The sequence below is a fragment of the Nostoc sp. genome, assembly GCF_036917415.1.
Classification (GTDB): Bacteria; Cyanobacteriota; Cyanobacteriia; order Cyanobacteriales; family Nostocaceae; genus Nostoc.
Window position 1 is genome coordinate 1 of sequence record NZ_JBALDJ010000024.1, and the last position, 57,671, is coordinate 57,671.

Below are 57,671 nucleotides of genomic sequence, written 5' to 3' on the forward strand. Positions count from 1 at the left end.
TTTGTTATTTCGGCGTACCCATTTGTTATTTCGGCGTACCCATTTGTTATTTCGGCGTACCCATTTGTTATTTCGGCGTACCCATTTGTTATTTCGGCGTACCCATTTGTTATTTCAGCGTACCCATTTGTTATTTCGGCGTACCCATTTGTTATTTCAGCGTACCCATTTGTTATTTCAGCGTACGCAGGTTTTATAGCGTTTCCTAATCATCTGGGGTCTTTCCAAGTCGAGCATCTGGAGTGTGGGGTGTAATGACTGTAAGAATCATAACTAATTATACGGACATGATATAACTTACGGTGTTTTTATAGTCCTCTCAGTTGACTTCTGACTCTTGACTCCTGCCCAAACAGTAAGTGGCTGCCCAACTTGCTTATACAGTAAGCTCTCCAGAATTACACCATTATTGTTAGCGGTGAGAGTTTTATTTGGCTGATGTAGAGACTCATAAAAGCCGTTGTACCAACCTTCTTTAGACTTAAGATTGGCTTGAACGAAATCAAATAACTGGCGGGTATAAGCAGTGTTATAAAGTACATGCCAACCGATCGCAGCTTTGGCACTGAGAAATCGCAAATTGTTGTACTGTTCTCTGGTATCTGCAATGGTTGCCCAAGGTTCTCCGTTGACAAATAGGCTACTGTAAACAAAGTATGGCGGGCGATCTAAGTTGTCTTCGGTGACGGCAGTTAATTGTTTTGTGGCTTCATAACGGGCTGCTTGGGCAGCTAAAATCCGATCGGCATAAGCTTTAGGCAAAGCTTGAAACCCAGTTTCGATGCCATCTAAGATATAGGGTTCGCTAAGAACGTAGTTATTGGCTCCAGAATTTTTATAGTCCCGTTTGTCGTAAGGAATTCCCTGTCCATAAAGATCGACAAAGGCAGTATAAGACTGATAATCTAAAGCTTTGTTAACATCCAAGCCCCAAAGCTTCAAACCATAAGCAGCATAATTCTCATAGCCCAAGCGACCTTCTTGATTGTACTGTTCTTTGCCTTTGATAACGGCAGTACCGTACATTTGGCCATTTGTGGTTAGACGCTTGACTTGCCAGTGTTTCCAAACTGCTGCTGTTTGCGATCGCATTTCTGGATACTTTGCCTCGACAATCTTCAACCAGATTGCCATTCTTCCTAAATCAATGGCTGACCAACCAATTTCTTCCCGTTTTTCTAGTTGACCATAATTAACGGGTACGAGAGTTTTCGCATTGTAAACTTTGTTGGGGAGTTCTCCTTTGTACAAAGGCATTGATGCTAATGTATTCAACATTTTGCTCATTTTGGCTGCAAATTCAGCCGCAGGCACGATATTGAGTTCTCTAGCACTGACTAAGGCTGCGATCGCTGCTGTCTGATCCCACATACTTATAGAGGCAAAGCCATCAACGGAATTAATCAAGCCAGTTTCATCGTTCCAGTTGCGCTGGAAGTATGACCAAGCCTGACGGGCCGTTGTCATTTCTTCTGGGGTCAGTTTTCCAACTCCAGGAGCAGTATAGGGAATTATGGCTACTGTTAATTGGTTCTTAGGAATGGGTTGACCTGGCAAAACTACGGATTTAGCATCAAGGCTGGCAATTATTTCAGCTTCATTTGCAGTAGAGACAGGGGGTTGGGTTTTTTGTGGTTGGGAAACAGTTGGGGATGTTGATGATATTTCAGGTTTTTTTATAGAAGTCTGGGAAAGTTGCTTAGACCAACCATTTAAAATAGCGATCGCGATCGCAGCAGTAAGCACTCCTCCTACAGAAGCTAGTATGGACAAGCTCTTAGGTGGTGGTTGAAAATCAGAACTCATACTGATTAAAGCCTTATTTTGTAAGTCAGGGTTATTTGCGTAATTTCACCAAATACATTCTTCCCAATTTTGAAATCTAACTAACACCCAGAAGTTCAGCCGATGGGAACTATTAAAATTTACATTCCGCCCACTACAATAAAGTAGTCACGCACCCGATCTCTGGAGTTCTAGCAGTGGGCTTATTTGATGATTTGAGTCGGTTTTTAGAAAACCGTTTAGAAGAATTCTTGCGTAACAATCCACATTTGGAGTTAGAGGCGCTGCTAGAACAGCTGCGTGAGCAAGAAGAAGACACATTAAAGCTGATCGCAGATTTAAAATTACAAGAAAAGCGATCGCAAGAAGAAATTCTCTCCACTGCTCAAGAAATTCAGCGTTGGCATATCCGCATTCAAAAAGCCAAAAACGCCAATAGAGAGGATTTGGCGGCGGCGGCGGGTGAGCGAGAAGCAGCCCTGTTGCGCGAAGGAAATCAGCGCTGGGGACACATGCAAGGGCTGAAAGAACGCATTAACCAATCTCAGGAACTACTGCAAAAAATTCAGCAACGACGACAGGAGGTGCAAGCTAAAGCCGCCGAAGCACAGACAGTCCGTGCTAAAGCCCAAACCCAGCAGCGTTTTGAAACCAGTGGCTGGTCGAATCAGACTAGCAGTTATTCTAGTGGGTTTGATGACTTAGAAGAGAAGTTCCGTAGCTGGGAAACTCAGGATGAATTAGAACAAATGAAGCGGAATATGCAGAAGTAGCGCTTATTGGCTAAAATAGTGCATTAGGTGTAGGTTGGGTTTCCTTATGTCAACCCAACCTACAATTTTTTTGCAGCATTTGAATAATGACACGCCAGTAGGGTACGTTACAGCAGTTTTCATGTATTTGAACCACACCTGTTGTAGGGGTGCAAGACCTTGCATACGTGTCAACTTAAGCCGAAAACTATATCAGACAGGCGTTTTGTAAATCTCTCACGCCCTCTCTCTTGGGAGAGGGGCTGGGGGTGAGGGCAAAATGTTTTCACCAAGCGGGTTTAGCGTTAAGTTGACACCAATGAAGGTCTTGCGCCCCTACCGCGTAGTCTATTTACCTACTCTGTTGGTCAAGCAAACCATTCACATTCAGTTAAAAATCGAAGGTTGTGCGAAGCACACCCACATACTGCGTATCATTTCTGTTGTCGTTTTCCGGGTTGAGAATCACCCAAAAACCAGGAGTCACTGAGATGTTGTCATTTAGGCGGTAACGATAAAATGCTTCGATATGGTAAGCGTTATCTTGCTCTTGACGGACATCACTGTTAGAGACATGCGGTGGTATACCAAAGAGAATTCCTGGCAGATTACCTCTACCTCCCACATCAGGAAACGACATACCAATCGCCCCAAACCAGACATTGGCATTGTCACCACTGTTCACAAATAGAGAATCTGTTCCACCCCTACCATTGGAAATATCACTCAAACCAGAGTTCTTGGCATTTGCCCAAATATATCCACCCCAAGCGTGGATTTGGAAATTTGGGGAGAAGCGATAGTATCCCTGTGTGCCGACAATATCGTTGGAAGTAGCAATGTTGTTGCCAAAGGGAGCATTTGACAGGACGCTACCCGTCCCAGCTGCAAGATCGATTACTCCAGCAGGGCTATAACCATGAGAGTAGGCAACACCGATCGCTCCTTGCTTACCATAATAGGCTAAGTGCGCCAGGGCATTGTAGCCGCCATCAAACAAGCCGTTACTAGCCGATGGGACATTGGGACTGCTTGCTAAATACCCCAAGGTGAGAACCAAGTCTTTGGTAATGTTCCAGTTAGCGGCTGCACCGCCGCCACCTCGTCGGAATAAGGGACTGTATGACCCAAAAAGTGAGGGAACTCCATTGCCGTCGTCAGCGATTGTGGGGGGAGTGACAGTGGTTGAAATGTCGGTATAACCAATGCCTGTAGGCCCAACAACGAAGTTAAGGGAATCACTGACTGGGAAGTAATAACGGATGTGGGGGACAAAAAGTGTATCGTTGCTGTCATAATCGAAGTTCAGGCGTGTCATCCCTGTGCCAGTGGCTGCGGCAATTTGGCTGCCAACATTGGACGCAAAGTTGCCAAATTCTAACCGGACTCGCAATAAATCTTTGCCAGTGAAACTGCTCTCAAAGTTGAGACGACCCCGATTTGCAAAGTAGAGATTGGATTCATCGCGATCGCCACCTACTCTATCACCAAAGGTATCACTAATGGCGGTAATAATTTGAGCATTTAACCTGGTAGTAGTGGAAAACTGCTGCGCCTCTAATGTTGCCGTATGTGCCTCTACGGTATCTACTCGTCCGCGCAGAGTTGTCAGTTCTGCGGCAAAGTCTGACTGCAACTTTTGCAGCACTGCTAAATCTTGCTTATTAACTAAATCGCTAGTAGCTGTGGCAATTAACTCATTAATCCGATCCAAACAAGCATTTAAACCTGCGGCAAACTCATAACGGGTTAAGGCACGATTACCGCGATAGGTGGAATTGGGATAACCTGCAATACAGCCGTAGCGTTCCACCAGCGATTGCAATGCACCAAACGCCCAATCGCTTGGTTGTACATCAGAAAACTGGGAAACAGAATTGACTTGTCCCTGCAAATTCCGATTAGCATCTGCTGCATTAGAATCATCTTCTGGAGGTGCTGCCCAAACTGCTGGAATTGCCAAAAATAGGAGAAAAAAGCTATGAAAAATAATTTTTAGCATTGGCTTATAACTTGAAAATGGTTTAATTATGAATTTGTAACTAAATAGATCGCACTTGAACCAAGGCTTTCAGCTTCTAAGCTAATCAGCATTAAAGTTACATATTTCGATCTGAGATTTTAGGTTACTTAAAGCAACGCTATGACTTTTTGCTTCTTTCCCAATAACCAGCTAATTTAAATCCGGGATGCAAATCAATAAACGGCGCATGAAATACCATGCCGGATAAACCAGAATAACAAAGAGCCGTATTGATAGTTTCCATCTTTTTAGTGATTGACTGAAGCGAGAATTTGTATTTAGTTCACTAAATTAATTTGATAAGTTCGTAGTGAGTGACTCTAACCTCATCTAAGCATTAAAGTACTTCCTACGAACTTCCTTAATCGGACAAGGAACAGGGAACATAAAAAAAGGGATAGATAATACTTAGTCTCGTTCAAAAATCAAATACGATTCCTATAGGTTATTACCTAATACCTTTGGGTTAACACTAATTTTTTGTTTGTGAAACTGTACAAAAGCAAGCTTGGTGAGATAAGGGGATTGAGCAACTTTTTCTATGCAACGTCATATCATGTCCGCTTGATTAGTTATTATTCCGGGCATCTATGCAAAAATCTTAAAACCCTCTTTCCCCCAGCTAAGAGTTCCCAGCAAGAACTGCGCTCTTAATGATAAGTCTTTTACCGAACATGATATCACAGGGGCAAAGAAGAGGAATTACTACATATCTTCTAGCTCAATTCCTTTGGTTTCTTTAATAAAAAAGAGAATGAAAAAGAATGAGGTAGCTGCTGCAATTGTATAGAGTCCATAGGCAGAACCTAAACCGAAATATTGCAATATAGGAGGAAATGTTGTGGAAATGAGGAAATTGGCAACCCATTGCATAGCAGCAGCAATCGAAAGTGCGGCGGCTCGAATTTTGTTATTAAACATTTCTCCCAACAGCACCCAAACCACTGGCCCCCAGGAGAAACCGAAGCAAAATACATAGAGGTTGGCTGCGATCAGAGCTATAGTACCTGCACTTCCGGTAAGATTGGGGTTCCCGGCAGCATCGAGGGGAGCATTGCCAAAAAGATAAGCCATCGTCCCCAAGGTAAAGGTCATACCGATTGACCCGATTATGAGTAAGGGTTTGCGGCCAAATTTATCCACAAAGGCGATCGCAATCAGTGTTGTAATAATGTTGACGGCTCCTGTAATCACCGTAATTGATAGGGAATCTTTTTCGGAAAACCCGACAGCACGCCACAAAACGCTGCTGTAGTAGAAGATTACATTAATCCCAACAAATTGCTGTAATACAGATAAGCCTATTCCTATCCAAACAATTGGTAGGAGTCCGCCACTTCTGCTTAAGAGGTCAGAAAACCTGGGTTGGCGTTCGCGAAGCACTGTTTGCCGAATTTCTTCGATTTTTGGCAGTACGTCACCTCCTAAAATCTTGGTCAGAACGTTAGCAGCTTCTGGTTCTCGTCCTTTAGCAACCAAATAACGAGGGGATTCAGGAATTGTTAAAGCGATCATCCCGTAGAATACTGCTGGCGGGACTGCTGTCCAAAACATCCAGCGCCAAGCTGCAACTCCAAACAAAAACGGCGAGTCTGCTGAACCTGCTGACACAGCGATAAAGTAGTCGCTCAATAAGGCGACGAAAATTCCGACTACGATCGCTAATTGTTGCAGAGATCCTAACCTTCCCCGCAAATGGGTGGGAGAACATTCGGCAATGTAAGCTGGCGCGATAACGCTAGCAACGCCGATGCCAATCCCACCTAATAATCGCCAAAAGATAAAATCCCAGATAGTGAAGGCAAACCCAGAGCCAATGGCACTGATAGTAAACAACGCCGAAGCGACCACCATTGCGTTGACTCGACCATAACGGTCTGCAATCTGTCCAGCAAAGAAGGCTCCTACCGCAGACCCCAGCAACGCTAGGGACACTGCTAGCCCTGTTACCCAACTACTGGTATTAAAAGCTTTTGCTAAAGATAAAACCGCGCCGTTGATTACAGCAGTGTCAAAACCGAATAAAAACCCGCCGAGTGCCGCAGCACCAGCAATCAAAATTACATAAAACGTGTTGGCTTTACGACGAACAGTAGTGGAAGACATAGTTTATATATTGGGAATTGGGCATTGGAAGGGGCAGAGGGGAAAGACTGACTGCAACATCTCGTCTGCTCCCTAGTCACTTTCATACTTCAACGTCTAGAACGTCTGCGTAACCGATCGATCATTACTGCCAAAATAATTACTAGTCCTTTGACGACTAGTTGCCAGAAGTAAGATAGGTTCAACAGAGTTAAACCGTTGTTGAGAATAGCAATGATTAATGCACCTAGAAGTGTGCCGCCAATGGTGCCAATACCACCTGTAAAGCTGGTTCCACCTAGAATAACAGCAGCGATCGCATCTAACTCGTAACCAGTACCGACGATGCCACTAGCACTATAAAGACGGCTGCCACTCATTACTCCTGCCAAACCTGCCAGTAATCCACTGACACCATAGACAAATAGCAACACCCGATCGACTTTAATCCCAGTTAATCGTGCTGCTCGCTCGTTACCACCGACTGCATATATTTGCACCCCTAAAACAGTTTGTCGCAGGACAAACCAACTAACTACTATACTCAGTAGCGCAATGATTACCAGCCAAGGAAGGGGGCCGACATAGCTATTGCCTATCCAAGCAAAATTTATGTCACGGTTAATAACCGTTGTACCCTTGGCAACCAAAAAGGCAACACCCCGCAAAGCAGTAAGTGAACCCAGGGTGACAATAAAAGGTGGCACATCCAAAAAAGTGATCAGAGCGCCGTTAATTAAACCCAAAAGCAATCCTGCAAGCAAACCAGCAGGCACAGCGGCCCAACCTATAGCCGGAAGTAGCGATACCAGCAACGTAACTACGGCAGAAACAGCCAATATTGACCCAACTGAAAGGTCAATACCTCCAGTCAGAATTACAAACGTCATTCCCGTTGCCAGCACAATATTGATTGATGCCTGACGCAATATATTAACGATATTCGCGCCTGTGAGGAAGCTGGGAGAAAGGAATGTAAATAAGATGCAAATAATTATTAGAATCGGCAGAATACCTGCAACCTCAAGCAGAGTGCTGATTGATTTGCGGTTGCGCTGCGTTGAATTCTTGTCTACTCTATTATTGGCTGGTCTTACTGTCTGACTCATGATGCTGGTACCTCCGATGCTCCTGTTGCATAGTGCATAATTTTTTCTTGGGTAATTTCTTTACCAAGACTGCCGTCAAGTTCGCCCACTAGCTGCCCTTCTCGCATCACTAAGACGCGATCGCTCAAGCCCACAACCTCCGGTAGTTCGCTGGAAACCATCAGAACCGCAACGCCTTGTGCTGCTAACTCGCTGATAATTCGGTAAATTTCGCTTTTGGCACCGATATCTACGCCGCGTGTCGGCTCATCCAACATCAGTACTCTCGGCTTAATCGCTAACCAACGCGCCAATAGTAGCTTCTGCTGATTACCACCAGAAAGATCCACGGCTCTGATTTCCAAATTCGCCAGCCGGATATTGAAGTCTTCCACAGCTTGCGTCGCCAAGAGATTGACTGAACTCCAGTTGACGACACCAGCCTTTGCATCCTGCTTGAGTGTGTTAATGGCAATATTCTTACGAGAACTCATCTCCAGAAATAAACCCTGATCTTTGCGGTCTTCCGGGACGTAACCAATTCCAGCATTAATCGCATCACCGGGGCTATTAATATTAAGTTTCATGCCATTGAGGAAGACTTCACCACTTGCCTTGCGATCGGCACCAAAAATCAGCCGGGATACCTCTGTGCGTCCTGCACCAACCAGCCCCGCTAGACCGACAATTTCGCCAGCGCGAAGTTGAAAACTAGTTGGCTCAACTTTGCGTCCATCACTGATATTTCTGACTTCCAATACCACTGAACCGGGATTGGTTTGCCGTTGATGTTCGTAAAAGTCCTGCATCGAGCGACCAACCATCATCTGCACCAATCGCTGTGCAGAAATTTCATCCCGCGTGAGACTCCCAATGTATTGACCATCGCGCAGCACGCTAATCCGGTCAGCCAACGCATATATTTCTTCCATGCGGTGACTGATGTAGATAATGGCAATGCCGTCGCTTTTTAGTCTGCGAATTACCTCAAACAAGCGCTCTGTTTCGCGGTCAGATAGTGCTGCTGTTGGCTCGTCCATAACCAAAACGCGGCTATTGTCCTTCAGCGCCCGCGCAATTTCCACCTGCTGTTGTTCGGCGACCACCAAGCTACCAACCACTGTTTGTGGTGTAAAACTGGCTCCGAGGCTTTGAAGCACTTTCTGTGCTTCCAGTTCCATACCTTTGCGGTCTAAAAGCTGACCTCGGCGCAACTCGCTACCCATAAAAATATTTTCGGCAACGGTTAAATTAGGTGCAACGTTCAGTTCTTGATAAATGAGATTGATACCTGCCTTGCGTGCTGAAGCCGGATCGGTAATTTTTATAGGACTACCGTTGATGCGAATCTCGCCTTCATCGGCAATGTAAGCCCCAGCAAGGATCTTCATCAATGTGCTTTTGCCTGCTCCGTTCTCACCCATGAGGGCGTGAACCTCTCCTGGGTAAATCGTGAGATTGACATTTTGCAGAGCAGGTACACCATTAAATCGTTTACCAATCCCTTGCATTTCTAATACAGGGGTAGCGGTTGGTACATGAGGAAAAGAGGTTTCAATACTTGTTGTCATTAGCTGTACCTGTAAAAAAAATTGAAAATTTGCGTTTTTTGAGTTAAAAATTCCCGAAAATCATATTTGATGTGAAATGAAAGCCGTTACAAAATCATCTTTAGTAGGACTTACGCAAAATATGAAAAAACGAACCGCCAAGTACGCCAAGTGCGCCAAGCAATAAGAGTTACAGAGAGTTTTTGCCTAAGTCCTGTTTAGAAAACTTACCACTGACGATCGCTGACTTTCACAATTTTGATTACTTACCAACCTTTCTCTGTGTTAATGTTGTCTTTTGTAATCAGCTTGGGTGTCAGCAGAATGGTGGGACTACTAGGTTTTTTACCATGCAAGATGTCGTTACCAACCTTAACTGCTTCTGTAGCCATACCTCTAGGATTTTGAGTAGCAGTCGCAGCATATATACCATTTTTGTCAGCGATCGCTTTGATTGCTTCTGGCGCACCATCAACCCCAACAATAAAGAAATCTTTACGTCGTGCTTGGTTAGCTGCTAGTTCTGCTCCTACCCCACTCGGATCGTTGATCGCAAAAACAGCATCAATTTTCGGAAAGGTTGTCAGCAAATCAGTCATGACTCTAAGTCCTCCATCCCTACTCCCTTCTGCATTCTGGTTTTTAGAGAGTATTTTTAGATCGGGATATTTGGACAATACCTTTTCGCAACCACTAACTCGTTGAAGCACCGATTCCACCGGAGGGCCGTTAACTATGACTACATTGCCTTTGCCTTTGAGGCGGTCAGCAATATATTGGCAACCCAGTTCTCCAGCTTTGATATTGTTAGTCGTAATGGTGGCATCCACACCCCCATCAGCACCTGTATCTACCGCGATCACAATTTTGCCTGCAAGTTTTGCCCTTTCAACTGCTGGCTGAATGCCACTTTTATCAGCAGCATTCAGAACAATGATGTCAGTATTCGCCGCAATGAAATTTTCAATTTGATTGGTTTGTTGGTTGAGGTCATAGGCACTGGAAGCGACAATAACTTTGACATCATTACCCCCAAATTTCTTCGCTGCTGCCTCAACTGCCTGCCCCATAACGACGAAGAAGGGGTTACTTAGATCGCCAACGGTGAAGCCAACTGCTCGTAATTTTGCATCCCCAGTGACACCCTTACTCGCTGCACTAGTATTGGTATCAGAGTTAGTAGCGGTGTTGCCATTTTGAGAGTTATTTGTGCAACCAATAACAGTACTACTGAGCAGACCTAATATGCTAGCTGCGATCGCAATTTTTTTCACATTCATATATCTCCTCAAGGTGATTAAATACTTACTTACCAGCCTTCGTAAGTGCTGAGGTTGTCTCTGGTGACTAACTTGACTGGAATTAGAATCTCGGAATCACTAGGTTTTTTGCCCTGGATTAGATCGTTGCCAATCTCAACTGCTTTTTGCGCCATCGCTGCTGGATTTTGAGCAGCAGTTGCCGCAAATACACCATCTTTGTCTTCCATTGCTTTGGTTGCATCTGGTGAACCGTCAACCCCAACAATAAAGAATTCTTTGCGTCTTCCTTGCCTAGCTGCTAAATCTGCGCCTATACCGCTTTGATCGTTAGTGGCAAAAACGGCATCAATTTTGGGGAAAGTTGTGAGCAAATCGCTCATGACTCTAAGTCCTCCATCCCTAGTCCCTTCGGCGTTTTGGTCTGAGATGATTTTTATGTCAGGATATTTAGATAATGAATTCTTACAACCACTCACTCGCTGATTGATTGAGTCCATCGGCGTACCGTTGAGAATGACTACACTACCTTGACCTTTGAGGCGATCGGCAATATATTGGCAAGCAACCTCACCAGCTTGGGTATTGTTGGAACTAATCATCGCATCCACATCTGCATCAACGGCTGAATCTACTGCAATCACAACCCTACCTGCAAGCCTTGCTTGATCGATAACTGGTTTAACTCCTTTTTTGTCAACAGCGCTGAGGATAATTAGATCGGTATTCGCAGCCGTAAAATTTTCGATTTGGTTGCTTTGTTGGTTTAGGTCAAAGGCACTGGAAACCGCATTAACTCTGATATTACCCCCAATTTTCTGGGCTTGTGTCTCAGTTCCTTTCTGCACTGCATTATAGAAGGGATTGCCTAAGTCACCCAAAGCTACACCGATTGTTTGCAATTTTCTATTTGGAGTACCAAGATTCTCTGCACTTATATTAGTAGCCTTGTTATTAGTATTAGTAGCAGTGTTGTTATTTTGAGCGCCATTTGTGCAACCAACAACCGCGAAACCTAATATACCAACTATGAGCGAGATTCTCTTCATATTCATCTATTTATAACAACGGATTTAAATTTGAAAAAGGTCAGCATAATAATATAAATTTGCACAGTCATCACAATCTAAACTAGGTCTGAAATCTTTAGACTTAACCTAGTGATACTACTAGCTTTTGTAATTCTGACTCTAAAGGTCTTATGACTTGACGTAATTGGAGTTACTGCTATTCGTTTCACGAAACTAGATGTTTTATTTTTAAAGTAAAACTAGGAACACTACACTACTTCAAATAATTACATTATTTGTTAGTGAAATTACTTCGATAGTAGATAGTCTGAAAAGACCTTTTAAGTGAAACTTCCAGAAATTAGTTTTCTTAAAATTGCAAAGCTTTATTTTGTTTTGACTTATTTAAGTTTATCCTGATCGCTGGCAAAAATTATTTTTCTTTATCGAACTTTACAAACAAAAAAGCATTTATATCTCCTTAAACGTCATCTAAAGTGTTCATAGTAAAGCATTCGTAGTAATCAATAAATTTAAGATTGATGAAAATGTTGAAATTGGTAACATTTCGCGATCAATCTACTTGCGAAAAGAGCGGATTATGAGATTTTTTTTTGATTTTGAATGCTAGATTTTGAGAAATGTAAACATTCTTTGGTTAGATTTTCTAAATTCACTCAAATCTGCTTGCCAAGAGTACTTGCTTGTTATTACTCATCTATCACTTGAAGAGAATAGAGGATTAAACAAGATAATATTTCTCCACTTGATTTAGGAACCAAAATATTTGCGACCTTTTTTATGCTTTCACATCTGAATTTTAATTCCTAAATTGATATACTTTTATGCAGTTTAAAACTTTAATGTTGCGGGCAAATATTTAGCCACCAAATCTTCATAGTATGGTTTTGATTTCTGCCAATCAGGAGGAATAGGGTTTTTTGAATACAAATCGTAGGGATTGAATAAACGTACCCATTTAAACATTTCTCGATCGTGTTTATCCATCAAATGTTCATACGCATTTTCACGATGTTGAGGATAAAAAGAGTGATAGCGAAGCATATACAATGCAGGTTCGGGCAAATAATTTTTCATCATCTGATAAAAATACTCATCATGCCCCCATGACATATGTACATTACTCAATCCACAGTTAGGCTCATAAATGCCATATTTAGTGTTGTAATCGAGGTTCTTATAATCAGGATTTTCTTTAAAGAATTCTGAGAAAACAATCTTATCAGAAAATGCACAACCTACAGGATAAGTATCTCCGACGGTTGCCCATTGAGGTTCACCAAATAGACAAAGTACTTTCCCCATATCGTGAAAGAAGCCAGTAAGTACCATCCAGTCAGGATGACCATCGGCGCGAATAGCTTCTGATGTTTGCAATAGATGTTGTAACTGATCCATGTCTGTATCAGGATCGGAATCATCAACCAATTGATTTAAAAATTCGACCGCATCCCAAACAGACATTTCTTTTTTATCAAACTTTAAAAATTCTTTTTCTTTTTGAAGTACAAAATTATGTGTTTGATTAATATGATTTAACCGATAAAACTCTTTCACCGTATCTCTAATAATCGTTTCGTAATTCCTATATTCTTCGGGAGTTTTACCTTCTTTAACTATGTTATCTGGATCGGGATAGCGATTGAGTAAGTCTTCTTCCCATTCTTCTAGTGAATGTAAGGGATTGTTTTGAATCTGAAGAATGGCATTATTTAGAGCTTGAGACATATCTTCTTACTTGTCGATATTGTATTTGTTAAATGCTACTTTTCCACTCTCTTATTATGCACAGGTGTGCAAAACCTGTCTTGGACTTATTTATTATTTTTGCACACGTGTGCAAAAATAATATTAAGTTTCATTTCGTCTTTGCATACCTATTGCCCACACCAAATGTCTTATCCGACCTGTTTGGTTCAGAATACAAATGGTGCTTTTGTTTTTTGCACATCCGTGCATGAATTTACTCAATATAAGCTAATCTTTTGTTTTACACACGTGTATAAAAGTTATACTTATTAATTTCTCTGTCTGATTCAACCAGCCTAGTATCAATTTGTCAATTGTACAGTAGTGGAATACTTAACAAGATTAGCCAACTCTTGTAACTGGTTTATCGCTTCTGCACCTTCTAACTTCATTAATTCGCGATCGTCCCACAATTCCATCCAAGTAATCCCATAATCTGACACTAAAAACCGAATCAGGTGCTTTTCTTTCAGGCTAACCAGAAATGAAGCACTTTTCATTTGGTCGCCGCATGTATAACAAGACGCAGTATAACCACGCCGCTCAAGTATAATTGTCAAGGCTTGCAGGTTCATTACCAAGTCTTGGACGAATTGCTGATGTTGTTGGGCTAATCTTATAAACACTAGTTTTCTCCTACCATTACAGTTATCTGCTTGCTTTGATATTTCTTTAGATTTATATCTGATGTGATTTAGTTACCAAAAGTTCGTGTTTTTCTAGATACGTGATTAATCTTAATATTACGGTTGTCACCAATAAGCTAAATTTCCAAAGCCATTCTAATGTTTTGGACAATTATCTGGGGTGGCTGTGCAATATCCATACATAGAGTATCTACTGGTTCTTCAAGTGTATAAAACTGGCTATCGAGCATTTTTTCGCTCATGTAATGATTGCTACGTTCTTGCAAGCGCATTTGAATCAACTCATAAGACCCTTTGAGGTAAACTAGCTTGATGCGATCGCTATCCAATACCAAAAATTGCCGATAGCTATCTTTTAAAGCCGAACACGCCAGCACCACATTTTTTTTTTCTTGCAGCCAATGTTTTATGGCTGTTTGCAAATCTTGTAACCAAGGCATCCTGTCATCTTCACTCAGAGGGATACCACGCCGCATTTTCTCAACATTCTCTGGCGAGTGGAAAGTATCAGCGTCGCTAAATTCCCATTCTAAAGAGTCTGCTAGCAGTTTTCCGATGGTGGTTTTCCCAGAACCAGAGACGCCCATTAAGAGGATAATCATTTTTTTCTTAATAAAAGTTCAACTAATTCGGAATTTGTAATTGGTAACTTGTAATTGTAATCATGGACAGAGGTAAAAGTGAGAACTTTTAACTCTTTTCCATACAAAATGTGAGTTGTATTATCTCTTGACAAATAACGATTATTTTCTATAATACATACAAATGCACACGTGTGCAAAAATTAAAAGCTAAGATAAAATAATGAATAAACGAAGAATTTCAATTGAAGATATTGCTCGCAGAGCAGGCGTTTCTCATTCTACAGTTTCACGTGCTTTGCGAGATAACGCTCTCATTAGCCCGAAAGTGCGAGAAGAAATTAAGCGACTGGCGCAGGAGATGAGTTATGTGCCAAATGCTATTGCTCAAAGTTTGCAAAATAAACGTACTAATACCATTGGTGTAGTAGTAACTTTAATTTCTGATCCCTTTTTTGCAGAGGTGGTAGAGGGAATCGAAAAGATAGCCAAACCAGCAGGTTTGAGTGTTTTGTTGAGTGCTTCACACCGAGATATTGAGCAGGAAATGGCAGCTATTGATACCTTTCATCGCCGGAGAGTGGACGGGATATTAATAGCCGACTCGCGAATTAGTAAACAGCATACTAAACAACTTACACAAATTGCTGTACCAACAGTTCTGATTAATAGCCAGACTGAAAATCAATCCGAAATATTTCACTCAGTAGCAATAGACGATCGCTTGGGTGCTAAATTAGCCACAGAGCATCTAATTAGTTTAGGACACACCGCTATTGGTTATCTGGGTGTAGGCGATCGCAGCAGGTCAAACCAGCAGCGCCTAGAAGGATATCAAATGGCCCTTGCTGAGGCTGGTATCCCACAAAATACTGATTGGGTTTCAATTAGTGACGAATATGATACCAGAACCAGCGATGTTAGCACTGGGCAAAATATGCTATCTAAACTCTTGACTGCGGAAGTTACAGGCATCTTTTGTTACAACGATATGGTAGCAATTGGCGCTTTGTTAGCTTGCCAAGAATTAGGTATTTTAGTACCGCGAAATCTAAGCCTTGTCGGATTTGATGGTATTGCTCTGGGTTGTTACGTTACGCCACCACTAACTACAGTTAGCCAGCCAATGTTAGAAATTGGTGGCATAGCCATGCAAATGTTACTCGATTTATTAGAAGAAAAAACTGTGGAAAACCGCGTTTTATCTCCTTTTTTAGTACAGCGTGGTAGTAGTGCAGCACTATTAACAATTTAAAATTTAAAACAATTTATATCAGAAATTTTAATCAAACAAAAATTATGTTAACTAAAAAACCGAGTTTATCTGCCGATCGCTGTTTTTCCCCAGAACCAGTTCAAAGACGATTAGCCCATCAATTTTTTGGCGTTGCATATCTGCGTTACCTCTAGTCTGCCCACACGGTCATGTAGATCCAGCTTTGTTAGCTAATAGACATCTCCGATAAATATCAAAGCCTTGGTGTGACTAGCTTATAGGGTGCAAATGCAAGCATTGCTAATCAGCTAGTCTATACGAAAAAGTAAAGGCTTGAGATATTTGTTGTAGAGAATAAGACAAAAATATATGGTGATGTGCGTTAATTTTAGATTATGCGATCGCGTGGATTTCTGGTGGTAATACAAGTGCCCCAATTCGGAGTCTTACTAGCCCACAAATTGTCAAAATTACTTGCTCATATTTTTTGGGCTTTAACCGAAATCTTTCTTGAACAACTCGAAATATTTTGACAGAACGAATTCTATGTTCCACAAAGATTTGTTTAGCAGAAAATTCCTTGTTCTGTGACTTTTGTTCTGTTGTTAATTCTCGACTTCTTGGTTTTTTAATTGGAGTGGTAATTAGCTCTTCCCCTTGATAAGCTAAATCCCCCTTAAATTTTTGCTTTGGGTCAAAGTGTTCACGATTTTCTCTAAAGATTGTTATATCACTTTTCGGTCCAGGTTCACCAGCTGTAACATCAACGATATCTTTGCCATCTGGTAAGATAATCATCTGACTTTTAAATGTATGATCGCTCTCCTTTCCTGAATAATATTTTTCTTGCTCTTGATTGTCCCCAGGTCTTTCTCTGACTTGTTCATAGCTATCTACAATTAATTCATACTCTGTGAGTATGTCTTTAACTACTTCATAATCAGACTCTTTTTTTTTACTTGTTCAATTAAACTGGATGGCAACACCTCTCTGAGTAATGGCAACCAGTAATTAAATGTATCGTTTGCTGTAGATTCACTTACTCCAAACTGGATGCCAAGAAGTTGAAATGTTGTCATGTGTCTGAGATAAACCAATGTTAAGATTATTTGTTCTTCAACAGATAATTTTGGTTTTCTACCTCCACCGCCAGCAATAATTCTCACCTTTTTGGATTCTAATAAATCTTGTTTTTTATGGTGTAATGCTTCCGCATTTTGGATTAATTGCTGTAACTGTTCATACCCCAGACCAATTAATCTCTGTGTTTCTTTAGGATTCTCTTCAATGTGATTCAGTATGTCGCTCATGTTTTTGTGTTAAAAAAGCTCTTTGATGTTCTTTTACCACAGAACGTTACTATTTTGGAGATGTCTACTTAATTGGTACTCTACTACCTTGTCAGGTTTTTGGTCAAGCAATGGTGGAAAGAAGTCAGCCTCATGGTTGCATTGTGAATATTTCTTCTATGTCTGCCATTCGAGCGATTAGCCGTGTGGTTGGCTACTCAGCCGCGAAAGCTGGGATAGATAACTTTACTCGCTGGCTAGCTGTAGAACTCGCCCAAAAGTATGGTGATGGAATGCGAGTAAATGCGATCGCACCAGGTTTTTTTATTGGGGAACAAAATCGAGATTTACTTCTAAATTCTGATGGTAGTTTGACCGTTCGCGGGCAAAAAATTATTGACCATACCCCCGCCGGACGTTTCGGAAAACCAGATGAATTACTCAGCACTTTAATCTGGTTATGTAGTTCTGGTTCTAGTTTTGTTAACGGGGTAGTTGTGCCGGTAGATGGTGGATTTAGTATCTACAGTGGAGTTTAATCATGTATTCATATCATGTCCGCTTGATTAGTTATTATTCCGATAGCGATATCTACGATGGGCTACGCCTACGCAATTCCAGATTAAGATTTTACACTTCGCGCTATTCTTGATCTGATGAAACGTCAGCGAATCAGTTTATAGCAGCGAACAAAAAAGCATGGGTGGTAAATTAATTGTATTTGAAGGGGTGGAAGGCTGTGGCAAAACTAGCCAAATGCAGCTTTGTTCTGAGTGGTTGGAAAGTCTAGGTGTTTCTGTAGTGGTAACTCGCGAACCAGGAGGAACAGAGTTAGGTTTACATCTTCGCCGCTTGCTACTAGAAAAGGCAGAGGAGAAACCAGTTGCAGAAGTCACAGAACTTTTATTGTATGCTGCTGACCGATCGCAACACGTTGAACAAGAACTTAAACCAAATCTCACAGCCGGGAAATATATTTTATGCGATCGCTACACTGACTCTACCATTGCCTACCAAGGATATGGTCGCGGTCTGAACATGAGTTTAATCAATCAGCTTAACAATATTGCTACTGGTGGTTTAGAAAGCGATCTAACTATTTGGCTAGATGTCGATGTCGAAGTTGGACTAGCCCGCAAACTCTCAGACCGAGTAGGACTAGACCGCATTGAACAGGAAACAATTGCTTTTCATCGGCGCGTTCAACAAGGATACGTGCATTTAGCAGCATCCTATCCCTCACGAATTGTTCGGGTAGATGGCAGCTTGAGTAGAGAAGCTGTACAAAAGGTAATTCAAGGAATTTTACGCGTACACCTGCACTTGGAGAGGTAATATCGTGTTCAGTTGAAGACTTCTCATTAAGACCGCAGAGGGCAGGGGGCAGGGGGAAAGAGGGTTTCCTGGTTTTTGCACAGATGCGAGAATTATAACTAATTAAGCGAACATGATATAACGCACTTCTAGTTAAAAAAAATATCCCATCATAGGGGCACACAGCTATCATTGGTGTCAACTTATATCGTGTCCGAGTAAAGACTTATGATTTAGACCGCAGTTCTTGCTAGGGACAGGGGGAAAAAGGCTTTTGGGATTTTTGCACAGATGCGGTAATCATAAGTGATTAACCGAACTTGATATTACAGCTATTTTTAGGAAATAGACCACGCGGTAGGGGCACAGCAATGCTCATTGGTTTTAACTTAAGCTCAAACGCTTGTCCCACATACACTTTACCCCTCCCCTTGCTAACTACCGTGTATACAAGTCAAATTACCCCCCTTAATCCCCCAATACATACGGGGAGGGTTAGGGTGGGGTAAAACCGTGATTTCTCAGCTATTTCAAACTTGTGTATACACCGTAGCCCCTTGCTAAGGGAAAGGGCGGTTTTGGCTTTAGACAAAACCGGAGTGGGGTGATGCGGATCGTAATGGTTAAGTGAATGAACACAATATCAACTCTTGACAAGGGCTTCACGTTAAGTTGACACCAATGCACAGCTGTGCATCCCTACTAAATGTACAAATAATTTGGGATAATTTATTTTTTGGAAATCCCTAATATCATCTCCCGATTTTTGCCTGATAACGTAATTTCGTAACAAATAATACAGCAATTTTCATGTGGCGTACTTGGTGAGGATGGAACTTTTGCCGTTACGGGGTGCGCCAATTATGATAAAGTATCCGCGATGCCTGTGGCGACAAGCTACTTAATACTGAATAAGTTTTGGTATTACAAATAACTAAGTTTTAGAGCAAATAACCTGATGCTGGAATTTGGAAAAAGCCTTTTTGGTTATAAACAGTTTATTCCCCACGGTCATTGCTATCTTTGGAAACCGGAATTAGTGGGGTTCCATATTGTATCTGACAGTTTAATTGCCCTTTCTTATTATTCTATTCCCATCACGCTACTTTATTTTGTCCGCAAGCGCCGAGATTTACCCTTTAACTGGATATTTCGACTATTTGCAACATTTATTGTTATTTGTGGCACTACCCACCTAATGGAGATTTGGACGCTCTGGTATCCAACTTATTGTTTGAGTGGTTGCCTTAAAGCTATTACAGCCATAGTTTCACTGTATACAGCTTGCGAACTTATACGTTTAATACCAAAAGCACTTGCTCTCCCCAGTTCTGCACAGCTGGAGGCAGCCAATCGAGAATTGGAGAGGGAAATTAGCGATGTCTACGACAAGCTTCGCTTACGCAAACAGGCAGAACTCGCACTACAAGAGCAAGAAGCTATGTTGCGGCGAATTGGCGATAATCTGCCCAATGGAGCAATTTATAAGGTAATCCGCGAATTGGATGGTAGCGATCGCTTTTCTTATATCAGTGCAGGGATTGAGAAACTGATGGAAGTCACGGCAGAAGATGCACTGAAGGATTCAAGTTTGCTCTATCGTCAGTTGATCCCAGAGGATGTACCACTCCTGTTGGCAGCAGTCGATGAATCTCAGCAAAATCTCTCGGTGTTTGATATACAACTGCGAATCCAGACGCCTAGCGCTCGGCTGAAATGGTTACATTTTCGTTCCACACCATGCCAGTTGCAGGATGGCCGTGTGGTTTGGGATGGGCTGGTAGTGGATATCAGCAACCTTAAGTGTGCTGAAGAAACACTACGCAAGAGTGAAGCCTTATTAGAAGAATCTCAGCGAGTTGCTCGTCTCGGTAATTGGGAGTTGGAACTTGCCACTGGCACAATTACCTGGTCAAAGCAGCTGTTCGACCTTTTTAATCGAGATCCCGCACTTCTTGAGCCGAACTATCAAGAAAATCTGCAACTGTACTGGCCAGAAGACGCAGGAAAATTAGCACAAGCAATTGAGCGGGCAATGTCAACTGGCGAATCCTACAAACTCATTCTGCGCACATCTCGAACTTACGGGTCTACTAATTATATTGAGGGGATTGGACATGCAGAATTCAACGCGGATGGAAAGGTAATTCGCCTCTATGGGACTGCCCAAGATGTTACAGAACGGCAAGCCGCACTCAACGAACGCAAACAAGCCGAAGAAGAACTCCGACGCAGTGAAAGGCTGCTAGCTACTGCTCAAAAGATTGCCCATCTAGGCAGTTGGGAATGGTACTTAGAGTCTCAAAAACAAATTTGGTCAGTCGAAACCTTCCGCATCTTTGGTCTACATCCTACTGAATCAGCACCGACACAGGCTGCATTTCTCCAGATGCTTCACCCAGAAGACCGACCAGTGTTACGGAGGTATCTACTACAAGCTATCGCCAATGGCAAACCTTTCAATCTTGAATATCGCATTGTTCGACCTGATGGCTCATTGCGCTACCTGGAATCGAGAGCAGAGGTAGCTTATGATACTCAAGGTAAGACTATTAGACTGTATGGAGCTATTCTAGACATTACAGAACGCAAGCAAGCAGAAATTGCTCTCAAACAAAGCGAGATTCGCTACCGTGCCATTGTAGAAGATCAGACTGAATTCATTGCCCGACATTTACCAGACGGTACACTCACCTTTGTCAACCAAGCTTTTGCACTTTATTTTGAGCGATCGCCAGAGGAACTGATCGGTAGCCGCTATCAACCGATTATCTTTGAGGCAGATCGGCAGCGAGTTGCTCAATTAATAGCTTCAATGAGTGCCGATCATCCTGTAGTCATCATTGAGAATCGGGTGGTTGTGGCAGATGAGGTGCGTTGGGCTCAGTGGCATAACCGAATGCTGTTTGACGAGCAAGGATGCTTTATAGAATTTCAATCGGTGGGACGCGATATCACAGCCCTCAAGCAAATCGAAGAAACACTTTTTCAAGAAAAAGAATTAGCTCAGGTGACGTTGCAATCGATTGGAGATGCAGTTATTACCACAGATGTGTTTGGCAGGATTCAATATCTCAATCCGGTTGCAGAATCTCTGATTGGATGTAGTCAAGCATCGGCACAAGGGTTGCCGTTAGTAGAAGTCTTTCAAATTGTGCATGAAACGACACGCCAGCCAGTTCAGAACCCAATTGAGCGAGCATTAGAGGAAAATCGAATTGTGGATTTAGCAAACCATACCGTCTTAATGACTGAGAATGCTCAAGAGATTGCGATTGAAGATTCAACTGCGCCCATTCGCAATCGTGAAGGACAAGTTATTGGCGCAGTTATGGTGTTTCATGACGTGACTCAGAACCGCCAGCTTGCGCTTCAGCTATCCTGGCAGGCAAGCCATGATGCCTTAACCGGATTGGTGAATCGCCAGGAATTTGAACGCCAGGTTGAAGAAGCATTACGCCTTGCCAAGTTAGACTACCAGGTTCACGGGTTGTGCTATTTGGATCTCGATCGCTTCAAAATCGTAAATGATACCTGTGGTCATCTGGCTGGAGATGAATTACTGCGTCAAATTGCTGTCTTATTGCAGGAGAAGATTCGGAAAACTGACACACTGGCACGGTTAGGGGGCGATGAATTTGGAGTATTGCTCAATCAGTGTATGCCAGAGCAAGCTTTACGAGTTGCCAATGAACTGCGTGAGTGTGTTCAAGAGTTCCGATTTGTTTGGCAAGAGCAGGTATTCTCAATTGGAGTAAGTATCGGCTTGGTTGGTATCGACAAGAATAGCGAGAGCCTTGCAGAAATTATCAGCACGGCTGATGCAGCTTGCTATACCTCAAAGAAGCGAGGGCGCAACCGCGTATACCTTGCTAAGACTGACGACCAGGAGCGACTGCAACAGCATGGTCAGATGCAGTGGGTTAGTCGCATTTCTGAAGCTTTGGAAAGTAATTGGTTTTGTCTCTATGCTCAAAAGATTGCCGCTATTACTCCGAGAAACCAAAATGGCAACCATTATGAAGTCCTGCTGCGGCTCCGGGATGAGCAGGGAAATTTAGTGCTGCCAATGGCGTTTATTCCAGCAGCAGAACGCTACAACTTAATGCACCTGATCGATCGGTGGGTGATTCGGACTCTATTCAGGAATTGGTCAAGGGTTGTTAGCGATAAACAAAGTATCTATGCGATTAACCTCTCTGGGTCTAGCATCAACGACGATCAATTCATTGACTTCTTGTATGAGCAGTTTACCCTACACCCCATCTCACCCCAACGCATTTGCTTTGAGATTACCGAAACTGTGGCAATCGCCAACTTCGTAAAAGCCAAGCAGTTCATTGAGTCACTTCAAAAGATGGGCTGTCGCTTCGCGTTGGACGATTTTGGGGTGGGGATGTCATCCTTTGCTTATCTCAAGTCTCTACCTGTGGATTACCTCAAAATTGACGGCAGCTTTATTCGTAACATTGTCGAGAATCCTGTGGATGATGCAATTGTAACAGCAATCACGCGCATTAGCAGTGTGATGGGTATTCAGACGATTGCTGAGTTTGTAGAGAATGACGCGATTTTAGAGCGAATTATGTCACTAGGAATTGATTACGCACAGGGATATGGGATTGCAGTACCTTGCCCATTAGGCTAGGCAGGGGGGAGGGGGCAGGGGGCAGGGAGCAGGGAGCAGGGAGCAGGGGGCAGGGGGCAGGGGACAGGGAGCAGGGAGCAGGGAGCAGGGAGCAGGGGGCAGGGGGCAGGGAGCAGGGGGAAAAAGGGTTTGAGCCTTATTTACTTTTCTTCACACAGTTCAGTTTTATTCTGCCCACTTACTTAACCCTCTTCTATCACTTTGGGGAAAGAAAAATAAATGTAGGTTGGGTTGAACAAAGTGAAACCCAACTTTTCTAAGGTCTTTGGGTGTTGGGTTTCGTTCCTCAACCCAACCTACGTCTAAATTGATAAAAGTCATGAGAAATAAGGGTTTTAGATTTTTCTCTACCGATAGTGATTAAAGAGGGTTAATACAAGTGCAAGATGCGATCTAGAGTCATCTGTGGTGCGATCGCTAACCTATATTGACTCAATAGCGATCGCCGCTTTCTTTTCCATCACTCTGAACATACAAGTAGTTTTTGTCAATACTGGAATATTTCTCATCAATATTACGACATCCATAAAGAATGTTGTAATATTTCTCATCAACATTACAATATTCCTTATCAATACTGGAATATTTCTCATCAATATTACGACATCTATAAAGAATATTGTAGTATTTCTCATCAACATTACAATATTCCTTATCAATACTGGAATATTTCTCATCAACATTAGAACATTTCGGTATAACCTATTTCCCAGTTGGACACACTGACTGCATTTTTTGGGGAAGTTGCCGACACATCTGCTGTAATCTTTGAGGATTAACTTGCCACCAAGCAAATAATCCCAGACTTGTACCCCCCACAAGTAACACCAACACTCCCCCCAGCATTACCAAACGTTTACCCCGCTTTGGTTTTGTAATTAAAGTTGGTGGAATTTCTGGGTTGAGGGGTGCTTCTTCTGAAAGATCCAAATCTAGATCCAAATCTAGCAAAGCTTGCGAACTTTCTGTAAAAGAAGTTGGTTCTTCTAGTTCTTCTAGTTCTTTTAGTTCTTCTTCCTGTATTTCTGCTTCTATAATCTCTTCTGGCAACGCCGGAGTCACAGGTACTAAATATTCTGGAGAGACACGGCAATAAGTCAGAACAACCGATGTATTATCATGCCCATTTTTTTCGTTTGCCAAGTTAATCCAGTTGCGGACAGCATCTTCAACTGTCATTTGCCCTGTTAACACGGGTATTGCATAATCTTGGCAAGATTGTTCTACCCAGTTACGATCGCTTAAACCATCAGAACACAGTAGCAAAATGCCATCTTCTTCTAGAAGAAATCGCTGAACCTTGAAACGCAAAGATTCAGAATCTCTTGTCCCCAGTGCTTGAGTTAAAGCACTAGCATCTGGTCTAAAGAGTGCCTTTCGATACAAGCTTTTAGCAAGGCGGACTTCTCGCGTTGCCACATCATCATCTACTGTCAGTAGCTGGCAATAATTGGGAGTAATCCAATAGGCACGGCTATCGCCAACATTAGCCAAGTAAAGCTCATGGGTATTATTTGATTGCCACCCAGTACTTGTCTGGACTCGTTGTGGAACTTGCAACGCCATGACAATAGTTGTCGCCATGCGTTCTTTGCCCTGGCGTTTTTGTTCGTTATTGCGGGCACAAATTAGATTATTTACCACCCGTAAGCTTGCTTCTAATTGTTCCTGCAACAACTCAGGTGGAAAAAGTACAGTTTGTTCTGTCACCTCAGTTAGTAAAGCGCGAATTTGCAACTTTACAGACTGCACTGCCAACTGACTCGCAACCTCGCCGCCTTCGTGGCCGCCAATGCCATCGCAAACAATCGACAAGCGGCGCAATAAAGGTTCATCTAAATCACTCAAACTGTTGGGATAGCAAGCATCTTCATTTTGCGCCATCATTGGGCCAATATCTGTAGAACCTGCCACCTTTAAGACTAATGGCAATTCTGCCGCAGACGCTAGTAGTAAATTATTGAGTTGAATATTAATTGCCTCTAACTCAATCTCAGTTTCACACATCTGCTGGACAATGTTCTGTAACCCTTTAGCTACTGATGCCTTTGCAGAAGCTACCCAAAACTGCCAACACTCCCCCAGATTTTGTAAACTCAGCTTACGATCATCTGGTGTTTGATAGAGTTCCAACAGTCGCACACACCAACCTTCGACTCTCAAGTTATCTACTAATAGTAAACTGCGGCTAAGTCCCAATTCTGCTAGAGGTGTCCAAAGTTGGAGAATTTGCCACAACCAATAAACTTGTCGTACTGCCGTGGCTTCCTGCCATGCCTCAACAATAGTTGGATAGATATTTCCTGTCTTATCTATCGGCGCATTTTCCAATAAGAGGATATCAGTTGTATCTTCCTCAAGGTTACTAGCAAACCCATAAGCTTGGGGCAGATGCAACCGCTCTTGATATAACCGTAAATAAGGAATTACTTCCCTTGGCAGTTCTTCAGGTACATCTGGCGGTAGTCCCGGTTGAGTATCCAGCCAAATCTGTTGTTTAATTACTTCATATCTATCTGCTACCTTTGTGCCTGGTGGGATTTGAGCAGACAATGAGCCAGTCGCCCACAGATAGCGGTGAACTAAAGGAGTTTGGCAACTGGCACAAACGCTATCTCCCATCGGATTAATGGGGCTATTACAGCGTGGATTTATACAAAAAATTATCACTTGAGTAGAAATCATAAAACAGGAGTCGGGAGTCAGAATTCTTTTTTATACATGAACTTCGATTAACTTTAGCTGGCAATGAATTGAAGGCTAGAATAAACTAAACTTGTGTACCTGAACTTGTGTACTGCTAGTTACACCTTGTTACTGAAATTAAGCAAAATTATTGGTAGAAATACCCAGTTTTGTTTTCTGTAAATAACTTACGTCTGGCTGTATCTAATCGTAGAAATGCATTTACGTCAATAATGTAGAGGCTAGGATGGCGCTATGCCAAGTTTTACCTTAATCTGGCTGATGGCAGGAGCAGTTTTGTGTTTAACAGAACTGTTCTTACCATCAGCGTTTGTCGCCTTCATGATGGGAATTAGCGCTTTTGTGGTAGCGCTGCTGTCTAAAGTGGGTATGGGAAGTGTATGGTTGCAAATTGTGGTTTGGCTCTTGCTTTCCACAGCCCTAATCATGCTTTCTCGTCGGTTTTTGCAACCAAGACAACGCAAATCAAAAATTCGGGATGCAGTCATAGCTGAAACCTTAACAGAAATTCTGCCTGGAAAAACAGGGCGGGTGCGGTATGAGGGAAATTCTTGGCAAGCAAGATGTGACGATGACAAATTTACCATACCACCCCATCAAAGAGTTTATGTGGTTAGGAGGGAAGGTACTACTTTGATTGTTGTACCGGAAAATCTGTTGAATTCTTAAGTATTTGTTATTTGTCATTTGTCATTTGTCATTTGTCATTTGTCAAAATTCAATAGTTCTTTTTACTCTACTTCCTCTGCTCACTCATCTCCTCCACTCCGCACTCCCTTTATTAATAAAAATTAGGAGATTTACAATGGAACAGTTCTTTTTACTAGTATTTTTAGCTCTTGGTGGTTCTGCTGTAGCAGGTTCGGTGAAAGTCGTCAATCAGGGCAATCAAGCTTTGGTGGAAAGATTGGGTAGTTATAACAAAAAACTGGAACCAGGACTAAACTTTGTCATTCCTTTCGTAGATAGAGTTGTCTACCAAGAAACTATCAAAGAAAAAGTCTTAGATATTCCTCCCCAACAGTGCATTACTCGTGACAATGTTGGCATTGAGGTAGATGCAGTGTTTTACTGGCGCATTGTGGATATGGAAAAAGCCTGGTACAGGGTAGAAAATCTCCAGTCGGCAATGGTAAATATGGTGCTGACTCAAATTCGCGCTGAAATGGGACAACTGGAGTTGGATCAAACCTTTACTGCTCGTTCCCACATCAGTGAACTTTTATTACAGGATTTGGATGTTGCTACCGATCCTTGGGGTGTGAAAGTGACACGGGTAGAACTGCGAGATATTATTCCGTCTCAGGCAGTACGTGAATCGATGGAATTGCAAATGTCGGCAGAACGACGCAAACGGGCAGCAATTTTAACTTCTGAAGGCGATCGCGAAGCTGCTGTCAATAGTGCTAGAGGTAAAGCTGAGGCACAAATATTGGATGCGGAAGCTCGTCAAAAATCGGTGATTTTGCAAGCGGAAGCCGAACAAAAGGCGATCGTTCTGAAAGCTCAAGCGGAACGTCAGCAACAAGTTTTGAAAGCCCAAGCGATCGCAGAGTCATCAGAAATTATTGCCCAAAAGCTCCACAATAACCCCAATGCTAATAAAGCAGTGGAAGTTTTGTTTGCCTTGGGTTATCTCGATATGGGCGCGACAATTGGTAAAAGCGATAGCAGCAAGGTGATTTTTATAGATCCGCGTTCCATTCCTGCTGCTTTAGAGGGCATACGTTCTGTCGTTTCAGATGGTCAGGTTAACTCTAACGAATTGTTTTCTAAACAAATCCCAGGATTAGAAAACAATCGCTCTAGTTAAGAATGGGGAGTGGGGAGCAGAGGAGACAGGGGAGGTAGGGGGAGAAAGAATAATTAATGCCCAATGCCCCATTCCCAATGCCCCATTCCCAATGACAAATGACAAATGACAAATGACAAATGACAAATGATAATTAACCCAGAACAGGTCATCAACGCTATTCTTGCGATCGCTAATCCTTTAATTAAGGAAAAAATTCAGCGCAATGAGACTGTAATTAAATTACTTCAGCAGTTTAACCTCGATCCAGAGCATCCACCAGCAGATTTTAGTGGGGTTTATGCATACACACTGGTAGAGTACGGTGTTGGGAAACCCAAGCCTTTTTTAGAATTTTTTCGCCAAGAAGCAATAAAACAGGCTTTTCGCAAAGGATTTGACCATAATAACCCCTCAATTTTGCTGTCTGAGGTCGATGCTTGGCTTGATGCATACTCATTGGGTGATGACATTAGAAGTTTGGGAATTGACATTAGACGGGAAGTTGCCGCGTTTTATATTGTGTTTGCGGAAGTTGCTAAACGCACTCGCAACCCAGCAGATACACTAATGAGTCAACAAATTGGCTCTTTGCAAAAACGCATTGCAAATGTCCAAGAATTACTTGATAGATTGCCGACGCTGGAAGGTATTCGTACAGAAATGGCGCGGTTGGCTGCACAGAATTCCCCCGCACTGCTGGAAGCCGCAACATCCACTGAAAATAAATGTCGAGCCATAGCTTTAGCTCAACAAATGCGCGGCTGGTTTGAAACCTTGGGCTACCGCTTTGAAAAGTATGAAATTTGGGGTGATTCATATTTTGAGTGGATTATCAATGTGCCAACACGGCGTAACCGATATGACCGTATTTTAATTAGGGGAATTGAAGGCGAAGTTGGACTCAAGGATGTAGCTGTTTTGCGTTCCTCTGTGGAGCAGCAGAGAACTGATGAAGGTTGGTTAGTAACAGCCAGACGGATTGCACGCGCGGCACGGAATGAGGTAGAAAAGGAGGAAAATCGCCATTTAGGTTGTTACACTTTTGACGAACTCATTGACCAAGATGCTGATTTTAGCGATTATCTCGATTGGTTAGAAGCGGAAATTATTCGGCGGCAAATAGATACAAAATACGTTCCTTTAGCCTGCACAAAAGAGGAAATTGACCCCGATACTAAGCAGCGCATTGGTATTAGTTACTATAGCGATCGCGATGGTTGGATTGATGGTTATATTGATGTATGGTTGGACGATCCCGCCAAAGAGCATATTTCTATACTAGGAGAATTTGGTACGGGGAAAACTTGGTTTGCTTTCCACTATGCTTGGGTGGCGTTGCAACGTTATCGAGATGCCCAAAAACGCGGTGTTGAGCGTCCTCGTTTGCCTTTAGTAATTACGCTGCGGGATTTTGCCAAAGCGATAAATGTCGAGAACGTTTTGGCGGGGTTCTTTTTTACACAACATAATATTCGTCTAACGAGCGAAGTCTTTGACCAGTTGAACCAGATGGGCAAATTGCTGCTAATTTTCGATGGTTTTGACGAAATGGCAGCAAAAGTTGACCGTCAGCAGATGATTAATAACTTTTGGGAACTGGCTAAAGTGGTGGTTCCTGGTGCTAAGGTTGTCTTGACTTGTCGTACCGAACATTTTCCCGATGCCAAGGAAGGACGCGCTCTGCTCAATGCCGAGTTGCAAGCTTCTACCAAGCAGTTGACGGGGGAAACACCACAGTTTGAAGTGCTGGAACTGGAGAAATTTAACGACGAGCAAATTCGGCTGGTGTTGTCGCATCAAACGGAAACTGCAACAGTTGAACAAATAATGGGAAATCCGCAATTATTGGATTTAGCCCGTCGTCCGGTGATGACTGAGTTAATTTTGGAAGCTTTGCCAGATATTGAGGCGGGTAAACCTGTGGATATGTCGCGGGTTTATTTGTATGCGGTGCGGCGGAAAATGGAACGGGATATTAAGAGCGATCGCACGTTTACATCTTTGGCAGAAAAGCTATACTTTTTGTGCGAACTTTCTTGGGAAATGCTCTCTAAAGATGAAATGAGCCTCAATTATCGGCTGTTCCCTGACAGAATTCGGCGGTTATTTGGTTCGGTGGTGCAGGAAGAAAAAGATTTAGACCACTGGCATTATGACATGATGGGGCAAACAATGCTCATCCGCAATGCAGATGGTGATTATACTCCAGCGCATCGGTCGCTGTTAGAATTTTTTGTAGCGTATAAATTTGCAGCAGAATTGGGAGCGTTGGCGGGTGATTTTACGGATTTAGCGCGGGTGCGGTTCCAGATAAATCATGATGTTGCGCCTGTTGATTATAGTTGGTCTTCTTATTTCAGTCGTCAGGTAGATGCATCCGGAGAGATTTTACCAACTGCGGCATTGAAGGGATTTCTAAGTGAATCGTTGGAGAAACTGAGGGTGACTTTTGGTCAAGCATCTTTGACGAAAGCGGTAATGGATTTGCTAGTAGGGATGATTGATGTTGAGGCTAAGGAATTAGTAATTAAGGTTATTGAGGAGACGCGGGGGAAAAGTGAGGATGAGGTTGATTATGTTGGGGGGAATGCAGCGACAGTTTTGGTAAAAGTGGATAAGGCTGCGTTGGATGGAAGAGATTTAAGCGGTGCTGTGCTTAAAGGTGCTGATTTTACTGAGGCTAGCTTGCGTCATGTTAATCTTGCACAAGCAAATTTGGTTGATAGCATTTTTACTAAATTATTTGGTGCAATTTTCTCAGTTGCATATAGTTTTGATACTCAATTTGTAGCTAGTGGTGATGGTGAAGGCATTGTTCGTATATGGAAAGTTGCTACTGGCGAAGAAATTTTGACTTGTAATGGATATACTGGCGCAATAGTTTCAGTTGACTTTAGTTACGATAGCAATAAAGTTGCTAGTAGTAGTCATGATGAGACAATAAGGCTATGGGATACCCGCACTGGGAAATGCTTAACAATTTTACAAGGACACAATAGTTCTGTAAATTCAGTTGCTTTCTGTCCTCAAGGTAAGATTCTTGCTAGTGGCAGTTCTGATAAAACAGTGAGATTATGGGATATTCAAACTGGTCAATGTTTACAGATTTTGCGGGGGCATACTAATTTAGTATACTCAATTGCATTTAGTCCAGATGGTGAGATGCTCGCTAGTAGTGGTTCTGATTACACGATCAAATTATGGGATATTCAAACTAGCCAATGCTTAAAAACTTTAGAAGGACATACAAGTTCTGTAAAATCAGTTACTTTTAGTCCAGACGGTAAGATGCTTGCAAGTGGTGGGAATGATAAGACTGTAAGATTATGGAACGTGACTACAGGCGAATGTAAGTTAACCTTGCAAGGGGATAATCTCTTATCATTAGTAGTTGCTTTTAGCCCTGATAGTAAGATAGTTGCTAGTAGTGGCGACCAAATTATCAGATTTTGGGATACAAAAACAGGTGAATGTCTCAAAATATTGAAAGGGCATTCCAATTCAGTACGTTCAATTGCTTTTAGTCCAGATGGAGATACTCTTGTTAGCGGTAGCTATGACAAAACAGTAAGATTTTGGAGTGTTGCTACAGGTGAATGCCAAAAAGTTTTACAGGGACACAGCATTTGGGTAAACTCTGTCGCTTTTAGTTTAAATGGTGAAATGATTGTTAGTGCAGATGATGAGACAACAGTAAAATTATGGAATGTTGGTACTGGTAAATCTGTAAAAATTCTACAAGGTCACACCAATTGGGTGCAATCAGTTGCTATTGACAGAGATGGTGAAATAATTGCTAGCGGTAGTGTTGATACAACAGTCAGATTATGGAATTTCCGCACAGGACAATGCTTGAACATTTTGCGGGGACACAGTGATTGGGTACGATCAATCGTTTTCTGCCCAAATGCTCAGATACTAGCTAGTGGTAGTGTTGACGGAAGTGTAAGATTATGGGATACAAAACTTGGAGAATGCTGGAAAATTTTTGAAGATAATCACTCAATCCGCTCAGTTGCATTCAGTCCCGATGGTGAAACATTAGCTATTAGTAATTCTGGCGGAGAAGTGAAGCTATGGAACATCTATACGAGCCAATGTCTTAAAACATTAGAAATCGGAAGCGGCCCTTGGACACGTTCAATTGCTTTCAGTGCGGATGGTAAACTTTTAGCTAGTGGTACTCTTAATGAAAGCGTTGGGTTATGGTGTCCCTTCACGGGTGAATGCTGGAAAACTTTACAAGGTCACACCAGATCAGTATCCGCAGTTGCTTTTAGTCCAGATGGTAAAACTCTAGCGAGTGGTGCAGACGACCAAACTGTAATACTTTGGGATATAAACAGTGGTAAATGCCTGAAAATTTTACAAGGTCATTCTCTTTGGATTCGTTCAGTTGCTTTTAGTCTGGATAGTAAAATGCTTGCTAGTTGTAGTTGTGATGGCACAATAATGCTTTGGGACACTAGCACAGGTGATTGCATAAGAACCCTTAGACCACAAAGACCTTACGAAGATATGAATATTACAGGTATTACAGGTTTAACTGAATCTAAAAAAGCAACTCTCAAAGTATTAGGTGCTATGGAAGATGGAGCTTAATAATTTCAACCTATTGCACTTTTGATAATTGTATATAAAATACAATTTTTGAAAATGGGGAATAGATTTTAGGCGATACCTGACGGTAAATTTGCGTGATGCTTACGACGGGCTACGCCTAAGCACTAAATTGTCGCATTCTTCCAGTGATAAAATAATCAAGCTTTGATAAGTTGTAAATTATGACCTTATCTATTGAGCCAACTACAGGATTAAATGTAGAAGAGTTCTTAAAACTACCAGAGACAAAGCCAGCAAGCGAGTATTGTAACGGACAAATCTCCCAAAAACCTATGCCTCAAGGAAAACATAGTACTTTACAAAGCAGTTTAATCACAGCTATTAATGAGATTGTTAAACCGCAAAAAATTGCTTATGCCTTTCTGGAATTACGCTGTACATTTGAAGGTCGTTCGATAGTACCAGATATTGCTGTGTTTGAATGGCAAAGAATTCCCCTTGATGCTAAAGGTAGAATTGCAAATAAATTTGAGATTCCCCCAGATTGGATAATCGAAATTCTCTCACCAGAGCAATCACCTAACCGAGTTATCCGCAAAATTACATTTTCTATTCAAAATGGAGCAAAGCTAGGTTGGTTACTCGATTCTGCTGATGAGTCCATCATGATTTTTGAACCCAATAAATTACCAGAATTAAAAGAACAACAAGATATCTTACCCGTTTTGAGTGTTTTGGAAAATTGGCAATTAACAGTTGCAGATGTATTTAGTTGGTTAAGTTTTATTTGAATAAAGCAAACTTAAGCTGATTCAGCAAAATTACTTCTCCCGTAGCTACTCGTTCCAAAAGAGATTTTAAATTCATAGCTGCTTCTTCGACGCTAATTCTTAACACTGCATTACTCCTGTAGTTAAGCTTGAAGAGGAAAGAAAATTTCCTGCTCACACCATTTCTTTATGACAATTCACATCATTAACCCGTCTAAGCAGGCTACCCTGCAAAAAGCCGATTTGCTTCTATATTCTGGTAGCCACGGGCTTTAGTTTGTAGGAGAAGAAAGTGCAACACCATATAAAATTGATATGACTATTGACTAATCTCAGTAGTTTGATTTACCTGGCATTGAGTGCACAACCCAAAAAACTCTAGAGTGTGGTAAAAAACTTTAAACTTATGGCTTGATTCTAACTGGTTTTCTAAGTCATGAACTGGGCATTGATTAATCGGAATTGAGACACCACATTGCAAGCACGTAAGGTGGTGTTTATCTTGTTGTGCTAGGCTATAGAGGGCTTCACCGTTAGCCAAATTTCGCACTTGTACCATGCCTTCTAGTTTTAAAGCTTCTAGAGAACGGTAAACTGTTGCTAAACCCATACTCTGATTTGTATTACGTAGTTCTACGTAAATATCTTGGGCAGAAATGCCTTTTTTGATAGTTTTCAGGAGGTTGAAAATACGCTCTTGACTGCGGGTGCGTATGGCTCTCATAGACAATTATTTAAGTATGCCACTGTAGTTTGAAGCTGTTAGATGAGCTAATCGATCGATTAACTTTAACCGCTTCGTAATCTTATTTTCACTCAGTTGGAACAGAAAGTTATAGTATAGCGATCGCAGCATTCAGCAAAAGCCCGTGCAAACCAAGTATCTAGCCAAAATTTTCGTGACCCTTCGTCCTTCAGTTTTAGACCCCGCTGGTGTGGCAGTACAATCCGGTCTTAAGCAACTGGGATACGATAACGTTGACCAGGTGCGGATTGGCAAGTACATTGAACTCACCATCACCTCAACTGAAGAGAAGAAAGCCCGTCAAGACCTTAATAACATTTGTGACCAAATGCTATCAAATCCCGTAATTGAAAATTACCGCTTTGAATTAATTGAGGTCGAAACTCAAACTGGGGTATTTTAGGGATTGGGTATTGAAAAGAGGCAGAGGGGCGGGGTGCGGGGGGCAGAGGGGAAAACTCTTCTCCCCTGCTCCCTGCTCCCTGCTTCCTACTCCCCTGCTCCCCACCCCCCTAACTAATCATGAAATTCGGTGTTGTTGTTTTTCCCGGTTCTAATTGCGATCGCGATGTTGCTTATGTAACCAGAGATTTACTGGGACAACCAACTCGCATGGTTTGGCATCAAGAAACAGATATTGCTGATTTGGATGTCATGATTATTCCTGGTGGCTTTAGTTACGGGGATTATCTGCGCTGTGGTGCGATCGCACGTTTTTCACCCGTGATGCAACAGGTTGTGGAACACGCCCAAAAGGGTAAGTTTGTCCTCGGTATTTGCAACGGCTTTCAGGTATTAACTGAAGCTGGACTTTTGCCAGGGGTGTTAACCAGAAATCGAGATTTGCATTTTATTTGCGATCGCATCCTCTTGAAAGTTGAGCGTACTAATCTCTTATGGACACAAGCTTATACCAGTAGTGAAGTCATCACTTTGCCTATTGCCCACGGAGAGGGGAGATTCTACGCTGACGCAGCCACTCTCGCAGAAATTGAAGATAACGGGCAAGTCATATTTCGCTATGAAGGAGAGAATCCCAACGGTTCGCTGAACAACATTGCCGGGATTTGCGATCGTCGGGGCAATGTGTTGGGAATGATGCCGCACCCAGAAAGAGCGTCAGACGCAATGCTGGGAGGTAGTGATGGCTTGAGGTTGTTTCAAGGCTTACTAGAGAAAATAGCGGCATTAGCGTAAAGCAAATAAGTTGAGCGTTTTGCGATCGCTGTCCAAAAGATAGATCGATATTTTTATACAGACAGCGATTTATTTTTTTAGTCGGAACTTTGAAGTATTTTTGATACCATTTCACGACGCATTAGTAAGGGTTTGGGACTAGCGATGCCTGCGGCGGGCTACGCCCAATAAGATCCCCCCGCCTGCGGCGACCCCCTTAAAAAGGGGGTAAAGATCAGAAAAAGCCCCCCTTTTTAAGGGGGGTTGGGGGGATCTTCAAGAGACAAACATATTAACCGAACCGTATTGGGGCTACGCCTACGCATCTAAGATTGTGGTAAAAAAACATTAGGGTAAAATTACTTGCCAATCTGAGTTAAACAGAGTAACAGAATTTGTAATTGCTCGATTTTTCATCTTTGAGCTAGTAGTTGTTAGAATTTTATTCGTTAATTATTAGCTCATGTGTTCTAATCTTTTAGTAGACTTACAAAAGTCCGCGTACACAAAAAACTTCAAGTCAGTTTTGGCAAGTTTTTGAGAACAAAGAGAGAAATAACTTATGGGACTTTTCGATCAAATTCTTGGTGCAGTCGCTAATCCCAATCAACAGGGGAGTTTAGGTCAAATAGGAAGTATTGTCAATAGTGTCCAGCAGTTGAGCGATCGCACAGGCGCAGACCCTTCTACCATCCAATCAGTTTTGTCAATTGTGGGTGGTCAAGTGCGTTCTGCTTTACAAGATAAACAAGCCACAGATGGTAATGAAGCCACACAAAATTTAGTTAGTCAATATGCTGGTACTTCTCCCAACCCTCAAGCCGTCAATTCGTTGTTTTCTCCTCAGATACAACAGCAAGTAGCTGAAGTTGCTGCCCAACGCACTGGTTTGGATGCTGGTATCGTTCAACAATTGCTGCCTTTGGCAGTACCTTTAGTGCTAAAGTTTTTGCAATCAGGCGCCAATGCTCAAAATCCCCAAGCTGGTGGAAATCCTGTACTAAATTCCTTCTTGGATGCTGATGGTGATGGTGATGTCGATATCGCTGATGCGATCCAAATGGCTAGTCGATACATGAGACAATAACACTTTTCTCCACTCCTTTTTGATAAACCAGGCATCGGCGATTAGGTCTTGCTAGATTTTTAGCTCAGACATAGGCTGAGAACATAATAAATTTGCAAATATAAATCAGACAGTCTATGTCTAAATTTTTTGACTGTATTACTGAGGAACTGCAAGACTTTATTGCTGCCCAACACCTTTTCTTTGTTGGCTCTGCACCTTTGAGTCCTACGGGTCATGTTAACATGTCTCCTAAAGGTCAGGACTGCTTTCGCATCTTCTCTCCCAACCGAGTAGGTTATGTAGACCTCACAGGTAGTGGTAACGAAACATCAGCCCATTTGCAAGAAAATGGGCGGATAACCTTCATGTTTTGTGCCTTTCAAGAACCCGCGTGTATCTTGCGTCTTTACGGTCAAGGAACCACGATTCTACCGAGTTCTCCAGAGTGGGACTCGTTGTATTCTCTGTTTTTGCCGATACCTGGAACTCGTCAAATTATCGTCGCTGACATTGAAAAAATCCAGACTTCCTGTGGTTTTGGCGTACCACTCTATGAATATCAAGGTCAGCGCCAGACTTTAGTAAACTGGGCTAGTAAAAAAGGCGAAGAGGGAGTTCGAGAATATCAACAGCAGAAGAATCTTGTCAGCATTGACGGTTTAGCAACACCACTGAGTAAATTACCCTAACTTTGCCTGATGGATTATTTTATTCATCCATATAATATTAGAGGTAGGGGCAATTATTAGTGATTAACCCTCTTCTATCACTTTGGGGAAAGAAAAATAAATGTAGGTTGGGTTGAACAAAGTGAAACCCAACTTTTCTAAGGTCTTTGGGTGTTGGGTTTCGTTCCTCAACCCAACCTACATCTAAATTGATAAAAGTCATAAGAAATAAGGGTTTTAGATTTTTATCTACCGATAGTGATTAAAGAGGGTTAAAGTAAAGGAGTCAGCAATCGAGAGACTCTCACAGCTAACTTGAACCAAAAAGGTTTTTTATCGTACTCATTAAGATCGACAGCAACACAGACAGCTAAATCATCCTCTAACATCTTTTTCACACTTTGGACAAACCCAGGCTCAGTAACAAAACCCATAACTTCAAAATTTAGGGAAAAAGAGCGACTATCTAAGTTAACAGTTCCTACCCCAGCTATATTTTCATCAATGACTATAATTTTCTGGTGCATAAATCCATTTTTGTAACGATACAACTTGATACCAATTCTTTCCATTTCGGTGTAGTAAGAGAAGGAACATAAATAAACAAATAAGTGATCGGGTCGATTTGGTAAGAGAATTCGCACATCGACACCTCGCATTGCTGCCAGTTTTAAAGCTGACAATGTTGCCTCGTCTGGCACAAAGTATGGACTAGCAATCCAGAGATGAGTTTGAGCTTGATTAATTAGTTCGACGAAAAAAAGCTTACAAGCTGGTAGCTTATCTGCGGGGCCTGTAGGAAGAATGAATGCAGTTTGATTAATTTCTCGATTAATTTTTACCTGCCAGTTAACTTCGAGAAGTTTTCGAGTCGCCCAATACCAATCTCGCACAAAGGAGTTTTGTAGGCATTGTACAGTTGGGCCTTCAAGCATGATATGGGTGTCACGCCAGGGACTCAAACGAGGATTTTTTCCTAAATATTCGTCACCAATATTCAGTCCACCGACAAATGCTATTTCTCCATCCACCACCAGAATTTTTCGATGATTGCGAAAATTAAATTGGAGCCGATTACCCTGACCTTGGGTGGTGTTAAATGCACTTACTGTAATTCCATGCTGTTGTAGAGACTGGATATAAGAGCGAGATAGTTTCTTGGAACCAATTTCATCGTAGAGAAAGTATATGTTTATTCCTTCCTTAGCTTTAGCAATCAATGCTTCTTTAAACTCATTACCTGATTGGTCATCGTTAACAGTATAGAATTGAAACAAAATATAATTTGTCGCCGATGCAATCTTTTTCAGCATCGCTTCATAGGTTTGCTGACCATTAATCAGTAATTCGGCAGCATTGCCTGATGTGAAAGAAATTTCTGTAAAAGCTTCCGCTAAGGGTTGCAATTCAGCTAGATTATCTGGTGGTGCAACCTGAAATTTAATCAGTTCACTATAAGTCGAATGAATAAGCTTATAGTGTTGTGCATAGACTGAGCGCAGTGTTTCAGCATATCCATGAAATTTAGTTCTTCCTAAAATCCAATACAACGGAATCGCTAGCCAGGGAAAGGTAATTAGAGAAATGCTCCAGGCAATTGCCCCTTGGGAAGAACGTACATTCATCACTGCATGGGCTGCATGTGCAACTCCCACGACATGAACAACAACTGTAGCTGTGCTAAAAATAGCTAGAACACCAGCATCTACAAGCATCTTAATTTTTTTGAGTATTGGTATAAGTAAATTCTGCCAGCAATGGCTTGTGATCTGATGAACAAATTTGGTCTAGCACTTTAGCACTGGCTTTTTTCGCACTGATATCTCGATAAAAAATATGATCTAAAGGGGGTGATAAGAGGAAGCGTTTAATTTTCTCCTTCTCATCAGGTGCGAAAATTACAGGCGTTAATCCTAATTGAGTTGTTACTTGATTGAGAATAACTGCTCTTTTTCGACTCCAAGTATTGAAATCTCCTGAAAATATTAGTGGTCCCCGATGTGTAGATAACGCCCGCTCTAATTCATTTAGTTGAATTTTAAATTTATTTAAATCTACAAAATTTATCAGATGAGTATTGATTGTTAGGAGAGTTGTATTTTGTTCAGATAGCAGATACTCAGTAATTAAAGAAATTTTAGGAGTTTTAACAATCGGTTCATAATGTTTAGTAGTAATCACTTTTTTGGTAATTGGTTTGATTGTCGAGGCTGTAAAAATTCCTGAATAAGTTTGATGATGAATGTCTACAAAATTAGGAGCAAAATTCCAATTCATTTTCAGCCAGGTTGCCCATTCCTTTGCCTCTAACTTTAAAGAAAATTCTTGTAGAAAAATGAGGTTTGGTTGATAAGTTGCAATTATTTTTGAAAAATCTTCTAACCAAGCGTTATTATAGTTTTGTTTAGCAATATTCCAACTGAGAACTTTAATTGATTTACTATTAATTTCTGTTTGCAGTGAATTATTTTTATCAATTGTGAGTTCTTGTAAACGAAAAAATCTATAACCCGGAACAAATTTCGTAACCAGAGTGTTTACGTGCTCTTGAATATTAGGCATTACTAATATTAAAATGGATTTATTCTAGCTTAACGCCATTAAACAGTCGTTCAAGAATAATAGCACGTTTGTAAAGCTATAAGCTATGCTCCATAAGCACTACAGCTTTTAAAGCTATTGAACAGTGTCGGGATGAATCGGGCGATTTTCCTTGATAGACCTTACAGTTTACCAGAGTGGCTTAGGAGAGCGATCGCAATCCTAAATGATTTGTAAGAAAATTCACCCCCAGCTAACGCCGTCCTCCCAAAGCATCGGAGGGACTATAGGGAGGTCATGACTATTTAAAATTATCAATCTCTAAAAAAGAATATAGAGACGTAGCATTGCTATGTCTCTACAGGGGTTTTAGATAACGCATATTTAATTTCACCAGATGTCTAATAGGAATATCCCTTTGATTTGCATCTATAATTGAAGTTCTTCTTATTTGCTATTTCCCTAAAACTCATATTGGAGAATAATTTCTGTCTCATTTTTTGCTGCATTTATCCACTCTTGCATTGCTGAAAGTGCCAAAACTGTCTCTACATAATCTATAGAAATAGTATCTAACTGCACATCATAGGCGATAAACCGCAGGACAACTGGAGCAAAGAACGCATCGGCAATCGTGAAATTACCAAACAAAAAATTGCCACCAGTACCAAACTTTTGACGCGATTCTTGCCAGATACTAGTAATGCGGTCAATGTCTTGTTGTACGCCTGATACTAAACCTTTACCAGGATATTTACTACGGCAGTTCATCGGCATATTCTGACGCAAATTTTGAAACCCTGAGTGCATTTCCGCACTGATAGAACGGGCTAATGCTCTTGCAGCCTTATCCTCTGGCCACCATTGCAGATTCGGAAATGTTTCCGCTAGATATTCACAAATAGCGAGAGAATCCCACACTGTTTGTGTATCGTGCAATAACACAGGTACTTTTCCTGATGACGAATATTGCCGAATTTTCGATGAACAATCTGGGTTGTTATAGAGAAAAATCCGAATCTCATTGAATTCCAAACCGAATTGCTTCATCGCTAACCAAGGACGAAGTGACCAAGATGAATAATTTTTGTTGCCGATTACCAAAGTAAGTTGTGTCATATTTTTAATACCTATAAAGCTGTTCAATCCACATACATACAGATGTTGAGTAAATTTGATTTTTATAGTTTAGCTAAATTCACTTATTGAGCGCATACGAATTATGAATTAGTTAAACCAATGCCTCCTTTAGCGAATTCTTCAACGGTTTTTTGTGAGAATTCATGAGTTGCGATCGCCTGCAACATCGCCAGTGGTAAAGTCAAATGATCCGCCCCAGCTTGCAACGATGCGGCTGCTTCTTCAGGAGATTTGATACTAGCTGCCAAGATTTCCGTATCACTACCTTTGAGTACGCTAGCCATATCCCGCACTAAGGCAATACCATCACCTAACAATCGGGTAGCTCGATTTACATAAGCTATGGCAATTTTAGCTCCTGCTTCTCGTGCTACTGCTGCCTGTGCTGCACTATAAATCGCTGTCACCGAACAGGTAATCTCTGGTGATAGACTCGCCACCACTTCAAACCCTAACGGTGTTGCGGGAATCTTCAAAATTGTTTGCGAACCAATAATCTCGAAAGCTTTCCTACCTTCAGCTAGCATCCCAGCTTTATTAGATGCCATAAGTTGATAGTATAACGGGCCATTTGTCAAGGCAACCAACTTTTTGAGCGTGGTTTCTGGTGGAGTATCGCTTTGAGATAGCAACGTGGGATTTGTTGTAATACCTTTTACCCATCCCCAAAGCTTAACAACTTCAGCTTCCGATGCGATCGCTGAGTCTAGATATAGTGCCATACTTAATTCCTCACTTTTTCCTACCTGCATTTCTCCTGCTACACACTCTACATCGTCCACAAGCTCCGCACTGATATTTCTGCCAATCCCGATCAGATCAGCATTTTACCTGTTTATCAAGGAAAGCAGGAGGCAGATAGCGCAGCGTTAGCGAGTCCGCGACGCCTTGGGAGCAGGGGTTTAAGACCTCACCGTTTATACGGCGCAAAAAAAAAGGGAGGGGTCTGAATCCTCTTCCAATTGTTCCAACTGAGCCTCCTGCCTCCTGCCTCCTTCAACTATGCTTTTTTTAATACCTACCCTTGAAAGCCACTATTCATTTCCCTTTCCTTAAGAAATGCATCAAATGTAAACCTATCCGGTAGCGAAGTTTGTGCGCCTGGTTTTGTCGCTGTCAAAGCACCTGCTGCTGCACCCCAAACAACTGCTTGATGTAAGGAAAGTCCCTCAAAAAGTGCCGCCGCTAAACCACCATTGAAAGCATCGCCTGCGGCTACTGTATCAACTGCATGAACTGAAAACGCGGGTACAAAAAACTTTTCTTCAGCAGTGGCACAAAAAACACCCTTAGCACCTAGTTTGACGATCGCACATTTCACACCCCGTTGCAATAAAACCGCAGCTGCTTTGGCTGCTTGTTCCTCTCCATCCACAGGAAAACCAACCAACTGCGCTGCTTCAACTTCATTCGGTGTAATAATGTCTACCAATGGATACAATTCATCTGGTAAATTAGATTGTGCGGGTGCGGGATCAAAAATTACTTTTATGTTTGCAGGTCGTGCCAGTTGAGCAGCAGCAATCACGGCAATAATAGGAATTTCTAGTTGTAAAAGTAGTGCTGTCGCTGCTGGTAAAAAGTGGGATAATCGCTCTACATCTTCTTGATTGACGCGCCCATTTGCACCAGGAATGACGACTATTTGATTTTCACCAGTCTGACTCACGGTGATAATAGCAACTCCAGAACTAACAGTTTCATCCAAAAAAATGTTATCAGTCTGTACACCAAATGCTTGCAAATTGTTAACAAGTTCCGTACCAAAATCGTCTGCGCCGACACGCCCTACTATTTGGGTAGGAATTCCTAATTTTGCTAGTGCTACGGCTTGATTGGCTCCTTTACCTCCAGAAACTTTAAAAAATTCTTCTCCTAGTAACGTTTCTCCTGCGACTGGCAATCGGGGTGTTGTTGCTACCAAGTCTATATTGATGCTGCCGAAGACGATAATACTCATGATGCTGATTTTTATTGATAATATTACAGAATGCGATCGCAGTGATTCACACTACGCTAATACAGTACTCAGGTATCGTAGTAAGACATAGAGACATCAAATACAACCAAAAAAAATATACTTAGTTATACTTTAAGTAAATTTATCTCTTTGAGAACATTTAATCAAGAGGAGGCTATAAGGTGGTAAGGCTTCAATTAACACACATTAAAAATAAATTAAACGAAACACTGATCGGCTTAATTGACATATCAGATCATTTGAACAAACCTGAGTCAGAAAAGCAGAAAGTGTTACTCTCAAGAAGTTATGCCGCCTATAGCTTAATGAGCCTTGCATCAGTGGAACCTGAAATTGCTGCTCAAGCAATTGTCGATGGCTATAGAGATAATGGAATTGATGCTATCTACTATGATGAAAGTGAAAAAATATTTTGGATAGTTCAATCAAAATGGATTGAATCTGGCAATGGAGAACCTGATGCAGGGGAGATACATAAGTTTATCCAAGGTATCAAAGATATAATTGATTTTAAGTTTGAAAAATTTAATCCAAAAGTTAATAATAAACAATTTTTAATAGAGAAAGCCTTGGCTGATTATAGCGTAAAAGTTAAAATTGTTCTTGCTTATTCAGGTACAAAATTAGGTGATAATAATCGCCAAATAATATCAAACTTATTAGAAGAAAATAATGAAGCTAGCGAATTATTTTTTTGGGAACCATTTTCTCTATATGAAGCTCATAAAGCATTATCAGCAAGCTTGGAAGGTAAACCTGTTAACGCAGATTTAAATTTAACAAGCTGGGGACAAATAGAGGAACCTTATCAAGCAATATATGGACAAATCGATGCTCAAACTTTGGCGGAAATCTGGTTAGCAAATGGAGAAAGCTTATTTTCAAAAAACATCCGAAGTTTTGTTGGTTTGAGTGATGTAAATGATGGTATTCAAGACACTTTATTAAACGCGCCACATAACTTTTTATATTTAAATAATGGAGTTACAGTTTTATGTCATAAAATACACAAAAAACCTATGGGTGGATCAGATAAGTCAATTGGATACTTTCACTGCGAAGGAATCTCTATTGTAAATGGGGCGCAAACAGTTGGAACTATAGGTAATACTTATAAAAAAGATACTGAAAAAGTTAATCAGGCTAAAGTATTTATAAAACTAATCTCTTTAGAGAATTGCCCTCCAGATTTTTCTCTTAGAGTGACAAAAGCTACTAATACTCAAAATAAAGTTGAAAATCGTGATTTTATTTCACTAGATGTTCTGCAAGAAAAATTAAAGATAGACTTTGCTTTAGCTGGCATTAATTATTCTTACAAAAGAAATGATAAAAAATCACCAGTAGATAGTAAAAACTGTAGTTTTGAAGAAGCAATTGTAGCACTTTCATGTAGCTTAAATGAAATACGCTATACACTTATGGCGAAAGATAAAATAGGCAAGCTATGGGAAGATGTTAACAAACCTCCTTATACGGAGCTTTTTCATGAAAACATTACGGCAATAACGATTTGGCGCAAGATTCAAATAATGCGCGTGTTAGATACTAAACTAACTCAAAAACAAAATAGTAATGTTGATAAAGAGAAAGGAACTTGTATATACGGTAATAGGTTTATTCTTCACATGATATTTACTTATGTAGGGAAAAATAAATTATTTGTTTCTGATTCAGATTTTGAGAAATGTCTTGAAAATGAACTTCCTCAGTTAATAGATAATGTGATTACCAAAACATTGGAGGGTTTAAATAGTAAATATCCTCAGAAATTAGTATATCAATTTTTCAGGAATTTAGAAAATTACAAATCTCTAAAAAATTTAATTTTAGAATATCTCCCCGTTCAGTAAACACCATAATTTTGATTGCAGCTTTCTAACCAGATGCGAAAGCTGCTTCTAAAATCGACCGATTTACAGAGCAAATAACCAAAACCGCCAGTATGGTTGAAATTGCCTGTCTAGCAAGTTCAATACTTTGAGTTTGTCTGCGAGCGATGTAGAAAATATCAGTGAGTGTTGTTGTAGTCACGTATCCAACCACTTGTCCAGAATCGATCAAATTAAACAGGGCTTGAGCATCTTGCAGAAATGGCTCTCGGTCTAGCAAATAATCTAAAACGATGTTGGTATCAATCAAAACTCTCACTAAAGATACTTCTCCACCCGACGCTCTTCTAGCATGAACTCCACCTGTTCATCGGTCGGCGCTGGCTGGTCGGTCTTCAATAAACCTTTCATCTGTTTGATGATACTTGATCGTTCCGGTGGTTGGGTTGGAACATCTTGCAAGGATTCAATAATCGCACGGACGAGTTCAAGGCGATCGTTCGCTGGCAGTTGACGGGCTTGCTCTTTAAGCTCTTGCAGGGACATAGAAAACACTCCGACAAATGCTGTATCTAAATTTTAGTATGAGGGACTAACGTTTAACTAAATATAAATCCGGTGTCAGCCTTTGCAAAACTTGCTTCAACACCATTACCGTCCAATCTATATCAGCTTCGGTAGTATCACGCCCCAATGAGATGCGAATTCCGCCCAAAGCGGCTTTTTCGGAATAACCCATTGCTAACAATATCGGGCTTGGGCTAAGTTTACCACTGTGACAAGCAGCACCAGCACTGATACCAATGCCAGCAAGGTTTAGCTGTCGCACCAAGGTTTTACCGCTAAGTTTTTCGCCGTCGGCGTTTTCTAAGCACATACTGATATGGTGAGGTAAACGATCGCAAGCATCCCCTGTAGGGATTAAACCAGGAATCTCAGCTAATTGGGCAAAGGCGCGATCGCGTAACTGAATCAACCGTGGTGTTTCTGTAGCCAATTCTTGCGCTGCTAACTCTGCTGCTACACCAAACCCGGCAATTACAGGTACAGCTTGCGTACCAGAACGCAGTCCCATTTCTTGCCCACCACCACCCAGTAAAGGCATCAAATCCACACTAGGACGCACATACAGCGCCCCTGCACCTTGGGGGCCATATATTTTATGACTGGAAAGGCTAAGTAAGTCTACTGAGAGTTGTTGCACATCTATGGGTAAGCGTCCCGCAACTTGTACCGCATCTGTATGGAACAAAGCCCCATGCGATCGCACAATTTTACCCAGTTCTGCGATCGGTTGCACAGTCCCAACTTCACTTTGACCGTAAATCACGGAAACTAAGGCTGTGTTATGTCGCAACGCCGCCTTTAAATCTAAGGGATTGACTCTGCCTTTAATATCTACAGACAAGCGCGTAACTTCCCAACCCCACATTTCTAGCAACCGTACTGTTTCAGAAATTGCGGAATGCTCAACGCTGGAGATAATTAGATGTTGAGGAACAGCATACAACCGAACCACACCTATAATTGCTAGATTATCTGCCTCAGTGCCGCCAGAAGTAAAAATTATTGATGCTGGATCGACAGCGTTAATTAAACCAGCAACTTGAACTCTGGCTTGTTCCACAACCGTTGCTGCCCGTTGTCCCCACTCGTGTAAGCTGGAAGGATTGCCCCACTGTTGAGTGAGAATTGTTTGCATAACTGCGATCGCTTCTTTTCGAGTCGGAGTAGTGGCGCTGTAATCTAGATAAATTTGCATATAACCGATAATAGTGAGAACACACGTTGGTGATAGACTGCGGATTTGTCAGCATATACAGTTTTAGTGGACAAATCCTGAAAAAAATATCTGTAATTTTACATCTAGCAGTGGCTTTTTCCCTTTACTTGGAAACTTATTTCTCTACTTAATTCAGAACACAAAATTTTGGGAATGATAAATATATCCACTTTCAATCCACTTTTAACAGATATACAGTGCAACATATCTCTAGACAAAGATATTTTTTATCTATCTTTTTACTGATATTCTCTCTCGCTGGTTGTCAACGAGTCCAGTCTTATAATCAGCGTCCAGCACCCTTACCACAAGACCCATTAGTTCAAGTTTATTTTAACCATTCTGAGTCTTCAGAGTACCAAGAAGCTTACCGTCAGCAAACTCGCCTTGGGGATGATTTAGAAAAACAGATTGTCGATGCTATTACGCAAGCTAAATCTACAGTAGATGTGGCGGTGCAAGAACTACGTTTACCCAGAGTTGCCCAAGCATTGGTTGATAGACAAAAAGCTGGGGTAAAAGTCAGAATCATTTTAGAAAATACTTATAGCCGACCTTGGAGTAGCTTAACATCTGCTGAAGTAGGTAAGTTAGATAAAAGAGAACAGGAACGTTACAACGAATTTCGCAAATTTATCGATATTAACCAAGATAATCAACTCAGTCCAGGAGAAATCAATCAAAGAGATGCTTTGATGATTTTGCACAATGCCAAAATTCCCTGGCTAGACGATCGAGCAGATGGTTCAGCAGGTAGCAGCTTGATGCATCATAAATTTGTGATTGTGGACAATCGTCTTGTAATTATCACTTCAGCTAATTTTACATTAAGTGATACTTCTGGTGATTTTACAAATTCCGGCAGTTTAGGCAATGCCAATAATTTATTGCAGATTGACAGCCCAGAATTAGCATCTTTTTTTACAGAAGAGTTTAACATATTATGGGGAGATGGGCCAGGAGGTCAACCAGATAGTCGATTTGGTTTAAAAAAACCGCTGCGTTTACCTAAACAAATAACTTTAGGTAATACCAAAATTACTGTACAATTTTCGCCTACTTCTCCAACTCAACCTTGGAATAACAGTAGTAATGGTTTAATTAGTAAAACTTTGGATTCAGCAAACAAGTCTATTGATATGGCATTATTTGTTTTTTCTGAACAGCGTATTGCCAATATTTTAGAAAAACGCCATCAACAAAGTGTGCAAATTCGCGCTTTAATTGAACCACAATTCGCCTATCGTCCTTATAGCGAAGCCTTAGATATGATGGGGGTTGCTCTTAGTAACAAATGTAAATATGAAATTGACAATCATCCTTGGTCAAATCCAATTACTACCGTAGGTGTACCTGTGTTACCCAAAGGCGATTTATTGCATCACAAATTTAGTGTTATTGATAGCCAAACTGTAATCACAGGTTCTCATAATTGGTCAGATGCTGCCAATAATGGTAACGACGAGACACTTGTGGTGATTGAAAATCCGATAGTTGCTGCCCATTATGTGCGAGAATTTGCTCGTCTTTATGCCAAAATGAAACCAGGCTTACCACCAGCAATTCAAGAAAAAATTAAATTAGAACAAACACGGTGTGCTCAAACAAAAACTTCTTCATCAACTGAGTTACAAGCAGTTCAAAAAATAACTAATAAACACCGCAAGTTTAAAAGAATTAGCAACTCTTCCTGGCGTAGCTAAAAAATTAACACAGCGAATAATTATTAGTCGTCAACAGCAAAAATTTATATCTTTATAATCTGACGGGGCGACGAAATAGGTTAAAAAGCTTATGAGATAAAGAATGCAGCAATTTATGGTAGAAAAAGATCGATCTATTTTGTGTCAATAAAACCTATCTATTGATAATGTTACCTAAATTTTACCAAACACATCTCAAAAGTCAACTGAGCCTTGCCGAATATCTCTTACTGCAAATTTTGATTAATGTACTGCAATCGATTAAAAAAGTCAGTTTAGAAGCTGTGGCCAATGCTTTAGCAATTCCAATTTAATTTGAAAGTAGAAGAAAGTATCATTAATAGAGAATACTTCTCAACGAGTTCTTTGACCAAGTTGATATATAGCGAATTGCAATTGAATGAAGTACACCCCTCCCCTTGACAACATTTAGGAAAATACGGAAATTTAGGCGATCGCATATATCTGAAAGCGGATTTTTTTTATCAGAATCGGGATTAGCCTTTGCGCCGACGATAGTCTCTAGGGGTTACGCTAAATTTGCGCTTAAACAGGTAGCCAAAATGACTTGTGCTTTCATACCCCACTTGAGCAGCAATTTCTGCAATCGTTAAATTAGTACCGATAAGTAACTGTTGTGCTTGTTCTAGCCGTAGAGATTGCACATATCCACACACCGTAGTGCCAAAAATTTCTCGAAATCCCCGCTTGAGCTTAAAGTCATTGAGTCCGATTTGTCTGGCTAGATTTAGTAGAGAAGGTGGATGCTGAAGCCTTTGATTGAGAATCGCTTTAGCATGATGTAAACGTTCAATTTCATCGGGACGAAAAAATAGCGATCGCTCCAATAAAAGATTATTTTCTCCCCACTGAGCAATCTGAAGCGTCAGTAGTTCCAACACCTTTGCTTCTAAATACATTTGTCTGAGTGTTTCTCGGAACGGACACTGTAATATTTGCCTAAGCACTAACCACATTGCAGGTGTGATGGCTCCTAATGGCTGATGGAAACGCTCCTTTGTCGGATTTTCGCTCAACTGCAACAGCAGAGTTGGTAATTCTTTAAAGCAACCCTGGAAACTAGAAAGTAAATCAGGATACCAGTAAATACTGATGCACTGCTTGCATTGGTTCGCAGTAAAATGCTCAAACTCCCGAATATCAGGCAAATAAAATAAGTAGTTATAGCCTGCAACTTCTTCATAATCGTCGCTGACTCCAGGCACATTTGGCGTAGTGGTTCTCATACCACCAGACAGATAAAATTTAGATGTCAGAAAAGGCGAATCATCGTGTTCGCCTTCAACAATTACTGTTTCAGAAAAATCGCTTTCTTGAATTACTAGCTCAAGGCGATGGCGCAGCATAGTCCAGTGACTGCTAACTTGACCAAACGAGGTAGAAAATTTTACTTTTCCTTGATAGTGATTAAGCTGCACATTGTCACATAATTCATTAAAGTTTGTCTCGGTCAAACGAATAGTCATGATAATACTCTCAACAAGCAATTGAGAATAGTATCTATTAGGAGGCGAAGCGATGTCCAGGACAAGCCCTTTGGGTTCGGGAGTTCGCAATCGACGGGAACCGCCAAGACTGCGACTCCCTCACCGCTAAGAGCGTCTACGCAACTGAAAATATTGTGTAGTGGTTAAGAGCGCAAAAAAATATGTTCCGGGCTTTGAAGAAAGAACATCCGCATAGAATGTTTTCCCAGTCCCCAGTACCTAGTACAACATGGCGTAAATAAACCACCCATTCCAAATCAATGAAACGCTTATGCTGTATTTATTTTTAATCTTTAATTTTTAATTTTTAATTCCGCCTTGCGGTACTAGTCCCAAAGCGGCGTACCTAGAGCCGCTAAGATAAAAGTATAGCTGGGGACTCACTTTTAGGCGACCAGTTGAGAAAAATTTGCCCTAGTACTAAGTAGTTAATTGCATCTAGCAATACAGATTACTGAATGCGTAAGCAAGACCGTCCACAGCTATCGCCCCTTTGAGGTGGGCAGGACGCATTTCAGGAAAAAACTTTGCGATCTACTAAAATTCAAATCAAATCCGCTGTCATTACTAAATCTGTAATTCTGCAACGGCAAGTTGACCTAGAAAATGTCAAAATTAAATGAGTTTTGCACTAGGCGTGTTTGGGTTAATGCAACTTCTTGTAGAGAAGAGAAGCTCTCTTGTCACCAAACGCCATTTGATTAGCGCAGATTTGAGATAACTAAGTTGGAATTTATGGGTAAGCAACGTGTTCTTTCTGGAGTTCAACCAACCGGCAATTACCATCTAGGTAACTACTTGGGAGCAATTCGCAACTGGGTAGAAGGTCAGAGCGAATACGAAAATTATCTTTTTGTAGCTGATTTACACGCGATTACAGTGCCACACGACCCAAAACAGTTGACAGCTGATACCTACACTCTTGCTGCTCTTTATTTAGCTTGTGGTCTTGATTTAAATCACTCTACTATCTTTGTACAATCTCACGTTTCAGCGCACAGTGAACTCACCTGGTTGCTCAACTGCATTACACCTTTAAACTGGCTGCAAGATATGATCCAGTTTAAGGAAAAGGCTGTCAAACAGGGAGAAAATGTGAGTGCAGGCTTGTTGGATTACCCTGTGCTGATGGCATCTGATATTTTGCTTTACCAAGCGGATAAAGTGCCAGTGGGTGAAGACCAAAAGCAACACTTGGAATTGACACGGGATATTGCAGCTCGGTTAAATCACCAATTTGGTAAACCAGAACAGCCAGTTTTGAAGTTACCGGACCCTTTGATTCGCAAGGAAGGGGCAAGGGTGATGAGTTTGGCGGACGGTACACGCAAAATGTCGAAGTCCGATCCTTCTGAGTTAAGCCGGATCAGTTTGCTAGATTCACCGGAACAGATTCAATACAAGATTAAGCGTTGTAAAACCGATCCGATTCGTGGGCTGACTTTTGACGATCCAGCGCGTCCAGAGTGTAATAATTTGTTAACATTGTATACATTGCTTTCTGGAAAGAAAAAGGAAGATGTCGCAGTTGAGTGTCAGGATATGGGTTGGGGACAATTCAAGCCATTGTTAATAGACACAATAATTGAGTCCCTGAAACCAATTCAAGAAAAATATCAGGCAGCAACAGGCGATAAAGGTTATTTGGAGTCTGTGTTACGGGATGGAGGGGAAAAAGCTAGAGCGATCGCAAATCAAACCTTATCACAAGTCAAAACTGCTTTAGGCTACTCTCTTCCTCTATAAGTTTTCACCTTTAGGTGTGATTTGTTATACCATTTAAGAAATTGAAAACCTTAATGTCATGCATCACACCCACAGCCCCACAGCTTTTAATGACTTTCGTAGAGCTGTACAAGCAGGAGAATTTCTAGTTACGGCCGAAGTAGCACCGCCGAAAGGGGGAGATCCAGCGCACATGATTCAAATGGCGGCGACTCTTAAGGGGAGAGTTCATGCCGTCAATGTTACTGATGGTAGCCGCGCCGTGTTACGGATGTCTTCGTTAATCGCATCGGTGATTTTGTCACAGAATGGTATAGAGCCGATTTGTCAAATTGCTTGCCGCGATCGCAATCGTATCGGTTTACAAGCTGACTTGATGGGCGCTCATGCTTTAGGCATAAATAACATTTTAGCTTTGACTGGCGACCCAGTAAAAGCAGGCGATCATGCAGACGCTAAAGCAGTGTTTGACTTGGAAGCTGTGCGACTGCTGCAACTGATTCGGAAGATGAATCAAGGCGTTGATTGCAACGAAAAACCCTTGACTGATGGAGCGTTAGATTTATTTGTTGGTGCAGCAGTAGATCCGCAATGTAAAAGTTGGTCGGGTTTGCAAAGTCGATTTGAACGCAAAATTGAAGCTGGAGCGCAGTTTTTTCAAAGCCAGTTGATTACCGATTTTGAGCGGCTAGAAAAGTTTATGGACACAATCGCCGCTGGTTATAAAAAACCAATTTTGGCAGGAATATTTCTGTTGAAATCAGCCAAAAATGCCCAGTTTATTAATAGATGTGTTCCTGGTGTAAATATTCCCCAACATATTATTGATAGATTGGCAAAAGCCAAAGATCCTTTTGAGGAAGGGATGAAAATTGCCGCCGAGCAAGTGCAGATAGCGCAGCAATTGTGTCAAGGGGTTCACATGATGGCGGTGAAGCGTGAAGATGCGATCGCACCAATTTTAGATTTGGCTGGGGTTGCTCCAGTTAATCAGTTGGTATCCAAATAAAGGAGAGAATGAATCTTTTATTAAAGCAGATGGAACCATCTGCTTTTTTTATACTGAAACAGATGCGTCTACCCTATTTTTGATAGACTTTCAATATCCAATGTTCGCTTGACTAAATCTAGGTGCAAACTGACAAAATATTTTATAGCTTATTTCAAGCTTTTCCTAGCATATTTTTTGCCATAATTGGCGACACAACTGCCAATGTCAACGCATATCAATTTGTTTCAGTCGAGGTAAAAGAAACTGCTTTTAGGATTGATGGGGTATTCATCCCCACAAGTTAAACTACAAACCAACCACTTTACTTTGTTGAAGTTCAGTTTCAATTAGACTCAAATTTTTATAGACGCTTCTTTGCCGAAATCTTCCTTTACTTGCGTCAAAACCAATCAGTCAATTTTTGGCGTGCTGTTGTCATCTATCCGCAACGAAGTTTAGATCCAAACGATCGGCTACCATATCAGTTGCTGCTAGACAGTTCACAAGTGCAACGCATTTATCTAGATGAATTAGATTCGATAGAGAACTCACTTCAAGTTGCGATCGTTAAATTAATTATCGAAAGAGAAGAGACAGCCGTTGACAAAGGTAGAGAATTGATTTTACAAGCAAGGCAACAACTGGCAGATGAATTTACCACTAAGCAAATTGTAGAATTGATAGAGACTATTCTGTTGTACAAATTTACCCAGTTAAGCCGAGAGGAGTTAGCAGAAATGTTGGGTATAGACGACGAATTCAAAAAAACACGGATGTATCAATCAATCAAGGAAGACGGCTTAGAAGAAGGTCGCCAGGAAGGTCGCCAGGAAGGTCGCCAGGAAGGTCGCCAGGAAGGTCGCCAGGAAGGTCGCCAGGAAGGTCGCCAGGAAGCTAAGTTAGAAGCTATTCCTCGATTGTTGGCATTGGGATTGAGTGTAGAGCAAGTGGCGGTGGCTCTCGATTTAACGGTGGCGCAAGTACAACAAGTAGTCCAGAATCAGTCTATCTGATAGTGAGCGGTGCTTGCGTCTAATTTAATCAGCAAGTGCGACGCCATAAGAGCCGGTCGTAGACATCGCCTCTTTTTGTTTTAGCTAAACCAGAAGCGATGTCTACGACGGGCTTACGCCTACGAACTTAAAACCTGGGTTACATCTTACCGTGTTGTAGCACTTGTTGTAGATGTTGGCGAATCTCTTGTGCGTGTTCAATATCAGATTGCCGCAATTTTTGGAACAACTCTACACAAGGTTGAGAACCTACTTGTTCTGCATCTTTGATGTAGGTATCGTAAGCTTTAACAGCTTCAGCCTTGTTGTGCAAAACGGTGACAAAATCATACTCCAAGTCGCTAATCGCTGTTTGAGATTGTCCGTTACCTGTATTTGTAGCCATTGCTTGAACCTCTTTTAGGATTTCTAATTAAAGTTATACTCACCCTTAGAGAGCGATTCATCTTCCAAAAAGAGTATATTTCAATACGTCGTAAGTACCTTGCAAAAATAATTTCCTGATACAGCTTCACACAAAAGAGTGGGGAGTGGGGAAAAAGTATTTCCCCACTCCCCAGTACAGATGCGATTAATCGCGTCTCTCCCACTCCCCATTTTCATAACAATTTATCCAAGCGGTTGATTCTCATCACATTGACGTGAATACTGTAATTCCAACTCGTTTTGCTGTTCCCTACCTCCTCTATAGACAATCGGACAAAACTTAGTGTTAGCGCTCATACAATCCATGTGTGGCGTTTTAGCACATACCACGAGTAGTCCACCTAGAACAAACAACAAACCACAAATTGCAAGCGTATTAACCCAAGAAATTTCCAGGGCTCCTTGAACTACTACCTCTCGCAGTAGAGATACAATTGTTACCTCAACTGCCACTCCCACAGAGATACTATGTTCTTGCAAGTAGACCATTAACAGTCGAAATAACTCGACTAAAATCAACACAAATAGTATTTTTGCAGTCACATGTTTATAATCCAGTTGCTGCATAATAGCGATAAATAACCCCCACAATTGCATTAGCATGACAGCAAATAAACCCAAACACAAGACAATCACAATTAAGTCTTGGAAGGCTTCCATGTTGCGAACAATTGAGTGCCGATCGAGCCAGCGATCGCTAAATAAAAATCGACTTTTCTGGCGCTTTTGCATGTACATTTTTCCAATCAGGACAAGTTCAGACAACACCAGCGAGTCAACCCAATAGTTTTATGTTATGCAATATTAAGTTTTTCTGCCTCAGCGAGGTTGGTAATTTAAATTTTGTGCTTGTTGCAACAATTGCTCGGCGTTTTTCGCCCACTGAGGATTTTTTTGAGCATTGTATAAATCTCTAGCAAATTGCAATACTTGTACTGCATCGCCATATTGCTGTAACTGGATAAAAACTAACCCAGCACCATAATAAGCATTGGGATAGTTAGAGTTAGCTTCGGCTGATTTTCTAAAAGCTTCTAATGCTTCCTGTAATTTACTTTGTTGAAAAAAAATTGAGCCGAGATTGTAGTAAGCTTCTGGATACTTGGGATTAATTTTTAATGCCTGATAAAATGCACTTCTGGCTTGATCGAGTTTACCTCGTTGGAGATAACACATCCCTATATGGTAAGGAGGTTCTGGTGCATTTTTGCTATATTCTACAGCTTTTTTAAAAGAGGCGATCGCTTTCTCACAATCTCCTTGCTGCTCTCGTACTAACCCCAAGTTATAGTGGGCAAATCCAAGTTTAGGATCGAGTTCTAGCGATCGTTGTAAATAATCGTTAGCTAACTTGAAATTATTGCCTTCTAATAACGCTCCGCCTAAATTAGCAAAAGCTGGAGCAAATTTCGGATCGGCTTGCGTCGCTCGATAAAATGCATCCGCAGAGGGTTGTAATTGCCCCGTTTGTCGAAGTGCTAGCCCCAAATTATAGTGTGCTGGTGCTAATGTTGGATCTAATTTAGCTGCTTGTTTAAAGGCGGCGATCGCATCTTGTACCTTTCCCGCCTGAATTGCTTGTAAGCCTTGGTTTAACCAGTCTACAGCAGTTTTAGCATTAGATTGTGCCAACTTGGAGACCACAGAAGGAGATAGAGCAAGAGAGGGAGAGGAAATACTCATAACCAGCAAAGTCAAACTTACTAACCCTGCTATGCGATATTTAAAGAATGATAATCTCATTGATTTTCTGACTCGCAACACTTTCAGTTAAATTTACTTCATAAAAAGTTTTTTACAAAAGTTTTTGATTCGGGATAAAAATTTGTGATACTTAACTTTTCTTAAGTTAAATCTTACGACAGGCTACAATTTTTTTAACTTTGGATTAAAGGGAGGATAATAACGAATTAAAGAAGGGGTAATTTTGACTCCAGAGAACCATTTTTTTATCCCTTGATATATACAGAATCATGCGGTTATGAATGAATTACCGCAAGGGAGGTTTTTATGAACGAAAAAGTAAAATCGGGTTCGCGGAACGTTGCAATTGTCGGGCCTTATTTAAGTGGAAAAACCACTTTACTAGAAAGCTTGTTATTTGTCACAGGGGCAATTTCCCGCAAAGGCAATATTAAGGACAGCAATACAGTCGGAGATAGCGCTGCTGAGTCGCGCGATCGCCAGATGAGTGTAGAAGTCAGCGCCGCTAGCACTGAGTATAACGGCATTCGCTTCACTTTTATTGACTGTCCGGGAAGTGTAGAATTTGCCCAAGAAACGTACAATGCTTTAATCGGAGTCGATGCAGCAATTGTAGTTTGCGAACCCATCCGCGAACGAGTCCTCACCCTTGCCCCTCTATTTAAATTCCTGGACGATTGGGAAATTCCCCACCTCGTCTTCGTCAACAAAATGGATCGGGCAAATATTCACGTCCTAGAAACGTTACACGCCCTGAAAGCAGTATCTAGCCGTCCCTTGGTAGCGCATCAATATCCCATCATGAACGGGGAACAACTTACTGGCTTTATTGATATGGTGAGCGAACAGGCATATCAATATCATCCAGGCGCGCCTGCTGACCCCATTCCCTTCCCCGAAAGTTTAAAAGAAGAAGAACATACAGCACGGGCAGAAATGCTCGAAGCCTTAGCAAATTTTGACGATCATTTACTCGAAGAACTTTTAGAAGACATCGAACCATCCCAAGAAGAAATCCTTAAAGATTTAAAAATGGAATTAGGGGCAGATTTGGTAGTGCCCGTTTTCTTTGGTGTGGCAGAACAAGATTATGGTGTTAGACCTCTATTAGAAGCCTTGTTACGAGAAGCCCCCGAACCAGAAACCACAGCAGAACGTCGTTTAAAAAACTTAAAAGGTGATACAGCTTTAGCGCAGGTATTAAAAACTTACTACACTCCCCAAGGTGGCAAACTTTCTCTCGTGCGTGTTTGGCGGGGCAAATTAACTGATGGCATTGTCCTCAATGGCATTCGCACTGGTGGAATTTACCGCCTCATGGGACAACAACAGCAGTCAGTTAACCAAGTTAGTGCTGGTGAAATTGTCGCATTAAGCCGTTTAGAAGGAATCAAGACAGGCGATACAATCTCTATAGAACAGCAGTCGGCAATCAAATTACCCAAAGCTGTAGAGTTGGAACCAGTGTATGCTCTCGCCATTACACCAGAAAAGCGCAACGATGAAGTTAAACTCAGCAGTGCCATCACCAAGTTATTAGAAGAAGACTGCTCACTTGCTTGGGAACAACACGGCGATACCCACGAAGTTATCTTGTGGGGTCAAGGCGAGATTCATTTACAAGTCGCCTTAGACAGACTGCGCCGTAAATATAACTTGCCGATGACAACCCACTTGCCGCAAGTGCCTTACAAAGAAACCATCCGTAAAATGGTGGCTTCAGTTCATGGGCGCTATAAACATCAAAGCGGTGGTCACGGACAGTTTGGTGATGTTTTTCTCGAAATCAAGCCCCTACCACGCGGTACAGGTTTTAACTTTAATGAAACTATTGTCGGTGGCGTGGTTCCGAAACAGTACATTCCCGGCGTGGAAATGGGCGTGCGGGAATTTCTGACACATGGGCCTTTGGGCTTCCCAATAGTGGATTTGGCGGTAACTCTGACTAATGGTTCGTATCATAACGTTGATAGTTCCGAACAAGCCTTTAAGCAAGCTGCTCGATTGGCAATGCAAACGGGGATAACTCAAGCAGAACCTACCCTGTTAGAACCAATTTTGCGGGTGGAGGTGACAACACCGAGCGAATTTACCTCCAAAGTGCTGCAACTATTGAGTGGTAGGCGGGGGCAAATTTTAGGCTATGAGGGAAAAAATGATTGGCAAGGCTGGGATAATGTCTCTGCATACTTGCCACAAGCAGAGATGCAGAATTTTATTGTAGAGCTGCGATCGCTCACCCTTGGCGTTGGTTCCTTCCACTGGGAATATGACCATCTCCAGGAAGTGCCAGAAAAACTTGCTGAACGTGTGATTCACAGCAACGGTAATGGTGCTAACGGCAACGGCAAGTAATCTTGGATTAATGTAAAGTTGCGTAGGCATCGCTCGAAGACTCAGATTCCCAACTTATTAAAGAAGTCGGGAATCTTTTTCAATCTATAAAAGGATTCGTAAACCGCACACCCTCAACCGTCGCACCTGATGCGAAGTCTTCAGTATAAACTTCTTCAATTTGGTTGAGTCGCGCCGTTGCCCAAATTTGCGCGTCCCAAAACCCGAAGTGATGGGTTTCCACGCCGCGAATTGCTTCTAAGGAAATGAGCCGTGTAATATCAACTACATGGCAAGCAGCTAAATAGTTACGCATTCGCACCAGCGCCTCAGCAGGAGTTAAAAGCAATCGCCGAGTCCGAGTTGTCGCCATAAAAAACTCTCCCAACACCTGGGTACTAATTACCGCCTTCCCAGAACGAATCAATTGGTCAGTAATTGCGATCGCGCGTTCCTGCTTTGTAGTATCCAGTGGATCGTA

Annotated in this window: 47 protein-coding genes and 2 pseudogenes (1 of these 49 running past the window's edge); 21 read left to right on the forward strand and 28 right to left on the reverse strand. The window is 41.5% G+C overall.

Translation table 11 applies throughout. From position 1 onward, the window contains the following. Window positions 1-199: hypothetical protein (locus V7K41_RS02910; RefSeq protein WP_334845646.1), on the forward strand; the 199-nt coding region annotated here is incomplete at its 5' end. 98 nt (window positions 200-297) lie between these two features. Here the strand turns inward: V7K41_RS02910 and V7K41_RS02915 are convergent. Beyond that, window positions 298-1,806 carry a DUF3131 domain-containing protein gene (locus V7K41_RS02915; RefSeq protein ID WP_334845647.1) on the reverse strand — a complete coding sequence of 503 codons (1,509 nt, stop codon included), beginning with the start codon at window positions 1,804-1,806 and terminating at the stop codon, window positions 298-300. Between the two features lie 176 nt (window positions 1,807-1,982). Between V7K41_RS02915 and V7K41_RS02920 the strand changes: the two genes are divergently transcribed. Then, entirely contained in the window at window positions 1,983-2,558 is a 576-nt protein-coding gene (locus V7K41_RS02920; RefSeq protein WP_292775396.1) for a TIGR04376 family protein, read from the forward strand. A 370-nt stretch (window positions 2,559-2,928) separates the two neighbouring features. Here the strand turns inward: V7K41_RS02920 and V7K41_RS02925 are convergent, their stop codons facing one another. The 9 genes from V7K41_RS02925 to V7K41_RS02965 all read right to left on the reverse strand — a co-directional run bounded on the left by V7K41_RS02925 (window position 2,929) and on the right by V7K41_RS02965 (window position 14,571). Further along, window positions 2,929-4,539: an iron uptake porin gene (locus tag V7K41_RS02925; protein WP_334845648.1), complete on the reverse strand. Its 1,611-nt coding sequence runs from the start codon at window positions 4,537-4,539 to the stop codon at window positions 2,929-2,931. 726 nt (window positions 4,540-5,265) lie between these two features. Next, window positions 5,266-6,666, reverse strand: a complete 1,401-nt coding sequence (locus V7K41_RS02930) for a sugar porter family MFS transporter (RefSeq protein WP_334845649.1) — start codon at window positions 6,664-6,666, stop codon at window positions 5,266-5,268. An 89-nt stretch (window positions 6,667-6,755) separates the two neighbouring features. Next, window positions 6,756-7,754 (reverse strand): ABC transporter permease subunit, encoded by a 999-nt coding sequence (locus V7K41_RS02935; RefSeq protein ID WP_334845650.1) that lies wholly within the window; start codon window positions 7,752-7,754, stop codon window positions 6,756-6,758. After that, a complete protein-coding gene (locus V7K41_RS02940; RefSeq protein WP_334845651.1) occupies window positions 7,751-9,304 on the reverse strand; it encodes a sugar ABC transporter ATP-binding protein in 1,554 nt (517 codons plus the stop codon). The genes V7K41_RS02935 and V7K41_RS02940 overlap by 4 nt, the downstream gene beginning before the upstream one ends. A 245-nt stretch (window positions 9,305-9,549) precedes the next feature. Continuing rightward, window positions 9,550-10,563, reverse strand: coding sequence for an ABC transporter substrate-binding protein (locus V7K41_RS02945; RefSeq protein ID WP_334845652.1), 1,014 nt, complete (start codon window positions 10,561-10,563; stop codon window positions 9,550-9,552). Between the two features lie 29 nt (window positions 10,564-10,592). Next, window positions 10,593-11,597 carry a substrate-binding domain-containing protein gene (locus V7K41_RS02950; protein WP_334845653.1) on the reverse strand — a complete coding sequence of 335 codons (1,005 nt, stop codon included), beginning with the start codon at window positions 11,595-11,597 and terminating at the stop codon, window positions 10,593-10,595. An 807-nt stretch (window positions 11,598-12,404) separates the two neighbouring features. Continuing rightward, entirely contained in the window at window positions 12,405-13,301 is an 897-nt protein-coding gene (locus V7K41_RS02955) for an inositol oxygenase family protein (protein WP_334845654.1), read from the reverse strand. 323 nt (window positions 13,302-13,624) lie between these two features. After that, window positions 13,625-13,948: a DUF1815 family protein gene (locus V7K41_RS02960; protein WP_334845655.1), complete on the reverse strand. Its 324-nt coding sequence runs from the start codon at window positions 13,946-13,948 to the stop codon at window positions 13,625-13,627. A 137-nt stretch (window positions 13,949-14,085) separates the two neighbouring features. After that, window positions 14,086-14,571, reverse strand: a complete 486-nt coding sequence (locus V7K41_RS02965) for a gluconokinase (RefSeq protein ID WP_334845656.1) — start codon at window positions 14,569-14,571, stop codon at window positions 14,086-14,088. Between the two features lie 202 nt (window positions 14,572-14,773). Between V7K41_RS02965 and V7K41_RS02970 the strand changes: the two genes are divergently transcribed. Beyond that, window positions 14,774-15,805, forward strand: coding sequence for a LacI family DNA-binding transcriptional regulator (locus V7K41_RS02970; RefSeq protein WP_334845657.1), 1,032 nt, complete (start codon window positions 14,774-14,776; stop codon window positions 15,803-15,805). Window positions 15,806-16,159: 354 nt separating this feature from the next. Here V7K41_RS02970 and V7K41_RS02975 read toward each other — a convergent pair whose 3' ends face one another. Both V7K41_RS02975 and V7K41_RS02980 read right to left on the reverse strand, forming a co-directional pair. After that, on the reverse strand, window positions 16,160-16,687 hold the full coding sequence (locus V7K41_RS02975; protein ID WP_334845704.1) for an HARBI1 family protein: 528 nt from the start codon (window positions 16,685-16,687) through the stop codon (window positions 16,160-16,162). 8 nt (window positions 16,688-16,695) lie between these two features. Further along, window positions 16,696-17,076: a helix-turn-helix domain-containing protein gene (locus tag V7K41_RS02980; protein ID WP_334845658.1), complete on the reverse strand. Its 381-nt coding sequence runs from the start codon at window positions 17,074-17,076 to the stop codon at window positions 16,696-16,698. Between the two features lie 71 nt (window positions 17,077-17,147). Here V7K41_RS02980 and V7K41_RS02985 point away from each other — a divergent pair, with 71 nt between their 5' ends. From V7K41_RS02985 to V7K41_RS02995, 3 genes are all read left to right on the forward strand, one after another. Further along, entirely contained in the window at window positions 17,148-17,594 is a 447-nt protein-coding gene (locus tag V7K41_RS02985) for an SDR family oxidoreductase (protein WP_334845705.1), read from the forward strand. Window positions 17,595-17,754: 160 nt separating this feature from the next. Continuing rightward, window positions 17,755-18,390: a dTMP kinase gene (gene tmk / locus V7K41_RS02990; RefSeq protein ID WP_334845659.1), complete on the forward strand. Its 636-nt coding sequence runs from the start codon at window positions 17,755-17,757 to the stop codon at window positions 18,388-18,390. 937 nt (window positions 18,391-19,327) lie between these two features. Further along, on the forward strand, window positions 19,328-23,017 hold the full coding sequence (locus V7K41_RS02995) for an EAL domain-containing protein (protein ID WP_334845660.1): 3,690 nt from the start codon (window positions 19,328-19,330) through the stop codon (window positions 23,015-23,017). Between the two features lie 165 nt (window positions 23,018-23,182). Here V7K41_RS02995 and V7K41_RS03000 read toward each other — a convergent pair whose 3' ends face one another. Both V7K41_RS03000 and V7K41_RS03005 read right to left on the reverse strand, forming a co-directional pair. Next, window positions 23,183-23,338, reverse strand: coding sequence for a hypothetical protein (locus V7K41_RS03000; protein WP_334845661.1), 156 nt, complete (start codon window positions 23,336-23,338; stop codon window positions 23,183-23,185). 381 nt (window positions 23,339-23,719) lie between these two features. After that, window positions 23,720-25,702, reverse strand: coding sequence for a protein phosphatase 2C domain-containing protein (locus V7K41_RS03005; protein WP_334845662.1), 1,983 nt, complete (start codon window positions 25,700-25,702; stop codon window positions 23,720-23,722). Between the two features lie 255 nt (window positions 25,703-25,957). On the opposite strand from V7K41_RS03005, the gene V7K41_RS03010 reads away from it, so the two are divergent. From V7K41_RS03010 to V7K41_RS03025, 4 genes are all read left to right on the forward strand, one after another. Then, the gene (locus tag V7K41_RS03010; RefSeq protein WP_334845663.1) at window positions 25,958-26,392 is read left to right on the forward strand and encodes an NfeD family protein; all 435 of its coding nucleotides are present in this window, start codon (window positions 25,958-25,960) and stop codon (window positions 26,390-26,392) included. Window positions 26,393-26,528: 136 nt separating this feature from the next. After that, a complete protein-coding gene (locus V7K41_RS03015; protein ID WP_334845664.1) occupies window positions 26,529-27,536 on the forward strand; it encodes an SPFH domain-containing protein in 1,008 nt (335 codons plus the stop codon). Window positions 27,537-27,662: 126 nt separating this feature from the next. Continuing rightward, window positions 27,663-32,120 carry an NACHT and WD40 repeat domain-containing protein gene (locus V7K41_RS03020; protein WP_334845665.1) on the forward strand — a complete coding sequence of 1,486 codons (4,458 nt, stop codon included), beginning with the start codon at window positions 27,663-27,665 and terminating at the stop codon, window positions 32,118-32,120. Between the two features lie 182 nt (window positions 32,121-32,302). Continuing rightward, window positions 32,303-32,872: a Uma2 family endonuclease gene (locus V7K41_RS03025; RefSeq protein WP_334845666.1), complete on the forward strand. Its 570-nt coding sequence runs from the start codon at window positions 32,303-32,305 to the stop codon at window positions 32,870-32,872. Between the two features lie 298 nt (window positions 32,873-33,170). Here V7K41_RS03025 and V7K41_RS03030 read toward each other — a convergent pair whose 3' ends face one another. Continuing rightward, window positions 33,171-33,575 (reverse strand): Fur family transcriptional regulator, encoded by a 405-nt coding sequence (locus V7K41_RS03030; RefSeq protein WP_334845667.1) that lies wholly within the window; start codon window positions 33,573-33,575, stop codon window positions 33,171-33,173. Window positions 33,576-33,720: 145 nt separating this feature from the next. Between V7K41_RS03030 and purS the strand changes: the two genes are divergently transcribed. The 4 genes from purS (at window position 33,721) to V7K41_RS03050 (ending at window position 36,530) form a co-directional block, all read left to right on the forward strand. Further along, window positions 33,721-33,999: a phosphoribosylformylglycinamidine synthase subunit PurS gene (gene purS / locus V7K41_RS03035; protein ID WP_334845668.1), complete on the forward strand. Its 279-nt coding sequence runs from the start codon at window positions 33,721-33,723 to the stop codon at window positions 33,997-33,999. Between the two features lie 119 nt (window positions 34,000-34,118). Then, window positions 34,119-34,793, forward strand: a complete 675-nt coding sequence (purQ, locus tag V7K41_RS03040; RefSeq protein ID WP_334845669.1) for a phosphoribosylformylglycinamidine synthase subunit PurQ — start codon at window positions 34,119-34,121, stop codon at window positions 34,791-34,793. A 541-nt stretch (window positions 34,794-35,334) separates the two neighbouring features. Beyond that, on the forward strand, window positions 35,335-35,859 hold the full coding sequence (locus tag V7K41_RS03045) for a DUF937 domain-containing protein (protein ID WP_334845670.1): 525 nt from the start codon (window positions 35,335-35,337) through the stop codon (window positions 35,857-35,859). Window positions 35,860-35,975: 116 nt separating this feature from the next. Continuing rightward, complete coding sequence (locus V7K41_RS03050; protein ID WP_334845671.1) at window positions 35,976-36,530, forward strand: pyridoxamine 5'-phosphate oxidase family protein; 555 nt, start codon at window positions 35,976-35,978, stop codon at window positions 36,528-36,530. Between the two features lie 251 nt (window positions 36,531-36,781). Here the strand turns inward: V7K41_RS03050 and cls are convergent, their stop codons facing one another. From cls to rbsK, 5 genes are all read right to left on the reverse strand, one after another. Then, entirely contained in the window at window positions 36,782-38,224 is a 1,443-nt protein-coding gene (gene cls, locus V7K41_RS03055) for a cardiolipin synthase (protein WP_334845672.1), read from the reverse strand. A 1-nt stretch (window position 38,225) separates the two neighbouring features. After that, window positions 38,226-39,071 carry an endonuclease/exonuclease/phosphatase family protein gene (locus tag V7K41_RS03060; protein WP_334845673.1) on the reverse strand — a complete coding sequence of 282 codons (846 nt, stop codon included), beginning with the start codon at window positions 39,069-39,071 and terminating at the stop codon, window positions 38,226-38,228. A 441-nt stretch (window positions 39,072-39,512) separates the two neighbouring features. Continuing rightward, window positions 39,513-40,169: a glutathione S-transferase family protein gene (locus tag V7K41_RS03065; protein ID WP_334845674.1), complete on the reverse strand. Its 657-nt coding sequence runs from the start codon at window positions 40,167-40,169 to the stop codon at window positions 39,513-39,515. A gap of 101 nt (window positions 40,170-40,270) precedes the next feature. Continuing rightward, window positions 40,271-40,912, reverse strand: a complete 642-nt coding sequence (locus V7K41_RS03070; RefSeq protein WP_334845675.1) for a transaldolase family protein — start codon at window positions 40,910-40,912, stop codon at window positions 40,271-40,273. Between the two features lie 296 nt (window positions 40,913-41,208). Beyond that, window positions 41,209-42,150, reverse strand: coding sequence for a ribokinase (gene rbsK, locus V7K41_RS03075; protein ID WP_334845676.1), 942 nt, complete (start codon window positions 42,148-42,150; stop codon window positions 41,209-41,211). 182 nt (window positions 42,151-42,332) lie between these two features. On the opposite strand from rbsK, the gene V7K41_RS03080 reads away from it, so the two are divergent. Then, on the forward strand, window positions 42,333-44,024 hold the full coding sequence (locus V7K41_RS03080) for an AIPR family protein (RefSeq protein ID WP_334845677.1): 1,692 nt from the start codon (window positions 42,333-42,335) through the stop codon (window positions 44,022-44,024). Window positions 44,025-44,049: 25 nt separating this feature from the next. Here V7K41_RS03080 and V7K41_RS03085 read toward each other — a convergent pair whose 3' ends face one another. Genes V7K41_RS03085 through V7K41_RS03095 form a run of 3 tightly spaced genes read right to left on the reverse strand, consistent with a single transcriptional unit; the run spans window position 44,050 to window position 45,765 of the window. Next, entirely contained in the window at window positions 44,050-44,322 is a 273-nt protein-coding gene (locus V7K41_RS03085; RefSeq protein ID WP_334845678.1) for a type II toxin-antitoxin system VapC family toxin, read from the reverse strand. Next, window positions 44,322-44,549 carry a hypothetical protein gene (locus V7K41_RS03090; protein ID WP_334845679.1) on the reverse strand — a complete coding sequence of 76 codons (228 nt, stop codon included), beginning with the start codon at window positions 44,547-44,549 and terminating at the stop codon, window positions 44,322-44,324. The genes V7K41_RS03085 and V7K41_RS03090 overlap by 1 nt, the downstream gene beginning before the upstream one ends. A gap of 46 nt (window positions 44,550-44,595) precedes the next feature. Then, window positions 44,596-45,765 (reverse strand): cysteine desulfurase family protein, encoded by a 1,170-nt coding sequence (locus tag V7K41_RS03095; RefSeq protein ID WP_334845680.1) that lies wholly within the window; start codon window positions 45,763-45,765, stop codon window positions 44,596-44,598. 218 nt (window positions 45,766-45,983) lie between these two features. On the opposite strand from V7K41_RS03095, the pseudogene V7K41_RS03100 reads away from it, so the two are divergent. Both V7K41_RS03100 and V7K41_RS03105 read left to right on the forward strand, forming a co-directional pair. Beyond that, window positions 45,984-47,544 (forward strand): annotated as a pseudogene (locus V7K41_RS03100) (phospholipase D-like domain-containing protein); the annotation flags it as partial. A gap of 112 nt (window positions 47,545-47,656) precedes the next feature. After that, a complete protein-coding gene (locus V7K41_RS03105) occupies window positions 47,657-47,803 on the forward strand; it encodes a hypothetical protein (protein ID WP_442943110.1) in 147 nt (48 codons plus the stop codon). A gap of 183 nt (window positions 47,804-47,986) precedes the next feature. Here the strand turns inward: V7K41_RS03105 and V7K41_RS03110 are convergent, their stop codons facing one another. Beyond that, the gene (locus V7K41_RS03110) at window positions 47,987-48,976 is read right to left on the reverse strand and encodes an AraC family transcriptional regulator (protein WP_334845681.1); all 990 of its coding nucleotides are present in this window, start codon (window positions 48,974-48,976) and stop codon (window positions 47,987-47,989) included. A gap of 756 nt (window positions 48,977-49,732) precedes the next feature. Here V7K41_RS03110 and trpS point away from each other — a divergent pair. The 3 genes and pseudogenes from trpS to V7K41_RS03125 all read left to right on the forward strand — a co-directional run bounded on the left by trpS (window position 49,733) and on the right by V7K41_RS03125 (window position 52,726). Continuing rightward, complete coding sequence (trpS, locus tag V7K41_RS03115; protein ID WP_334845682.1) at window positions 49,733-50,743, forward strand: tryptophan--tRNA ligase; 1,011 nt, start codon at window positions 49,733-49,735, stop codon at window positions 50,741-50,743. Window positions 50,744-50,801: 58 nt separating this feature from the next. Continuing rightward, the gene (locus V7K41_RS03120) at window positions 50,802-51,731 is read left to right on the forward strand and encodes a methylenetetrahydrofolate reductase (protein WP_334845683.1); all 930 of its coding nucleotides are present in this window, start codon (window positions 50,802-50,804) and stop codon (window positions 51,729-51,731) included. 122 nt (window positions 51,732-51,853) lie between these two features. Continuing rightward, window positions 51,854-52,726 (forward strand): annotated as a pseudogene (locus V7K41_RS03125) (Rpn family recombination-promoting nuclease/putative transposase). A gap of 139 nt (window positions 52,727-52,865) precedes the next feature. Here the strand turns inward: V7K41_RS03125 and V7K41_RS03130 are convergent. The 3 genes from V7K41_RS03130 to V7K41_RS03140 form a co-directional block, all read right to left on the reverse strand. Next, window positions 52,866-53,111, reverse strand: a complete 246-nt coding sequence (locus V7K41_RS03130; protein ID WP_190960961.1) for a hypothetical protein — start codon at window positions 53,109-53,111, stop codon at window positions 52,866-52,868. Window positions 53,112-53,335: 224 nt separating this feature from the next. After that, the gene (locus V7K41_RS03135) at window positions 53,336-53,890 is read right to left on the reverse strand and encodes a phosphate-starvation-inducible PsiE family protein (RefSeq protein ID WP_334845684.1); all 555 of its coding nucleotides are present in this window, start codon (window positions 53,888-53,890) and stop codon (window positions 53,336-53,338) included. Between the two features lie 81 nt (window positions 53,891-53,971). Then, window positions 53,972-54,895 carry a tetratricopeptide repeat protein gene (locus V7K41_RS03140; RefSeq protein WP_334845685.1) on the reverse strand — a complete coding sequence of 308 codons (924 nt, stop codon included), beginning with the start codon at window positions 54,893-54,895 and terminating at the stop codon, window positions 53,972-53,974. A gap of 267 nt (window positions 54,896-55,162) precedes the next feature. Here V7K41_RS03140 and V7K41_RS03145 point away from each other — a divergent pair, with 267 nt between their 5' ends. Next, window positions 55,163-57,211 (forward strand): elongation factor G, encoded by a 2,049-nt coding sequence (locus tag V7K41_RS03145; protein ID WP_334845686.1) that lies wholly within the window; start codon window positions 55,163-55,165, stop codon window positions 57,209-57,211. Between the two features lie 79 nt (window positions 57,212-57,290). Here V7K41_RS03145 and V7K41_RS03150 read toward each other — a convergent pair whose 3' ends face one another. After that, window positions 57,291-57,671: the 3' portion of a PIN domain-containing protein gene (locus V7K41_RS03150; protein WP_334845687.1), read on the reverse strand. The gene runs 45 nt beyond the window's last position; the window shows 381 of its 426 coding nt (coding positions 46-426); its start codon lies beyond the right edge, outside the window; the stop codon is at window positions 57,291-57,293.

Coding starts and splice junctions, on each gene's coding strand:
- V7K41_RS02970 (WP_334845657.1), top strand. CDS start 14,774: ATGAATAAACGAAGAATTTCAATTGAAGATATTGCTCGCAGAGCAGGC.
- V7K41_RS03020 (WP_334845665.1), top strand. CDS start 27,663: ATGATAATTAACCCAGAACAGGTCATCAACGCTATTCTTGCGATCGCT.
- V7K41_RS02945 (WP_334845652.1), bottom strand. CDS start 10,563: ATGAATGTGAAAAAAATTGCGATCGCAGCTAGCATATTAGGTCTGCTC.
- V7K41_RS02995 (WP_334845660.1), top strand. CDS start 19,328: ATGCTGGAATTTGGAAAAAGCCTTTTTGGTTATAAACAGTTTATTCCC.
- V7K41_RS03105 (WP_442943110.1), top strand. CDS start 47,657: ATGTTACCTAAATTTTACCAAACACATCTCAAAAGTCAACTGAGCCTT.
- V7K41_RS02935 (WP_334845650.1), bottom strand. CDS start 7,754: ATGAGTCAGACAGTAAGACCAGCCAATAATAGAGTAGACAAGAATTCA.
- V7K41_RS02955 (WP_334845654.1), bottom strand. CDS start 13,301: ATGTCTCAAGCTCTAAATAATGCCATTCTTCAGATTCAAAACAATCCC.
- V7K41_RS03015 (WP_334845664.1), top strand. CDS start 26,529: ATGGAACAGTTCTTTTTACTAGTATTTTTAGCTCTTGGTGGTTCTGCT.
- V7K41_RS03030 (WP_334845667.1), bottom strand. CDS start 33,575: ATGAGAGCCATACGCACCCGCAGTCAAGAGCGTATTTTCAACCTCCTG.
- V7K41_RS03065 (WP_334845674.1), bottom strand. CDS start 40,169: ATGACACAACTTACTTTGGTAATCGGCAACAAAAATTATTCATCTTGG.
- V7K41_RS02930 (WP_334845649.1), bottom strand. CDS start 6,666: ATGTCTTCCACTACTGTTCGTCGTAAAGCCAACACGTTTTATGTAATT.
- V7K41_RS03145 (WP_334845686.1), top strand. CDS start 55,163: ATGAACGAAAAAGTAAAATCGGGTTCGCGGAACGTTGCAATTGTCGGG.
- rbsK (WP_334845676.1), bottom strand. CDS start 42,150: ATGAGTATTATCGTCTTCGGCAGCATCAATATAGACTTGGTAGCAACA.
- V7K41_RS02915 (WP_334845647.1), bottom strand. CDS start 1,806: ATGAGTTCTGATTTTCAACCACCACCTAAGAGCTTGTCCATACTAGCT.
- V7K41_RS03110 (WP_334845681.1), bottom strand. CDS start 48,976: ATGACTATTCGTTTGACCGAGACAAACTTTAATGAATTATGTGACAAT.
- V7K41_RS03120 (WP_334845683.1), top strand. CDS start 50,802: ATGCATCACACCCACAGCCCCACAGCTTTTAATGACTTTCGTAGAGCT.
- V7K41_RS02940 (WP_334845651.1), bottom strand. CDS start 9,304: ATGACAACAAGTATTGAAACCTCTTTTCCTCATGTACCAACCGCTACC.
- V7K41_RS02980 (WP_334845658.1), bottom strand. CDS start 17,076: ATGAGCGACATACTGAATCACATTGAAGAGAATCCTAAAGAAACACAG.
- V7K41_RS03060 (WP_334845673.1), bottom strand. CDS start 39,071: ATGCCTAATATTCAAGAGCACGTAAACACTCTGGTTACGAAATTTGTT.
- trpS (WP_334845682.1), top strand. CDS start 49,733: ATGGGTAAGCAACGTGTTCTTTCTGGAGTTCAACCAACCGGCAATTAC.
- V7K41_RS03025 (WP_334845666.1), top strand. CDS start 32,303: ATGACCTTATCTATTGAGCCAACTACAGGATTAAATGTAGAAGAGTTC.
- purQ (WP_334845669.1), top strand. CDS start 34,119: ATGAAATTCGGTGTTGTTGTTTTTCCCGGTTCTAATTGCGATCGCGAT.
- V7K41_RS02950 (WP_334845653.1), bottom strand. CDS start 11,597: ATGAATATGAAGAGAATCTCGCTCATAGTTGGTATATTAGGTTTCGCG.
- V7K41_RS03010 (WP_334845663.1), top strand. CDS start 25,958: ATGCCAAGTTTTACCTTAATCTGGCTGATGGCAGGAGCAGTTTTGTGT.
- V7K41_RS02965 (WP_334845656.1), bottom strand. CDS start 14,571: ATGATTATCCTCTTAATGGGCGTCTCTGGTTCTGGGAAAACCACCATC.
- V7K41_RS03070 (WP_334845675.1), bottom strand. CDS start 40,912: ATGGCACTATATCTAGACTCAGCGATCGCATCGGAAGCTGAAGTTGTT.
- cls (WP_334845672.1), bottom strand. CDS start 38,224: ATGCTTGTAGATGCTGGTGTTCTAGCTATTTTTAGCACAGCTACAGTT.
- V7K41_RS03045 (WP_334845670.1), top strand. CDS start 35,335: ATGGGACTTTTCGATCAAATTCTTGGTGCAGTCGCTAATCCCAATCAA.
- V7K41_RS03005 (WP_334845662.1), bottom strand. CDS start 25,702: ATGATTTCTACTCAAGTGATAATTTTTTGTATAAATCCACGCTGTAAT.
- V7K41_RS03000 (WP_334845661.1), bottom strand. CDS start 23,338: ATGACTTTTATCAATTTAGACGTAGGTTGGGTTGAGGAACGAAACCCA.
- V7K41_RS03090 (WP_334845679.1), bottom strand. CDS start 44,549: ATGTCCCTGCAAGAGCTTAAAGAGCAAGCCCGTCAACTGCCAGCGAAC.
- V7K41_RS03050 (WP_334845671.1), top strand. CDS start 35,976: ATGTCTAAATTTTTTGACTGTATTACTGAGGAACTGCAAGACTTTATT.
- tmk (WP_334845659.1), top strand. CDS start 17,755: ATGGGTGGTAAATTAATTGTATTTGAAGGGGTGGAAGGCTGTGGCAAA.
- V7K41_RS02925 (WP_334845648.1), bottom strand. CDS start 4,539: ATGCTAAAAATTATTTTTCATAGCTTTTTTCTCCTATTTTTGGCAATT.
- V7K41_RS03135 (WP_334845684.1), bottom strand. CDS start 53,890: ATGTACATGCAAAAGCGCCAGAAAAGTCGATTTTTATTTAGCGATCGC.
- V7K41_RS03140 (WP_334845685.1), bottom strand. CDS start 54,895: ATGAGATTATCATTCTTTAAATATCGCATAGCAGGGTTAGTAAGTTTG.
- V7K41_RS03095 (WP_334845680.1), bottom strand. CDS start 45,765: ATGCAAATTTATCTAGATTACAGCGCCACTACTCCGACTCGAAAAGAA.
- V7K41_RS03130 (WP_190960961.1), bottom strand. CDS start 53,111: ATGGCTACAAATACAGGTAACGGACAATCTCAAACAGCGATTAGCGAC.